This is a genomic window from Streptomyces sp. SM10 (assembly GCF_002910915.1).
Lineage (GTDB): Bacteria > Actinomycetota > Actinomycetes > Streptomycetales > Streptomycetaceae > Streptomyces.
This window is the reverse complement of sequence record NZ_NEUF01000092.1, coordinates 55948-113618: the sequence shown is the minus strand read 5'-3', so window position 1 is coordinate 113618 and position 57671 is coordinate 55948. Positions and strand designations below refer to the sequence as shown.

General features: G+C 69.4%; 45 protein-coding genes and 3 pseudogenes. 29 read left to right on the top strand and 19 right to left on the bottom strand.

All coding sequences use genetic code 11. The annotated features are described in order from the left end of the window. Positions 1 to 58 precede the first annotated feature (58 nt). Complete coding sequence (locus B9S57_RS13450; protein WP_103515795.1) at positions 59 to 484, bottom strand: cytotoxic translational repressor of toxin-antitoxin stability system; 426 nt, start codon at positions 482 to 484, stop codon at positions 59 to 61. Beyond that, positions 481 to 897: a prevent-host-death protein gene (locus B9S57_RS13445; RefSeq protein ID WP_103515794.1), complete on the bottom strand. Its 417-nt coding sequence runs from the start codon at positions 895 to 897 to the stop codon at positions 481 to 483. The genes B9S57_RS13450 and B9S57_RS13445 overlap by 4 nt, the downstream gene beginning before the upstream one ends. Positions 898 to 1973: 1076 nt before the next feature. Here B9S57_RS13445 and B9S57_RS36240 point away from each other — a divergent pair. The 4 genes and pseudogenes from B9S57_RS36240 to B9S57_RS13435 form a co-directional block, all read left to right on the top strand. After that, a pseudogene (locus B9S57_RS36240) lies at positions 1974 to 4586 on the top strand (DUF6531 domain-containing protein); the annotation flags it as partial. After that, positions 4555 to 4884 (top strand): annotated as a pseudogene (locus B9S57_RS36380) (RHS repeat domain-containing protein); the annotation flags it as partial. The pseudogenes B9S57_RS36240 and B9S57_RS36380, both read left to right, overlap by 32 nt. A 42-nt stretch (positions 4885 to 4926) precedes the next feature. Then, positions 4927 to 6780 carry an RHS repeat-associated core domain-containing protein gene (locus B9S57_RS35410; RefSeq protein ID WP_258036381.1) on the top strand — a complete coding sequence of 618 codons (1854 nt, stop codon included), beginning with the start codon at positions 4927 to 4929 and terminating at the stop codon, positions 6778 to 6780. A gap of 14 nt (positions 6781 to 6794) precedes the next feature. Continuing rightward, positions 6795 to 7166, top strand: coding sequence for a DUF6193 family natural product biosynthesis protein (locus B9S57_RS13435; RefSeq protein WP_103515793.1), 372 nt, complete (start codon positions 6795 to 6797; stop codon positions 7164 to 7166). A gap of 322 nt (positions 7167 to 7488) precedes the next feature. Here B9S57_RS13435 and B9S57_RS13430 read toward each other — a convergent pair whose 3' ends face one another. Next, on the bottom strand, positions 7489 to 8184 hold the full coding sequence (locus B9S57_RS13430; protein WP_258036379.1) for a hypothetical protein: 696 nt from the start codon (positions 8182 to 8184) through the stop codon (positions 7489 to 7491). A gap of 77 nt (positions 8185 to 8261) precedes the next feature. Continuing rightward, the gene (locus B9S57_RS13425; RefSeq protein WP_030595208.1) at positions 8262 to 8537 is read right to left on the bottom strand and encodes a hypothetical protein; all 276 of its coding nucleotides are present in this window, start codon (positions 8535 to 8537) and stop codon (positions 8262 to 8264) included. 2357 nt (positions 8538 to 10894) lie between these two features. Between B9S57_RS13425 and B9S57_RS13415 the strand changes: the two genes are divergently transcribed. Further along, positions 10895 to 13954: a BTAD domain-containing putative transcriptional regulator gene (locus B9S57_RS13415; protein WP_103515791.1), complete on the top strand. Its 3060-nt coding sequence runs from the start codon at positions 10895 to 10897 to the stop codon at positions 13952 to 13954. A 65-nt stretch (positions 13955 to 14019) separates the two neighbouring features. On the opposite strand, the gene B9S57_RS13410 is transcribed toward B9S57_RS13415, so the two are convergent. The 3 genes from B9S57_RS13410 to B9S57_RS13400 form a co-directional block, all read right to left on the bottom strand. Then, on the bottom strand, positions 14020 to 14478 hold the full coding sequence (locus B9S57_RS13410; protein ID WP_103515790.1) for a hypothetical protein: 459 nt from the start codon (positions 14476 to 14478) through the stop codon (positions 14020 to 14022). A 236-nt stretch (positions 14479 to 14714) separates the two neighbouring features. After that, entirely contained in the window at positions 14715 to 15722 is a 1008-nt protein-coding gene (locus B9S57_RS13405; RefSeq protein ID WP_103515789.1) for a hypothetical protein, read from the bottom strand. Next, complete coding sequence (locus tag B9S57_RS13400) at positions 15719 to 15958, bottom strand: 4-oxalocrotonate tautomerase family protein (RefSeq protein WP_103515788.1); 240 nt, start codon at positions 15956 to 15958, stop codon at positions 15719 to 15721. Before B9S57_RS13400 ends, B9S57_RS13405 begins: the two co-directional genes overlap by 4 nt. A gap of 270 nt (positions 15959 to 16228) precedes the next feature. On the opposite strand from B9S57_RS13400, the gene epsC reads away from it, so the two are divergent. From epsC to B9S57_RS13345, 11 genes are all read left to right on the top strand, one after another. Next, a complete protein-coding gene (gene epsC, locus B9S57_RS13395) occupies positions 16229 to 16945 on the top strand; it encodes a serine O-acetyltransferase EpsC (protein WP_258036378.1) in 717 nt (238 codons plus the stop codon). Between the two features lie 58 nt (positions 16946 to 17003). After that, entirely contained in the window at positions 17004 to 17987 is a 984-nt protein-coding gene (locus tag B9S57_RS13390; protein ID WP_103515787.1) for a PLP-dependent cysteine synthase family protein, read from the top strand. Next, positions 17984 to 18529: a cupin domain-containing protein gene (locus B9S57_RS13385; protein WP_069754361.1), complete on the top strand. Its 546-nt coding sequence runs from the start codon at positions 17984 to 17986 to the stop codon at positions 18527 to 18529. The genes B9S57_RS13390 and B9S57_RS13385 overlap by 4 nt, the downstream gene beginning before the upstream one ends. Before the next feature lie 63 nt (positions 18530 to 18592). Continuing rightward, on the top strand, positions 18593 to 19543 hold the full coding sequence (locus B9S57_RS13380) for a DMT family transporter (protein ID WP_103515786.1): 951 nt from the start codon (positions 18593 to 18595) through the stop codon (positions 19541 to 19543). A 339-nt stretch (positions 19544 to 19882) separates the two neighbouring features. Next, entirely contained in the window at positions 19883 to 20710 is an 828-nt protein-coding gene (locus B9S57_RS13375; RefSeq protein WP_103515785.1) for a cupin domain-containing protein, read from the top strand. Between the two features lie 8 nt (positions 20711 to 20718). Then, a complete protein-coding gene (gene asnB, locus B9S57_RS13370) occupies positions 20719 to 22578 on the top strand; it encodes an asparagine synthase (glutamine-hydrolyzing) (RefSeq protein WP_103515784.1) in 1860 nt (619 codons plus the stop codon). Then, positions 22575 to 23666: a PrpF domain-containing protein gene (locus B9S57_RS13365; protein WP_103515783.1), complete on the top strand. Its 1092-nt coding sequence runs from the start codon at positions 22575 to 22577 to the stop codon at positions 23664 to 23666. Before asnB ends, B9S57_RS13365 begins: the two co-directional genes overlap by 4 nt. Beyond that, positions 23645 to 24886 carry an acyl-CoA dehydrogenase family protein gene (locus B9S57_RS13360; protein ID WP_103515782.1) on the top strand — a complete coding sequence of 414 codons (1242 nt, stop codon included), beginning with the start codon at positions 23645 to 23647 and terminating at the stop codon, positions 24884 to 24886. The genes B9S57_RS13365 and B9S57_RS13360 overlap by 22 nt, the downstream gene beginning before the upstream one ends. Further along, positions 24883 to 26343: a dihydroorotase family protein gene (locus B9S57_RS13355; protein WP_103515838.1), complete on the top strand. Its 1461-nt coding sequence runs from the start codon at positions 24883 to 24885 to the stop codon at positions 26341 to 26343. Before B9S57_RS13360 ends, B9S57_RS13355 begins: the two co-directional genes overlap by 4 nt. Then, positions 26340 to 26960 (top strand): flavin reductase family protein, encoded by a 621-nt coding sequence (locus B9S57_RS13350; protein ID WP_103515781.1) that lies wholly within the window; start codon positions 26340 to 26342, stop codon positions 26958 to 26960. Before B9S57_RS13355 ends, B9S57_RS13350 begins: the two co-directional genes overlap by 4 nt. A 432-nt stretch (positions 26961 to 27392) precedes the next feature. Beyond that, entirely contained in the window at positions 27393 to 28328 is a 936-nt protein-coding gene (locus B9S57_RS13345) for a hypothetical protein (protein WP_146057753.1), read from the top strand. 921 nt (positions 28329 to 29249) lie between these two features. Here the strand turns inward: B9S57_RS13345 and B9S57_RS13335 are convergent. Beyond that, on the bottom strand, positions 29250 to 30359 hold the full coding sequence (locus B9S57_RS13335; RefSeq protein ID WP_103515778.1) for a hypothetical protein: 1110 nt from the start codon (positions 30357 to 30359) through the stop codon (positions 29250 to 29252). Positions 30360 to 31460: 1101 nt separating this feature from the next. Between B9S57_RS13335 and B9S57_RS13330 the strand changes: the two genes are divergently transcribed. The 3 genes from B9S57_RS13330 (at position 31461) to B9S57_RS13320 (ending at position 33769) form a co-directional block, all read left to right on the top strand. Then, entirely contained in the window at positions 31461 to 31550 is a 90-nt protein-coding gene (locus B9S57_RS13330; RefSeq protein ID WP_103515777.1) for a potassium-transporting ATPase subunit F, read from the top strand. Between the two features lie 133 nt (positions 31551 to 31683). Next, positions 31684 to 33057 carry a TrkH family potassium uptake protein gene (locus B9S57_RS13325; RefSeq protein WP_103515776.1) on the top strand — a complete coding sequence of 458 codons (1374 nt, stop codon included), beginning with the start codon at positions 31684 to 31686 and terminating at the stop codon, positions 33055 to 33057. After that, positions 33050 to 33769, top strand: a complete 720-nt coding sequence (locus B9S57_RS13320; RefSeq protein ID WP_219818562.1) for a TrkA family potassium uptake protein — start codon at positions 33050 to 33052, stop codon at positions 33767 to 33769. The genes B9S57_RS13325 and B9S57_RS13320 overlap by 8 nt, the downstream gene beginning before the upstream one ends. A gap of 29 nt (positions 33770 to 33798) precedes the next feature. On the opposite strand, the gene B9S57_RS13315 is transcribed toward B9S57_RS13320, so the two are convergent. The 7 genes from B9S57_RS13315 to B9S57_RS34445 all read right to left on the bottom strand — a co-directional run bounded on the left by B9S57_RS13315 (position 33799) and on the right by B9S57_RS34445 (position 41929). Further along, on the bottom strand, positions 33799 to 36345 hold the full coding sequence (locus B9S57_RS13315; RefSeq protein WP_103515775.1) for a sensor histidine kinase KdpD: 2547 nt from the start codon (positions 36343 to 36345) through the stop codon (positions 33799 to 33801). Positions 36346 to 36424: 79 nt separating this feature from the next. Continuing rightward, positions 36425 to 37129: a response regulator gene (locus B9S57_RS13310; protein ID WP_103515774.1), complete on the bottom strand. Its 705-nt coding sequence runs from the start codon at positions 37127 to 37129 to the stop codon at positions 36425 to 36427. A gap of 126 nt (positions 37130 to 37255) precedes the next feature. Beyond that, a complete protein-coding gene (gene kdpC, locus B9S57_RS13305; RefSeq protein WP_103515773.1) occupies positions 37256 to 37891 on the bottom strand; it encodes a potassium-transporting ATPase subunit KdpC in 636 nt (211 codons plus the stop codon). Between the two features lie 6 nt (positions 37892 to 37897). Beyond that, positions 37898 to 40036, bottom strand: a complete 2139-nt coding sequence (kdpB, locus tag B9S57_RS13300; RefSeq protein ID WP_103515772.1) for a potassium-transporting ATPase subunit KdpB — start codon at positions 40034 to 40036, stop codon at positions 37898 to 37900. Then, a complete protein-coding gene (gene kdpA, locus B9S57_RS13295) occupies positions 40033 to 41697 on the bottom strand; it encodes a potassium-transporting ATPase subunit KdpA (protein ID WP_103515771.1) in 1665 nt (554 codons plus the stop codon). The genes kdpB and kdpA overlap by 4 nt, the downstream gene beginning before the upstream one ends. A gap of 8 nt (positions 41698 to 41705) precedes the next feature. Then, the gene (kdpF, locus tag B9S57_RS13290) at positions 41706 to 41795 is read right to left on the bottom strand and encodes a K(+)-transporting ATPase subunit F (protein ID WP_018845955.1); all 90 of its coding nucleotides are present in this window, start codon (positions 41793 to 41795) and stop codon (positions 41706 to 41708) included. After that, entirely contained in the window at positions 41792 to 41929 is a 138-nt protein-coding gene (locus tag B9S57_RS34445; RefSeq protein WP_181011338.1) for a hypothetical protein, read from the bottom strand. The genes kdpF and B9S57_RS34445 overlap by 4 nt, the downstream gene beginning before the upstream one ends. Before the next feature lie 581 nt (positions 41930 to 42510). On the opposite strand from B9S57_RS34445, the gene B9S57_RS36235 reads away from it, so the two are divergent. From B9S57_RS36235 to B9S57_RS13240, 9 genes and pseudogenes are all read left to right on the top strand, one after another. Further along, the gene (locus tag B9S57_RS36235) at positions 42511 to 44157 is read left to right on the top strand and encodes a LuxR family transcriptional regulator (RefSeq protein ID WP_103515770.1); all 1647 of its coding nucleotides are present in this window, start codon (positions 42511 to 42513) and stop codon (positions 44155 to 44157) included. Positions 44158 to 44293: 136 nt separating this feature from the next. Beyond that, on the top strand, positions 44294 to 45226 hold the full coding sequence (locus tag B9S57_RS13280) for an alpha/beta fold hydrolase (protein WP_103515769.1): 933 nt from the start codon (positions 44294 to 44296) through the stop codon (positions 45224 to 45226). Between the two features lie 236 nt (positions 45227 to 45462). Then, a pseudogene (locus B9S57_RS13275) lies at positions 45463 to 45558 on the top strand (BBE domain-containing protein); the annotation flags it as partial. A 595-nt stretch (positions 45559 to 46153) separates the two neighbouring features. Continuing rightward, positions 46154 to 46699, top strand: coding sequence for a hypothetical protein (locus tag B9S57_RS13265; RefSeq protein WP_103515768.1), 546 nt, complete (start codon positions 46154 to 46156; stop codon positions 46697 to 46699). Positions 46700 to 46842: 143 nt separating this feature from the next. Then, the gene (locus B9S57_RS13260) at positions 46843 to 47949 is read left to right on the top strand and encodes a sensor histidine kinase (protein ID WP_103515767.1); all 1107 of its coding nucleotides are present in this window, start codon (positions 46843 to 46845) and stop codon (positions 47947 to 47949) included. Beyond that, positions 47946 to 48611, top strand: a complete 666-nt coding sequence (locus B9S57_RS13255) for a response regulator transcription factor (RefSeq protein WP_103515766.1) — start codon at positions 47946 to 47948, stop codon at positions 48609 to 48611. The genes B9S57_RS13260 and B9S57_RS13255 overlap by 4 nt, the downstream gene beginning before the upstream one ends. A gap of 507 nt (positions 48612 to 49118) precedes the next feature. Further along, the gene (locus tag B9S57_RS13250) at positions 49119 to 49352 is read left to right on the top strand and encodes a DUF6243 family protein (RefSeq protein WP_103515765.1); all 234 of its coding nucleotides are present in this window, start codon (positions 49119 to 49121) and stop codon (positions 49350 to 49352) included. 261 nt (positions 49353 to 49613) lie between these two features. Beyond that, positions 49614 to 51392, top strand: a complete 1779-nt coding sequence (locus tag B9S57_RS13245; RefSeq protein WP_103515764.1) for a PP2C family protein-serine/threonine phosphatase — start codon at positions 49614 to 49616, stop codon at positions 51390 to 51392. Continuing rightward, complete coding sequence (locus B9S57_RS13240; protein WP_103515763.1) at positions 51389 to 51853, top strand: response regulator; 465 nt, start codon at positions 51389 to 51391, stop codon at positions 51851 to 51853. The genes B9S57_RS13245 and B9S57_RS13240 overlap by 4 nt, the downstream gene beginning before the upstream one ends. Here the strand turns inward: B9S57_RS13240 and B9S57_RS13235 are convergent. From B9S57_RS13235 to B9S57_RS13225, 3 genes are all read right to left on the bottom strand, one after another. After that, positions 51838 to 54120 carry an ATP-binding protein gene (locus B9S57_RS13235; protein WP_103515762.1) on the bottom strand — a complete coding sequence of 761 codons (2283 nt, stop codon included), beginning with the start codon at positions 54118 to 54120 and terminating at the stop codon, positions 51838 to 51840. The genes B9S57_RS13240 and B9S57_RS13235 overlap by 16 nt on opposite strands. A 357-nt stretch (positions 54121 to 54477) precedes the next feature. Then, a complete protein-coding gene (locus B9S57_RS13230) occupies positions 54478 to 55239 on the bottom strand; it encodes a polysaccharide deacetylase family protein (protein ID WP_103515761.1) in 762 nt (253 codons plus the stop codon). Between the two features lie 218 nt (positions 55240 to 55457). Further along, the gene (locus B9S57_RS13225) at positions 55458 to 56057 is read right to left on the bottom strand and encodes a hypothetical protein (RefSeq protein ID WP_103515760.1); all 600 of its coding nucleotides are present in this window, start codon (positions 56055 to 56057) and stop codon (positions 55458 to 55460) included. A 401-nt stretch (positions 56058 to 56458) separates the two neighbouring features. Here B9S57_RS13225 and B9S57_RS13220 point away from each other — a divergent pair, with 401 nt between their 5' ends. Then, on the top strand, positions 56459 to 56641 hold the full coding sequence (locus B9S57_RS13220) for a hypothetical protein (protein ID WP_103515759.1): 183 nt from the start codon (positions 56459 to 56461) through the stop codon (positions 56639 to 56641). Between the two features lie 42 nt (positions 56642 to 56683). Here the strand turns inward: B9S57_RS13220 and B9S57_RS13215 are convergent, their stop codons facing one another. Next, positions 56684 to 57640, bottom strand: a complete 957-nt coding sequence (locus B9S57_RS13215; protein ID WP_103515758.1) for an SMP-30/gluconolactonase/LRE family protein — start codon at positions 57638 to 57640, stop codon at positions 56684 to 56686. Positions 57641 to 57671 lie beyond the last annotated feature (31 nt).

The following is a 57671-nucleotide window of genomic DNA, read 5'->3' as shown; positions in this document are numbered from 1 at the left end:
GGGAATTCGCACCCAGAGTCTCCTTCAAGGCACTGCGGGCCGCCATCCTGGCCCGCACTCAAGTCCCTTCGGTCCAGTACTGATGGAGCCGGGTCACCGCGTCCTTTTTGGTCAGCTCGGCTACCGCCTCTTCTGCGAGGCCGACCCGATGAATCAGCAAATACACCATGTCTGCGGGCAGTGCCTCCTTCGGTACCGCCGGAGCCCCCCGGTCCGGAAGCCGGCCATCAAGCACGCAGCCCCAGAATTCATCCTCGGAGACGTCGAGCTGGTCCCGCAGGATGTGACTCCATATCCCCGCGCCATAAACCGTGCGATCCACCGGGTGGGAGATCCTCGTGCGTAGGATCCGCGCATCGTGCAGCGTCAGCTCGTAGGTGACGTGGTGAGTACCGGTACGCCCACGCGCATCTCGTACCTGTTCCCATTGCTCGACGACACAGAACCTCTCGTGGCGCTCGCGGTCCGGCTGCGGTCGGTTCACCGGCCTGTTCCGACCAGCCAGTCTGCAAGCTGCTGGTCGTCACTTAGAGCGACCAGCTGCACCAGACCCCAGTTGTCCTGATGATTAGGGGCTGTGCGCAGACGGTCCTGCCAATCCTCGGCATAGTCGCGCAAAGCATCGACCATTTCACTCACGGCCTCATCGAAGGACGCTCCGTCCGCTGCCACCGGAAGTCCGGGGATGAAGATCGACCAGCCCCCCGACTCCGCAACCGCCTGCGCTTTCACCGAGCAGACCAGTGACAGGTAGTGACGCAGTCGCTCGACATCCACGACTGCAGCGCGGCCAGTATCCCGGCGCACTGTCGCCACCCGGCCCTCACCGGCCGCATCGAGAAGATCCTTGAGGTGAGTGCGCGCCTCGGTATAGCTCTCGTAGTGCACTGCGGACATGACAGTCTCCTTCGGTCCCTGTCAGGATGCCCCTCCCTGCTAAGTACGTCAAGTACTCCACGTACTCAAGCTCCAGGTCGGCCGACCCACGGTCTCCGCCGACAGCCACAGCAGGTCGTCCACTGCCGCTGCCTGCGGCTGAGGCAAGAGCCCACCGGCGAACCAGCGTCGCTTGTCAGAGCGAATCACTTCCACGCGTCGGCCCTCATGGCACCGCCCCGCACACTCCGTGCCGCTGCGCATCACTCCCGGGAAGGGGGAACGCATGACCGCCACCCGTTCCGCACGATCGGGGGCCGTCCCTCCCGATCACCGTGCCCCAGCCGTGCCCTTCGGAGCGGACAGCAGCGGTCACGCACGGTCCCCAGCGGGCTCGTCAGACTCACACGACCGGGACGAACGTGCAGGCCAGGACCGCCGTGGCAGTCAGAGGACCGTTGATTCCCAAGCTCAGAGCGCGAGTTCGATTCTCGTCACCCGCTCCATGAAAAAGCCCCAGGCCAGCGGCCGGGGGCTTCTTTGTCGTCCGGGCCGCTTCAGGGCCCCGGACCAGATCCGCGCCATAGGACTCTCTCTTTGTCTTCACGGGGAGCTACGCACGAGGGCATCCAGCCAGCCTGGCGAACGTAACGGCAACGCTCAGGATGACGCCGCCCGACCCGGCTCGACCGATCTCATTACGGCCTCGGGGCCTGAAGCCATCGGGTCGCACCGTCCGTGGAGCTTGGCTGACGAGTGCCCCAGGTCCATAGCGATTGCATCGAGGGCAACTGCTCCGGGGCTCCGGCCGCAGCCCGACCATCCCGCCGGAACCAGCCCCCTGACAGCCGCCACGGAAAGAACCTGCAGGGCAACCCCGGCAGCGGTCTTCGATGCTCAGTCCCCCTCGGAAGCGCAGTCCGCTCCACCGAGGTATCGAGGCCGCCACGCCACCCTGTCGGCGCCGCCAAGCCGAGAACGGCCTTGGTTCGACAACACCGGAATGACATCCTGTTCGCAAACGCATTCCGCGAACGCGGGTTTGCACGGGGGGACTTCGCACTGTGGCCGTAACTGTGCCCGACTGGGCCGACACCATGCTCGATGTCATCGGCATCAACTGGCCGAACGTCGACGAGGACGCCTATCGCGACATGGCCGACTCGCTGCGTGAGTTCGCAGATGATGTGGAGGACGACGGCTTCCTCGCCAACCAGCATGTACAGCGTCTGCTGTCCTCCGGCCACGGCGAGGCCCTTGACGCGCTCAACAGCCACTGGGGCAAGGTCAAGGACAAGCACATCAAGGACATTGCCGGCGCCGCCCGGACGATCGCGGGCGCTCTCGACAACGCGGCAATGGCGATCGAGGCCATGAAGTACGCGGCGATCGTCCACCTGGGCGTCCTGGCCGGCAAGGCCGGCATCTCCATGGCTCTGATACCGGTGACCGGTGGGCTGTCCATGCTCATCGGCGGAGCAGCGATCGCGGTCGCCCAGCAGGCCATCCGCCGCGTCATCAAGGAGTGCCTGGAAGAGGTCGTCGGTTACATCGTCTCCGCGATGACCGAGCCCGCCGTCGCCGCACTGGAGAACATGGCCGCGGATCTGGTCGTACAGATCGGCGCCAACGCGATGGGGCTCCAGAACGGCGTCGACATGAACCAGGTCGGCCAGTCGGGCAAGGAAGGATTCAAGGAGGGCGTGGCGGGTGCCAAGGACTCCCTCCAGCTCGCTTCCGCCGGCACGGCGCCCGGTCCTGGCCCTGTATCCGGCAAGGGTGTTCATATTGAGCACTCGGAGCACGACCGCGCGGGCACGAAGCTGAACCTGGTCAGCATCGACATGCACGGCAAGACCGCGGGCAAGCTGGCCAGTGCCAAGTCCCACCATGGCCGGACCCGGGGCAAGGACGACATCGCCGGGGCTCTGGACCCGGTGATCGACAAGGCGATGGAAGCCCTCGGCAAGGCGAACAAGGCGATGGGAGACCACCTCGGCGAGTCGCTGCCGAAGGCGGTCAAAGAGATATCCACCATCCAGAAGAAGATCGACCTCGACATCAAGGACGGGATCGGGCCCAAGGACAAGGCTCGGCAGAAGGACGACGACACCGATCCCCGCCCCGAGAAGCGTCGGGACTCCGCCCGTACCAAGCCGGACGCTCTTAAAAACTCCAAGGACGATCCCCGACGCAACAGCATCTCGCTTGAGAAAAAGACCTGCGAGAACGACCCGGTGGACGTCGCCACCGGCGAGATGACCCTGCCGCAGACCGACCTGTCGCTACCGGGGGTCCTCCCTCTCGTCCTCCGTCGCACGCACCTCTCCGCGTACCGGTACGGTCAGTGGTTCGGCCGAAGCTGGGCGTCGACACTCGACGAACGGATCGAGCTCGACGCGCTCGGCGCCGGTGCGGTCTGGGCGCGCGAGGACGGCTCGGTCCTCATCTATCCGCGGCTGCCACTGCCCGACGACGCCGACGGCGTGCTGCCCATGGAGGGCGCCCGACTGCCCATCCTGCACGGGGGCCAGCACAACGGGCAGACCGTTTACCACGTCACCGACCCCCGCTCGGGCCTGACCCGCTCCTTCCAGGGCGGCCCGTACAACGCGTCCCCGGCCTACTGGCTCAGGGAGATCGAGGACCGCAACCACAACCGCATCAGCTTCGCCCGCAGCGGCGACGGCAGCCCCACAGCGGTCGTCCACTCCGGGGGCTACCGGGTCGCCCTGATCATCGAGGACGCCCGGGTGCGCGAACTGGCGCTGCGCACCCCGGACGGCCCGGTCACCGTCATGCGCTACGACTACGATGCTCTGGGCAACCTCAACGGCGTGGTCAACTCCTCCGGGCTGCCGCTTCGTTTCACGTACGATCCGGACGCCCGGATCACGTCCTGGATCGACCGCAACAACTCCACGTTCCGCTACGTGTACGACGACGCGGGCCGCGTCGTCCGTACGGTCGGCCCGGACGGCTACCTCTCGTCCACGTTCGCGTACGACACCCACCCGGAGACGGGCGACCGCGTCACCCGGTACACGGACTCCCTCGGCGCGACCAGAACCCACCACTTCAACGACCGGCTCCAGGCCATCGCGGAGATCGATCCGCTGGGCGGCGTCACCTACCGCAGCTTCGACCGCTACGACCGGCTGCTGTCCCGGACCGACCCGCTCGGCAGGACCACCACCTACACCTACGACGACCGCGGGAACCCGGTCCGGGTCGAACACCCCGACGGCACCATCGCCCTGATCGAGTACAACGAGCTGAACCAGCTGGCCGCCGTCACCGGCCCTGACAGCACGACATCACGCCAGGAGTACGACGCCCGGGGCAACCCCACACTCTTCACCCGGCCGGACGGGTCCACCACTCGCCTCACCCACGGCCCGAACGGCCACCTCACGGGCGTCGACGACTCCCTGGGCGCGCTGGACCGGCTGCGCTGCGACGCGGCCGGCCTCCCCCTGGCCATCCGCGGCCCGCTCGGCACGGTCACCCGCTACACCCGCGACGCCTTCGGACGCGCGATATCGATCACCGACCCCCAGGGACGCACCACCGAACTGGAGTGGACTGTCGAGGGCAAGCTCGCCCTGCGTACGGACCCGGACGGCGCGCAGCAGTCCTGGGCCTACGACGGCGAGGGCAACTGCGTCACCCACACCGATGCGGCAGGCGGTGAGACCCGCTTCGAATACACCCATTTCGATCTGGTCTCCGCCCGCACCACGCCCGACGGAGTGCGCCAGGAGTTCACGCACGACACCGAGCTGCGCATCTCCCGTGTCACCAGCCCTCAGGGCCCTGACCTGGGACTACACCTACGATCCTGCAGGCCGCCTCAGCTCGGAGACCGACTTCGACGGCCGCTCCCTCAGCTATGCGCACGACGCCTGCGGGCAGCTCACCTCCCGCACGAACGCTGCGGGCCAGACGGTCCGCTACGAGCGCGACACGGCGGGCCGCGTCACCGCCAAGAACGCCGACGGCGCGATCACGCGCTTCACCTACGACATCCACGGCCGCCTCGCCTCGGCGATGGGTCCGGACACCGAGCTGACGTACGTACGCGACAGCTCGGGCAGGGTCCTGAGCGAGACCTGCGACGGCCGCACACTGACCAACACCTACGACGAGACCGGGCGCCGTATTCGCCGGGTCACCCCGTCCGGTGCGGTCAGCGCTTGGTCCTTCCCAGCCGGTCTGCAGGCCGAGCTGAACGCCGCGGGCCATCAGGTCGTCTTCGCCTTCGACGAGACGGGCCGTGAGACGACCCGCCGGATCGGCGACGCACTGACCGTGGAGCACGACTTCGACCCTGCGGGCCGCCTGACCGACCAACGCGTCCGCGCACCGGGCGACCGAATCCTTCAGCGCCGCTCGTACACCTACCGAGCCGACGGCCACCTCACCTCGGCCGACGAACTGACCGGCGGACACAAGCAGCTGGAAGTGACCCCTGCCGGCCGGGTCACGGGCGTCACCGCCGAGAACTGGTCGGAGCGATACGCCTACGACGAGGCCGGAAACCAGACCACCGCGACCTGGCCCGGTGAGGACCACGCCACCGGCCCACGCGAGTACACCGGCACCCGCATCACCGGCGCGGGCCGCGTCCGCTACGAACACGACGCCCAAGGTCGCGTGACCCTGCGCCAAAAGGCCCGCCTCTCTCGCAAGCCCGACACCTGGCACTACGGCTGGGACGCCGAGGACCGCCTCGTCTCCGTCACCACACCGGACGGCACACGCTGGCGCTACCTCTACGACGCCCTGGGACGCCGCACCGCGAAACAGCGCCTGGCGGGGGACGGGACGACACTCGCCGAGAAGGTGACCTTCACCTGGGACGGCGACACCCTCTGCGAACAGACCACCTCCCTGGCGGGCTCCCCGGACACCGTCGCCCTCACCTGGGACCACGACGGAGTGAAGCCCGTCACCCAGGTCGAGCGCCGCCTCCTGGACCGGGCGGAGGTCGACCGCCGCTTCTTCGCGATCGTCACCGACCTCATCGGCACACCACGCGAACTCATCGACGAACAAGGCGAGGTGGCCTGGCACACCCGCGCCACCCTGTGGGGAGCCACCTCCTGGAACCGCGGCGCCGACGCCTACACCCCGCTGCGTTTCCCGGGCCAGTACTTCGACCCGGAATCCGGCCTCCACTACAACCGCTACCGCCACTACGACCCCGAGTCGGGCCGCTACCTCTCCCCGGACCCACTCGGCCTGATCCCGGCCCCGAACGCGGTCACTTATGTCGACAATCCGACCCGGTGGATCGACCCGCTGGGGCTGGCAGGCTGCCCCCACCGGAGCGGAGAGCACCGGCACAGCGTGGTGCTGGGGGTGAACCAGGCGCCCGACAACGCCTCGAACTCACTGGCCGCGCATCTCCGTGCCAACGGCGACCCGGGAGCTCACACCTACAACGGAGCCGCCTACGCCGCCGAGGAGCCCGGAGGGCCGGTATGGATGACAAACGTGTCGTCCGCCGTGAGCGATCGTGGCACCACCCTGTCGGTCACCCTCGACGGGATGCCCAGCAGTGACGGCACGAAGTCGAACTGGAGTACGCCCGAGGATATCGTGGATGCATTCCAGAAAGCAGCCAAGCATGGAGATCAGTTCAACAGCCGACACGAAGATAACTATCCGGGCCCAGGTGACGGAACCGCCTGGGAAATGAGCCAGATAGCTCTTGCGGTGCGTAATTACGATGGAGCTGCGGCCTGGGGAGACCCCGAAGACGAACGCCCCGGTCGCCCGTGGGAAGAGGTCACCTGGTACACCCGCGACGAAGAGCAGGGAGGCTACACAACAGTCGACGTACCCAAGCCGGATATCCCAGAGATACAACCAGATCTGTCGAAACTTCCAAAAAAATGAGGTGACACCATCTTATGACAGAAAATAAGGTCCCCCGAAGTGCCGCTGAGGTCGTTGCTGCAGCATGGTCTGTCGTACTGGCCTACGGCCCCGACATGATCGATCCAGCAGTACCCAGAACTGCGTACGCCCATCAATCACTGCGACAGCTTTTCCCTATGGTCAGCCACGGCGTTCTGTACCTCAGTCGGTGCACCCAGTGGCCGTGGACTCGTGACGTCGGTACTGCTTATCCCCTGGCCAAGGGGGGGTACCGAGTGCGTCGCGAGTCGAACAAAACCCTCCTCGGCGAAGTCGACACCGTCGAGGAGGCATACATGTTGATCGTGGCCAATCTTCCCGACGGCCGCGGACCGGCAGTCGACGGCACCCCGGACGACGTGTGACCACGGCGCCTTCCCTGGGGGCGCAGGCACACTTATTGCGAGGTACTTCGAGGAGAGGGCCCAAACTCCAAGTGACGAACAAGGACTGCCCGCTTCCGGCACCATGCCCCATCCATGCCCAGCAGAGCGGACAACAGCGGTCGGGTACGGCGTCCGAAGACCATCCCGACCTCGTGCGTCTCAGCCAAACATGCAGGTCAGGGCCAATACGACCGTTCAAGAACCGTTGATTCCCAAGCTCAGAGCGCGAGTTCGATTCTCGTCACCCGCTCTTCGATGGAGGCCCTGGTCAATGACCGGGGCCTTTCTCTTGTTCCGGCTGCTACGGCTCCGTGTCGAGGACTCGGGCGGCCTCACGAGGGTCCATCAGGTTGGACCAGGCCTGTTCCGCGGGGAGCAGGTCCCGCTCCGGCAGGGCGTATTCGGGGTACCAGCCCTCGGCCTCGCAGCCGGGAACGTTGCGCAGAATCAATGTCGTGAGGTTCGGCGGGACCGAACCCGTGATCCGCACCGCGAGGTACGTTTCGTGGCCGTCGTCGGCGCGGACCTGAAGGCCGACGGTGAAGGTGTCGAAGTCCACCGTGTGCTCCTGGCCGTCCCGGAGGGTGGCACGGCTCAGCGTCAGAACCGTGGTCCGGAGTCGCCGGACGAAACGGACTCCCGCTTCGGCGCGATAGCGCACGTGGTCCTCGCGAGTGGGGAGTAAGTGGGCGGTGTACGTGGCGGACTTGAGCGCGTCGGCGTTGCCGGCGTTGTAGCGGGTTCGGGCGGTCTTGCCGTCGGTTTCGAGAGCGGCGTAGAAGTCGTCGGTCGAGCCGTCCTCGCGGCGGCCGGCCGCCACCAGCCACGGAAGATCGGCGTCCACCCAGACCGCCCCGCGCCAACGCTGGACCTTCACCTTGAACAACACCTGATCATCGACAGCGCGGATGCGCTCATGCTTGGCATCGTCCGCCGCGAACTGCTCGGCGGTCTTCGCCAGGATCGGGTGCTCGATCTCGTCCAGGGGGTCGGTCACCGCCGGAAGGGGGAGTCCGAGGTCATCGCGCAGGCACCGCAGGGTGGGCCTGGCGGGACGCATCGCAGCGGGACCGGTCACTCGTCGATCCCGCCGACCGCGTCGATCTCCTCCGATGTCAGACCGGTCAGGAGCATGACGTCCGACTTCAGGGAGCCGTCCAGGACGCTGAGCGCCTCCACCATGCCCTCACGCAAATCTTCACGCCGCTGGTCCAGGTAGACCCGTACCGCCTCCGCGACCAGGTCCTTCTTCGTCAGGCCCAGGAAATGCGCGCCCTGGCTGATCAACTTGTCCGTCGCCGGGTCCACCTTGAGCGGCGACTGCCGGGGCGGCTTCGAAGCCGTGGTCATAATCCCACCTCCAACACTCACGGTACCTTAGTACCTCACGTCGGAGATTCCGCCAGTGACAGCGATGTGACGCAGTCCGCCGACCGCTGGCACTACGGCCCGAATCGATGACGGTCGACCGGGTTCCACTGCGCCGGATCGCCGGGGATGAAATCGCACGACGGCGGGCGCCGAATCCTGCACGGCGAAGCATTCCCATCCGCGGCACGGCGGCATCGATCACCCTCGTGCCCCATTCGTGCCCTTCGGAGCGGACAACAGCGGTCAAGCACGGCACCCACAGACCACACCACCCTCGACCGCTCCAGCCGAACATGCAGGCCAGAGCCACTACAGCCGATCAAGAACCGTTGATTCCCAAGCTCAGAGCGCGAGTTCGATTCTCGTCACCCGCTCCCACACAGAGCCCCAGGCCAGGAGCCTGGGGCTTCCTTGATGTCCTGGGTTCCTGCTCCCTGCCTCCGTTGGGCCGCAACCGTTCCTACTGCAGCGAAGCAGAGTCCTGCCGCCGCGCCGAACGCAGTTCCTGCGGACAGAATCACGTCAGGGGCACCTGCGCCAGCCGTGCACTTCAACGCGGCCACGCAGGTGGCAACCAGCGTGAATCCAGTCCTTGGGCGCCGCCAACAGCGGGTGGGACGGACCGAGTTGCAGGTCGCACAGCTCCGCCAGAGGCGCGCTGCGCCGGGTCGCCCGACGCACACGATCCGTGTTGGGCCGGGCTTGTAGCCGACCGGTGCGCTCGTCCATGTGCCGACACCGTGCGATCAGCGGAGCCACCTCGGTCCAGGCCGTCTCCGCTCCATGGCTTGCCTGCCCGATCGTCCGATCGTCCGTCGCGCCGGGCCTCCCATGCGATCGATCGGGTTGGGGGAATATCCGGCAGCGTGCAGGGCTTCTCTGCCGACACGGGCACCGGGTACGGCCGTCGCGGGAGAATCACGCAGATCGACAGCCGCTCTTCCCCGTAGACCCCGGTACGCGTCCAGAACGGTGCGGCCATCGTCGTCCGCGAGCACGCGTCGTCCACCGCGCTGAACGAAGGTGATCTGGTATGCGTGTCCGCATGAACACGCGGGGCCCTCTCGGACCCCACCGCACTGCGAGGAATCACTGCCCTCACGGATGGGCATGAGTACGTTGTGCTCGGAATCTCTGCGCGCCTCAGAAAAGCCACCTCCTTCCGCGTTGAATTTACCGAGTCCGGGCTCAGACAGTCCACCCTCTTCGACAGTCGAGCTTTTACCATTACTTCTCACATTCTGCCGCCGACCTGGAAATATTGTCAGTTTGAATCTGACCCTTTCTCATTGTGCCCAGAATCATGGAACGCCCTCGGCTTTTGGGATTCATATTACGACGGTGACCCACGCGCAATTGGGGTGCACGAGGATGAGCGGGCGGCAATCCTGTTCCATTCATAGGCGCCCGGTCGGCACGGCCCCAAACCGCACCCAAAACATTCATCTATGCCCTCGCCTCCTGCCCATGGCGCAACCCCCTTGACCTCGCTGCGCGTGAACCGCCCTGGGAGGACTACACCTCACCCCCGGGCTTTTAGAAGGACCCTTATGACCCTGACGTCGCCGAGAAAGGCATCGCGGCAAATCGCGAGCTCTACGGCATCAAGGACCCCGATGCCAAGGGGATCCTCGGAGCCAACGGCACACAGATCACCAGCAAGACGTTATGAAACCATGGGCCTTACCGGATCGACGTGGAAAACCCCGACCGACCAGTACGACTTCGATACAGGAAACTTCGAATGACTTCCACGCAGCGTCGAGAAAGCTGTCGGAAGCAGTCGGGTCTTCATCGCAGGGGTCAGACAAGGGCTCGTCTCACTCGGCAAGGGACAGGCATGCGCAGCAATCCTCGGATGCGGGAGATCCTGCGGACGACAGACGTCACCGACCTGAGCGATCGGGACATTCCCTCCATGTTCCTTGAGGTCGTGGAGCGCGGGTGGTCCTTCACGGCCGCCGGTGGGCGCGTGCTGACCGGCCTGGTCCATCCACTGCATGATCTCCACGTCCATGACGCCCCCCGCGGGCTCGCTCCGGCGTGCGCGCTTCGTCGCCGAGTACGGTGTGCGGCGTGTCCGCCCGTTGTCCATCGACGCTCGCCAGCCCCCTCGGGCGCTTGGTCGGACGCAGTTCCCGGAGCCCGACGGCTAATCGGTAGTGCCGAACAGGACAGTCCATCGATCGATACGTTCGAGGGCCGTCTTGCCGCCTGCTACGGGGCCCTGATGAGATGGCTGCGGGAAGACTCATCTGGACGGCGGGAACGCGGAGCGTCGGCTATGCGTGAGTGGTGGCAGAAACCGCTCCGTGGCCGCTGGAGGAGGAAGCGTGATGGACGAGGCCACAGAGCCACACAGAGTGCAGTTCCGCATTCTGGGCTCGTTCGAATGCTGGGACGGGAGCGACCGAATCCGCGTCGGCGGACCCGTACATGAGAAGGTTCTCGTCACGCTCCTGCTGGAACCTCAGCGCGTGCTCCCGGTCTTCCGCCTGGTGGGGGCCGCCTGGGACGAGAACGCGCCCGCCACCGCCGCTCATCAAGTGCGCAAGGCCGTCGCGGAACTACGTCAGCGCATCCCCGGCGGGCGGGACCTGATCGTCACCGAGGGGCCGGGTTACCGGGTTCTCGCGACGCCTGCCCAGGTGGACCTCAGCAGATTCACCGAGGGATTAAAACAGGCCAGAGCGGCTGCTGTCGCCGGCCAAAGTACGTACGCCATGACGATACTTCGCGAGGCACTGGCTCTGTGGCGGGGGCCTTTACTCGCAGGCGCCGGTGGGTCCGTACTGTCCGCGGCCTCCGCCGCCCTGGAGGAACGTCGCCTGACAGCCGTGGAGCAGCTTTTCGATCTGCGGCTCGCCGGTGGCGAGAGCAGTGAACTCATCGGTGAATTACGCGAGTTCATCGACGCGCACCCGTTGCGTGAAACTCTGCGTGGCCAGCTCATGCTCGCCCTCTTCCGTTCCGGACGGCAGGCCGACGCGCTGGAGGAGTTCACCAAGGTCCGGGACTTCTTGATCGACGAGCTCGGCATCGGCCCCGGCGACGCACTCTCGGAGCTGCACAACGCGGTGCTGCGCAACAGCCCGGACCTCGCGGCCCCGCAGCTGCCCGACACTGCCCCCCTGACCCTGGAGGACACCCCCTCCACCCTCCCCTACGACCTGCGTGACTTCACGGGCCGGGAGGAGGAGGTACGGGAACTGCTGGGCTTCGTGGAGGAGGCCCCGGGCTCCGGGCCACTGATCGTCGCGATCGACGGCATGGGCGGCAGCGGCAAGACCTCCCTGGCCGTGCGCGCCGCACACCAACTCGCGGGGAACTACCCCGACGCCCAGCTCTACATCGACCTGCGCGGGTTCACCCCCAATGACCGGCCCCTGAGCGCTAGTGCGGCGGCCGAGGCTCTCCTGCGCATGCTCGGTGTTCCCGGCGACCGCATCCCAGACGACGTGGAGGGCCGAATCGGCCTGTGGCGGCGCACGATGAGCACGCATCGGATGCTCCTGCTACTCGACAATGCCGTGGATGACTCCCAGGTCAGACCACTTCTCGCCTCCCCCACCGAGACGCTCGTCCTCGTCACGAGCCGTGCGCTGCTCGTGGACCTCGACGCCGCCCACACCGTGTCCCTGGGCGTCATGCCGCCGAGGGACAGCGTCGCCCTCGTCGAGGGCGTACTCGGCCGGACTCGCGCGGAGAACGAGCCGGAGGCGGTCGCTCAGCTCACGGAGCTCTGCGGTCATCTTCCGCTCGCCCTGCGTATCGCCACGGCCCGGTTGCGCAAGCGGCCCCGCTGGACCGTCCGTTACCTGGTCGACCGGCTCCGGGACGACGCCCACCGGCTGGCCGAGCTCAACTCCGGGGAGCGCAGCGTCGAAGTGACGCTACGGCTTTCCTACGAGGGCCTGACCGCCGAGACCCGAGAGGCGTTCCGGCTCCTCGGCCAGTACCCGGGCACCGAGATCAACACCTATGCCGCCGGCGCCCTGCTGGGGACGGGCGCCCGGGATGCGGAGGAAGTCCTGGAGAACCTCCTCGACATGCACTTGCTCCAGCAGCACGAGACGGGTCGGTACGCCTTCCACGACCTCGTCCGCAGCTTCGCGCAGAATCTCTCGCGCGGCGGTGCCCGTCGGCTACCGGAGGCCGACGGGGAGGGGCGTGCCGAGGTCGGCGGCGACGAGCTCATGCGCGCTGTGCGTCGGCTTCTCGACTTCGCGCTGGCCGCGACCGACGCCGCCTGCGACCTGCTGTTTCCCGGGCGGGTCGGGATAGATCACTCCGAGCACCCGCCGTCAGCCGCCGAACTCCCCCCGCTGGAAACGGTCGAGCAGGCCCGCGACTGGCTCGAGCGTGAGCAGGACTCGCTGCTGGCTGCCGTATCCCTGGCCTACCGCTGGGAGATGGACCGGCATGTGGGACTGCTGGCCGCCAACGTTGTCTTCCCCCTTGACCTGCGCGGCCGCCTGGAGGAGTTCAGGGAGTTGAGCCGTGTCGCGGTCGCCGCCTCCCGCCGCCTGGGAGACGCCGCCCTGCTGCGGCTCAGTCTGTCCAACCTCGCGGTGGCCTGCTGGAAGCTCGGGCGCCTCACGGAGGGCATCGAGGTGTCGGAAGAGGCATTGGCCCTGGCCATCGGTCTTGACGACCGGCGTGGCGAGGCGAAGGACACTGGTGTCCTCGGGCTCCTGCTCAGCACCCTGGGCCGCTATGACGAGGCGCTGCCACGACTACGACAGTCCATCGAGATCAAGCGGCAGCTGGGGGCGGAGCGGGCCGAGGCGGAGTCCCTGACCAACCTCAGCAGCCTGTACACCGAGCGGGGGCGGTATCCGGAGGCGGTGGAGGCAGCCACCCGCTCCGTCACCCTCTCCCGCTCCATCGGTTCGGTCGACAAGGAGGTGGAGGGGCTGACCGATCTGGCGGCGGCCCGGATCGGTCTGGGCGAGCTCGCCGAAGCCGCAGAGCTTCTGGGCCGGGCCCGCAAACTGGCGGGAGATGTCATTTCGCCCGCCGACCTGTCGCTGGTCCTCGCGCTGTCGGCCGAGGTCGCTGACCGGCTCGGCGAGAGCGCCCAGGCCGCCGAGTGGGGGGAGTCGGCCCTTCACCTGGGTGATCTCAGCGGCGTACCTATGCGCGAGGCTGCTGTCGGCAACATCATCGGCCGGTTCCACACCCGTAACGGGCGTTACTCACCGGCCCTCGAACTCCATGCGCGGGCCCACGACGCGGCCTCGCGCATCGGCTACCGCGTCGAGGAGGCGTGGGCGCTGGCGGGTATGGCAGACGCTCTGGACCACATGGGCGAGCAGGGAGCGGCCTCGGCCCACCGGGAGTCGGCCCGCGAGGCCTTCGCCGCCATGGGGGCCCCGATGCCGCCGGGCGCGTGACGAGGTCGTCTCGCCGACAGGAGAGCTCCCGCCGACGAGGGCGGCCCCAGCGGGCAGGCAACAGCTCAGACCGTGACGCGCGGGGAAGCGTCACGGATGCCGGAGGCCAGGTTGGGCCCCTCACCGTCCGAGGCAGGGAAGACGTTCGGTCCCTCACCCGTGTCGGACTGCACCGGCACGATGTTCGGCCCCTCACCGACCGAGGCACGGAAGACGTTCGGCCCCTCACCCGTGTCGGACTGCACCGGCACGATGTTCGGCCCCTCACCGTCCGAGGCACGGAAGACGTTCGGTCCCTCACCCGTGTCGGACTGCACCGGCACGATGTTCGGCCCCTCACCGTCCGAGGCACGGAAGACGTTCGGCCCCTCACCCGTGTCGGATCCACCGTGGACCGCGGAGCGCGTGGTGGCCGGCAGGGCGGAAAGGCCGTCGTCCGCCGCCGCCGCCGAAGCGGCGGCACCTCCGGTCAGGAGAACGGCGGCCGTAAGAATTCCCACCATCGTCGACACCGAGTTCCGCATGGTCTACCGCCTTCTGGAGTGGTCTTGCCGGGGCGTTTCTGCTGACGTGAACGACTTTCGCGGACCCCGCTCCCAAGGCGTTCCACATCCGCTACCCGCCTTTACCCGGCAGCCGGGAACGCGACGGGAAAACCCCGCGATCGGGTGAGAAAGGCGTACGCCGGCCTCGCGGCGGCGGAACGGCACGTACGCGAAAGGGCCCGCCGATGGCGGGCCCTTCGTGGCGCGGAGTCGGGTCAGACGGGGCAGCCGAGTACGGCGGCCGTGCGGGCGGTGAGTTCGGCGGGGGTGAGCGCGGTGAGCAGGTGGTATCCGTCCCGTGTCTCCCGCACGTCCGCGGGTGCCGTGATCCGCCCAGGCGCTCCGGGCGGATCGGGCAGGGGAACGGCGGCCGCGTATCCCACCGGCATCGCTGCGTTCAAGGGCTTCCCCGACAGAGCGTGGACCAGTTCCCGCTCCGCGACCAGTCCCGTGGTCAGTTCGATCAGCCGAGAGGCGGGCCAGCTCGCCTGCCGTGGCACCGCGTCGAGGACGCGGGGCCCCTGTTCGGTGCGCGCGATGCGGGTGAACGCGTACCCGAACTCGTAACCGACCAGGTCGAGGAGGCCCGTGGCCAAGGCTCTGATCTCCGCTTCCTCCGGCCCGGTGATCGGGGCGGGGAAGGTGTGCAGAGCGAGACCGATGCCCTGCGACATGGTGGCGTCGTCTCCCGCTGCCCGCTCCGCGCCGGGCCCGTTCCCGGTGTCGGGCTCCCTCCGATCGCTGACGCGTCGGTCGCCGAACCGGTACTCCAGGATGCCGGTGACCCGGTGCATCCCCTCGACCGTCAGGGTTTCCAGCCCGTACACGACATCGCAGAGCGGCGGCCTGCTCCCCGGCTCCTCCTGCAGCGCCAACGCCTGCCAGGGGGGACCGCTGCGGTTCAGCAGGTTTCTGACCTCTGTGGCGTCCGCGAGCAACCGGGCGGCGGAGGCGGGATTCGGTGACACCCCCAGTTCCTCGGCTGTCTCCAGAACGACGGGGTGGGTGCTCGCGTCTCCGCAGGCGATCAGCCTGCCCACCCGGTGGGTGAGCACGGTGTCCCTGAGGCGTGCGCGTAGCTCCTCGTCGGTGAATACGGCCGTGTCGGCGACCGTGACGAAAGGGAAGCCGGCCTCCGTCACCGCAGCCACCAGCAGAGGTGTCGGTGCGACGAGGAGGAGCCGCCGGGGATCGGCGGTGCCGGATCCGGCTGATGCCGTCATGGCTGCTGTCCTCCGGTGTCCTGCGGACCGGGCCGGGAAGCGGCGCCCGCGAGGAGCGCGTCGGCGAGCACGCCGCCCTTGCCCCAGTGGTCGGGCTCCACATCCCGCACGATGACAGTGACGGCCTCCTCAGGACATCCGGCTATCCGGGACACACAGGCGGTCAGTTCCTCGACCAGCTCCTGGCGGTGTGCACGGTCGTTCCCTTTCCACCAGTCGACGGAAATCACAGGCACGGGAGAACTCCTTCTGCTCGGGTGGGGGGAGAGAACGGGACCGCGGCGTCCGTCGACGCGGCAACGGGCCGGCTGTCCGACGGACGGTCGCGCGGCGTTCAGGCGAGTGTGGGCCGTGTCGTTCCCGAAAGTTTCCCGCGCTGTTCCCTTCTCCTTCCATGCGGCCTCGGACGCGCTCCCGCCTGGTGGGAACGCGGCGGGACTCCAGCGGGAAGCCCGCCGGGCACGCTCTGCTCCAGTCATGAGGCCGACACCGCCCCTGGAGCCACGATGAGCCTGCTCAGTCCGACGAAACCGGAATCGAATCCGGCCCTCGGTCCCGCACTCGGCGCCGCCTCCGCGTCCGCCGGCGCGTCCGAGGGACCGATCGCCACTCCCGCGTCCCCCACTCCCCGCCTGCTCGCGGCGCTGCGCGAGGACCTCGCTGTCGTCGTGGCCCGTGACCCCTCCGTGCGGGGCAGGAAGGAGGCGATCCTCCACCCCGCGCTCACCGCACTGTGGGCCCACCGCGTCGCTCACCGTCTGCACGGTCGCGGCCGGCGCATCCCGGCCAGGCTGCTGGCCCGGTGGGCACGCCGGGTGACGGCCGTCGAGATCCACCCCGGGGCCGTGCTGGGCCGCAGAGTCTTCATCGACCACGGCGCCGGAGTCGTGATCGGGGAGACGGCCGTCGTCGGTGACGACGTGACGATGTACCACCAGGTCACTCTGGGCGCGGTCGGCTGGTGGAGCGACAACAAGCGGCCCGAGGGCGACCGCCGCCATCCCGTCGTCGGCAGCGGCGTCATCCTCGGGGCCAACGCCACCGTCCTCGGGCCCGTGACCGTCGGGGACCGGGCGGTCATCGGTGCCCAGGCCCTGGTCAACAAGGACGTCCCGGGCGGTGCCCGGGTGCTCGCGCCCACCGCCGTCATCAAGGAGCCCGGTCGGCAGCCGGAGCTCATGGAGGACGTCTTCACCGTCATCGCCTCCGCCGGTTCCTGGTGACACCCAGGACCTCCTCCCCCCGACTGCCCCGACTGCCCCGATTGCGAGAGATGCAGCCATGACCACCACCGCTCACGCTCCGCTCACCTCCGTCGCTCCCGCCCGCCCCGCCGTCGCGTCATGCATCGAGGACCTCGTCGGCTCCACGCCGCTGCTGGAACTGCGGTTGCACGACCTGGCGCCGGGGGCCCGGGTGCTGGCGAAGCTGGAGTCCGCCAACCCGATGTCCTCCAGCAAGGACCGCGCCGCCCTCTACATGCTGCGTGCCGCCGAGGAACGCGGCGCGCTCCGGCCCGGCGGCACCGTCATCGAGGCGACCTCCGGGAACACCGGAATCTCCCTGGCCGCGTTCGCCGCCTCCCGTGGCTACCGCTGCGTGATCGTGCTTCCGGACAACGCCACGGCCGAGCGGGTCGGGCTGCTGCGCGCCTTCGGGGCCCGGATCGTCCAGACGCCGAGCTCGCTCGGCTACCCGGGGGCGATCGCCGAGGCCGAGCGACTGCACGCGGCCACTCCGGGCTCCTGGTTCCCGTGCCAGCACGAGAACCTCGACAATGTACGAGCCCATTACGAGACGACCGGGCCGGAGATCCAAGCGGCCATGTCCGGTCTCGGGCGGCGCATCGCGGCCTTCGTGTGCGGGGTGGGCACCGGCGGCACTCTCACCGGCGTCGCACGCAGCCTCAAGGAGCACGACCCGGACGTACGCGTGATAGCCGTCGAGCCGGAGAAGTCGCCGATTCTGTCCCAGGGGTACGCGGGCCAGCACCGCATCCCCGGGCTCAACGGCGGATTCGTCGCCGTGACGACCGACGTCTCCCTCATCGACGAGGTCGTGACGGTCTCCGACGAGGACGCCCTTCTCACCGCGCGCCGGCTGGCGACAGGCCAGGGACTCTTCACCGGAGTCTCGTCCGGCGCGGCCGCGTTCGCCAGTGAGCGCGTCGCCCGCAGGCCGGAGTCGGCCGACGGCATCGTGGTAACCCTCCTGCCGGACACCGGCGAGCGCTACCTGAGCATGTGGGAGGAGGACCAGGCATGAGCCACGCGATGTTCCGTGCCTACGCGGACGCGGTGAAGGCGGAGATCGGGACCGCCACGACCACCCGCTTCATAGCTCTCGCCGAAACCACCGACGGGCGGTTCGGACTCTTCCACCACTCGATGCTGCCGGGGGCCGGAGGGGCGGACCCGCATTACCACTCCCGGATCTCCGAGTCCTTCTACGTACTGACGGGCGAAGTCCGGCTGCACGACGGCACCGGCTGGCGCACCGCACGTGCCGGGGACTTCCTGCACGTGCCGGAGAACGCGGTGCACGGCTTCCGCAACGAAAGCGACTCGCTCGCCGAAATGCTGATCATCTTCACGCCGGCCGAACACAGGGAGGGCTACTTCGAGGGCCTGGCCGCCCTGCTCGCCGACGGCAACCGTCCCTCCCGCGAGGAGATGGTCGCCCTGATGGAGAAGTACGACCAGTTCGAGGTCGACGCCCCTGACACCGATCACGACCACCCGCACCGGCACACGCACGGCGACGGCCACCATCACCACCACGGCCCCGCCGGCGCACCCGCCGCGTAACGCCACCACTGACCGGCGGGGCTCACCGGCCCCGCCCCCCACTACTTTCGAGGAGATCACCGCATGAACGTCGCCAACTGGGGCCGCTTCGGTCTGCTGGCCGCCCTGTGGGGCTGCAGCTTCGCCTTCATCAAGATGTCACTGGAGGCGTTCGCGCCCCTCCAGCTCGCCTCCGGCCGACTGGTCGTCGGCGCGTTCGTCGTCCTCGCCATGCTCGCCGTGAAGCGCCTCCCCCTGCCGTCGCGCCCGCTCTGGGGACACATCGTCGTCGCCTCCGTCTTCGGCAACGTCATCCCCTTCACCCTCTTCGCCATCGGCGAGCAGCACACCACCGCGAGCATCGCCGGTGTGATCCAGGGGGCCACCCCGCTCATCACCATGGGCGTCGCCGCTCTCGCGCTCTCCGAGGAGAAGCCGACGCGCCGCAAGGTGACCGGCCTGGTCGGCGGGTTCTTCGGGCTGATCATCGTGGTGGGGCCGTGGAACACCGACGGCTTCGGCTCGATCGGCGGCCAGCTCGCCTGCGTCGGAGCGGCCGCGAGCTACGCCGTCAGCTTCGTGTACATCCGCCGCTTCATCGGCCCCCACAAGCTGCCCGCGCTCTCCGTGACCGCGGCCCAGCTCAGCGCGGCCTCCATCATCACGGTGGTGCTCACCACGTTCGTGACCGGCTGGAGCCTGCACGGCGACCTCACTGCCAAGCCGCTGCTCGCCCTTCTGGTCCTCGGCGCGGCCTCCACCGGTGTCGCTTTCGCGCTGCTCAACCGCCTGATCGCGGACGCCGGCCCGACCACGGCCTCCGGCGTGAACTACCTCGTACCGGTGTTCTCCGTGGTCGTCGGGGTGCTTGCCCTGAGCGAACCGCTGTCCTGGAACGTACCGGTGGGCGGGGTCCTCGTCATTGCCGCGCTCGCCCTCGCGGAAGGCCGGATCTCCGCCCTGTCGCGGACCGGGAAGCCCAAGCCGACGGCACCGGTCGCCCCCGATCGCGTGCCGCAGAAGAGCCGCCCGTAGCAACGCCGTACGGCACGGAACGACACGGAACAGCTCAGAAGCAGCACGCACAGCCACGCCTTAACGAGCCGGGGCCGGCGCAGACACCCTTCCCGGGGTGCGCGCCGGCCCTGGCTCGTTGCGTCATGACGCCCCGTCCCGCCCGGCCGTGGAGCGCGCCCGGGCGTTTCGGGGCGGGCCGGATTACGGATCGGTTCCCGGCCACCTCCCCGGGCCCGGTAGCGATGCGGGAGGGCGACGGGACCGGTTGACGCGAGCCTTTCATCACAGGACGCCATCAGGTCCCGCCCACCCTCCATCCCCGCGGTACCCCTCCTCCCTCGCCAAGGAGCACTTCGCATGACGCGCACCTCCACCTCGCCGTCCCCCACCACTCCCTCTCTCGGGGACGCCCGGATCATCTCCGCCGCGGACTTCGTCTTCGCCCCCCTGCCCGGCCGGCTCACCGAACTCGCCACCCCGGTCAGCCCTGCCGTCGGCTCCACGCACGTGACGCTGCACGTCGTCCGGATCGCCCCGGGCGAGTCCTTCGGCCCCGAGTCGAGCGTCGAGGAGGAGAACACCGCGGTCGTCTTCGACGGCCTGGGGACGGCCACGGTCGGCTCCCGCAGCCGGAGCGTCGAGCGGTCCCACGCCGTCTACGCCCCCACGGGCCATGCCCTGAGCCTCACGGCAGGCGCGGACGGACTGACCGTCTACATCTGGCGTACGCCCCTCACGGCGGGGCGCCGGCCCGGTACCGACCCCGAGCCGTTCTCCACGCTCTGGGACGAGACCACCCAGCTGCGCGGGTTCGGCGGCACCGGCCAGATATCCCCCGACGCCGACCGCGCCACCATGAACTTCGTCTTCTGGCCGGGCAACGGCAGCAGCCAGCTCTGCCTGCACTGCGGCATCCAGCAGCCGGGCCAGACCTTCAACGTCCACCTGCACCCCGACAGCGACGAGGCGTTCATCGCCTTCGAGGGCATCGGCCAGATGTACCTGCGCGACCGCTGGATCGACGTCGCCGCCGGGGACGTCCTGTACGCCGCGCCGGGTGTTCTGCACGGCGCCCGCAACCCGCACACGGGGCCCGACGCCCGGCGCTTCGTGACCTGTGGGGGCCCCAGCCCCTTTGACCCGGCGCTCTATTCCGCCGCCGGCCTCTCCTCCGACGTCAGGTGATCTGAGCCATGTGCCGAATCCACGGATCCTTCCACGCCCGTACCACCGATGACGAGATGCGCCGGGTCGCCGCCCTCCAGCACCACGGCGGCCCCGATGCCCAGTCCTTCGCCCGGCAGTCCGGCTGGGCCCTCGGCAACAACCGACTCTCGATCATGGACCCCGAAGGCGGGGCTCAGCCCTACCGACTGGGCGACGTCACCGTCGTCTTCAACGGCGAGCTCTACAACCACGACCGGCTGCGCACCGAACTCATGCGCCAGGGCTTCCACTTCGAGGACCGCTGCGACGGATCGATTCTCCCCGCGCTGTACCTGACGTACGGGGACGGCTTCGCCGAGCACCTCGACGGCATGTTCTCCGTCGCCGTGATGGACCTGCGCAGAGCACCGCGCCTGGTGATCGCCACTGACGCCTCCGGCATGAAGCCGCTGTACTACCACTGGGAGGAGCGCAGCGGCCGGTTCCACTTCGCCTCCGAGCTGCCCTCCCTGCTCGGTTTCGACGGGGTGCGCCCCTACGAGGACGAACTGGGTCTGCACACCTACCTGTCGGCCAAGACACCCTTCGGCCAGCGGACCATGTTCGAGGGCATCGACGTCCTGCCGCCCGCGACCACCGCGGTGGTCACCCGCGAGGACGGCCTGTGCCTCACCTCCCGGCGTATGGGGTACGAGTCCGCTCCGCCGGTCGACGAGGAGCGGAGCCTGTCCCGGGCGGGCGAGTCGCTGCGAGAGTTGCTGTCCCGCGAGGTCTCCCGGCTGCTGATCGCCGACGCGCCGGTCGCGGCCATCACCTCCGGGGGTCTCGACTCCAGTCTGGTCACCGCGCTCGCGGCCCGTATCCTGTTCAACCGCGGTGCGAGCGAGGCGCTGCACACGTTCAACATCGCCTACGCCGGCAGCTGGCCCGGCGACGAGCGGGCCTTCGCCTCGGAGGTGTCACGGCACACCGGCACGGTGCACCACCAGGTGGAAATCGACCCGGCCACCTTCCCCGACCTGATGGGTGACGTCGTACGCCACCTCGGCCAGCCCAACGCCGACCCGATCACGCTCTCCACCTTCTCGCTGTTCCGGGCGGTACGCGACGCCGGGTTCAAGGTGGCCCTCACCGGGGACGCGGCCGACGAACTCTTCGGTGGGTACAGCCGTATGACCCAGGCTCTCGCCGCACCCGAGGGGGCCGACTGGGCGGGGCCCTACCTCGGCCACCTGGCCGCGGTGCCGGAGTCCCTGCGCCGACAGCTGTACACCTCCGAGTACGCCGCCCGGGTCCACACGCCCGGCGCGTCCCCGCTGCCGCCCGGCCTCATGGACATCCTCGCCCACGGCGAGGGCAGCCGGCTCGAACGGATCACCCGGATCGAACAGCGCTACAGGCTGCCCGCGTACCATCTGCGCCGCGTCGACCACCTCTCGATGGCCAGCTCGGTGGAGGCCCGGCTTCCGTTCTGCCAGCCCAGCGTGGTGCGCTTCGCGGCGTCCCTGCCCGATCAGCATCGCACCGTTCCCGGCGTCGGCGTCAAGCGCGCGCTGTACCGGGCGGCCGAAGGGCTGCTGCCGGACAGCGTCCTGAACCGGCCCAAGCAGCCCTTCACCTTGCCGATCACGGCCATGCTGAGCCCGGGGCAGCGACTGTGGGCGATGGCCCGCGACGTACTGTCCCCGCAGGCGCTGCGGGCCGACGGGCGGCTGCGGTACGAGGTGGTCGACGCCCTGTTCGCCGAGCAGGAGGCCCGGCCGTCCGACGGCACGTCGCTGGCCCTGTGGGCCCTGATGTCGCATCAGATGTGGCGCAGCGAGTTCTTCGGTACGTCGGCCGGCGCGCACCGGCCGACCCGTGAACTGGCGGTGGTGGCCGGATGAATGTCTCCTTGGTCAAGGCGGCCGGCGCACCCTGTCCCACCGCGGTGCTGGACGGCCGCGACCTCCCGGAGTCCGATCCGCAGTTGCTGAGCGCGCTGGCCGACCTGCGGGCCGACCTGGCCCGGCAGGGCTCGGCCGATGTGCTCAAGAACGCCATCGTGCGCCCCTCCCGGCACCCGCTCTTCGACCTGGACTACCGGTTCGTCCAGTCTCTGCCGCAGAGCCACGACAGCTTCGACCTCCGGGGCTCCTGCGGCCACTCGATTCTGGCCGCCGTCGAGGCGGCTGCCCGCACCGGCATGATCCAGCCGCTGGTGCCGGGGTGCCGGGTCCGGGTCAACGTGCTCAACAACGGTGACAACGTGGTGTGCGAGACCGAGGAGACCTTCGGGGGCGGCACCCGGTTCACGGCGCATTTCCTGTGCTCACCACCGCTGGAGCTGCCTGAACTCCTGATGACGGGGGAGCCGGTGACCCACGTTCCCTTCGAGGGCCGATCCGTGCCCGTGTCCCTGGTGTCGATGGGTAATCCGTACGCCTTCGTCGACGCCTCGCACCTCGGCGTCGACGGGCCGGATGCCCTTTTCGGAGATGCTCCCGGCCTGTTCGACACCATGACCCGGCTGCGGATCGCGGTCTGCGCGTCGCAGGGCTGGGACACGTTCGGCGCCTTCCCCAAGATCGCGGCTGTGCTCCCGCAGGACGGCGGCGGCCTGTATGTACGCGCCGTGTCGGTACCCTCCTGGCACCCCACGGTCGCGCTGACCGGCGCCATCTGTCTGGGCGCCGCCGCCGGCATCACCGGCACCGTGCCCTGGTCACTGGCGGGGCGCACGGCCTCGGGCCCCGACGCGCTACTGCAGGTCCGCACCCCGGACGGCTGTGTCCGGGTGGCCGCCCACTCGACGTCTCGCCCAGACGGACGGCGCGAGCTCGCCTGGGTGTCGGTCGCCGAGAAGCAGGTCGAGTACCGGGGGCTGCTGGCACGCCCCCGGTACGGGAACGCCCAGGCGCCCGCCGCCATCGCTCAACTCTCCCCGTCCGCCACCGTATCCGAGGAGAACCCATGGGTTCCGCTGACAGCCTGACCGCCGTACGCGACGACATCGGCCCCGGGGCGTTGTCCGACTCCTTCGCCATCGATCCGTTCCCCGGTGCCCCCCGTCGATCCGGCCGCGACGGTACCGCGCGCACCGCCCCCGTGCTCCCCGCACCTCCGATCCTGGAACGGCTGGCGGCCTGCGCCGAGGCGGCCGACCTCACTGGGGAGCCGGACCGCGAAGCCGTCGCGGTGCTCCGCGAGAGCGGGCTGCTGGCCCTGGCCGTACCGAAGTGCTACGGCGGTGCGGGCGCCGCCGCGGTGGCTCTCAACACCTGTGTGGAGCAGGTCGCCTCGGTGAACGCCTCGGCGGCGATCATGCTGTTCCAGCACTGCGCCGTGACCAGCCGGATCGTGGAGAACGGCTCACCCGCCCAGCACCGCGAGGTGCTGCCCAAGCTGGCCGACGGCCGGTGGCTGGCGGCCTCCGCCTGGTCGGAGAGCGGGGCCGGCGCCGACAAGAAGAACCTTGCGACCCGGGCGCACCGCACGCCCGAGGGGGACTGGCTCCTGGACGGCGCCAAGTCCTTCACCACCAGCGCCGGCCTCGCGGACGTCTACCTCGTGCTGGCGCAGACGGTGGACGAGGCCCCGGCCGCCGCCTCCCGGGACACCGGGTACGGGTCGGCCGGGCAGACGTTCTTCCTGGTCCCGGGCGAACACCCGGGGCTGGTGCCCGACACCACGATGCGGCTGACCGGGATGCGGGGCTCCGCCACCGGGTTCGTGTCGGTACGGGAGTGCGTCGTGCCGGACTCCGCACGCCTCGGCGCGACGGGCGTCGCGGCGTCCATCATCGCCCGGGTCCGCGACAGCGGCGCCTCGCTCGGCGCCGTCGCCGTGGGCATCGCTCAGGCAGCGCTGGACGCGGCCCACGCACACGCCGGCCGCCGGGGGCTCTACGCCCACCAGGCGGTACGCCACCGTCTGGTGGACCTGGCCACGCAGGTCGAGGCCGCCCGCGCGGTGGTGGAGCGGGCCGGCCGGCGCAGCTCCGCCGCCCCCGGCATGACCACGCTCCACTCCAAGCTGGCCGCCTCGGAAGCGGCGGAGCGGGTGGTGGCGGACGTGGCCCGGTTCCTGGGATCGGCGGGCTACGTGGAGACGCATCCGATCAACCGGTTCGGGCGCGACGCCCGGGCCGTAGCCCTGATGGGACCGACCAACGACCTCTGCAAGGAACTGGTGAGCCTGCCGTGGAACCGATGAACTCCCCCTCCCCCATACCCCCCGCCTCCTCCCCGGCCGACCTGGTGGTGGAAGGAGGCCGGCTGGTCACCCCCGAGGGGGTGAGCGAAGGCAGCGTCGTCGTCCGTGACGGCCGCGTCGCGGCGATCCTCGCCCCCGGCGCTCCGCTGCCTCCCGGGCCTCGTCTGAGCGCCGCGGGCCGGTACGTCCTGCCCGGGCTCATCGACTCCCATGTGCACTTCCGCACCCCGGGTCTGGAGCACAAGGAGACCTGGGAGAACGGCAGCCGGGCCGCGCTCGCCGGGGGCGTCACGACGGTGATGGACATGCCCAACACGCGCCCGCCGTCGCTCGACGCGTCGACCCTGCGGGCGAAGGCGGCGCTGATCGCGGGCCGCTCGTACGTGGACCACCGGTTCCACATGGGAGCCGACCCCGATCACCCCGAGGTCCTCGCCGACCTCGCCCCGGAGGTGGCGACCTCCGCCAAGGCGTTCATGGCGGGCCATCACACGGCACCGGTGGTGTTCCGTGAGGCTCACCAGTTGGAGGCGGCGTTCGCCGCCGCCGCGCGGGGCGGGGTGCGCCTCGTGCTGCACGCCGAGGACCAGCACGTCTTCGACCTGCTCGACTCCCGCGGCGGCGACCCTGAGTCCTACGACGCCTACGAGCCCCACCGGCCGCGCTCCGGTGCGATCGTCGCGGTCGCCAAGGTCGTCCAGCTGGTCCGCGCGTACGGCACCAGGACGCACATCCTGCACGTGTCGTCCGCCGAGGAGACCGATCTGCTCGTCGCCGCCGCGGCCGAAGGGCTGCCGATCAGCTTCGAGGTCACTGGACACCACCTCGCGTTCACCGACCATGACACCGCGCTGCGCGGCCCTCGTACCCGGCTCTCCCCCGCGATCCGCGCCCCCCGGGACCGTGATCGGCTCTGGCAGGCCGTGCTCAGCGGCGAGGCGACCACCATCGGCAGTGATCACGCTCCGCACACCGTCGAGGAGAAGAACCGGCCCCCGGCCGAGGCGCCTCCCGGGCTCCCCGGGGTCCAGGAGCTGGCCGTCTCCGTGTGGACGGGCATGCTCGCGCGCGGCATCGCCCCTGACGCCGCCGCCGTCCACCTTGCCCGGCTGATGGGAACGGGTCCCGCGGACCTGTTCGACCTGGCGGGGAAGGGCCGCCTGGCGGTCGGCTCCGACGCCGATCTGGCCCTCCTGGACCCGGCCGCCCGCTGGCAGCTCTCGGCGGCCCACGTCGAGTCGCTGTGCGGCTGGTCGGCGTACGAGGGCTGGATGTTCACCGGCCGGTTCACCACCGTGGTGCGGGGCGGACACGTGGCCTGGGACCTGGAGCGGGGCACGCTGGGCAAGCCCTCGGGCCGCTGGCTGGCCGGTCCGGCCCCGTCCGCGCCCTGCCTCCCCGCGGGGGAGACCTCAGCCACCAAGCCGGTCCGGGAGCTGGAAGGGGCGGTCCGATGAACGTCACTCCGCTGATGACCGCGTCGACCAGGACCCACTCCGCCCGGCTCGGCTCGGCGGCACGGGACAGGTCGCCGGTGGAGGGTCCCGCCGCCGCGGGCCCGATGGCATCCGGCGACATAGCGGCCGACGAGTTCCGTTCCGCCATGGCCTCCCTCGCCGCCCCGGTCACGGTGGTGACCTGCTACGACGCGGCGGGCGTCCCTCGAGGCCTCACAGCCAGCGCAGTGTCCTCGCTGTCCCTGGACCCGCCGCTGCTGCTGGTCTGCCTGGACCGGAAGTCCCGCACCCACGACGTGCTCGTCGCGGCGGACGCCTTCGCCCTCCATCTGCTGGGCCCGGAGAACGAGGCGTTGGCGAAGCGGTTCGCGGGCCTGACCGAGCAGCGCTTCGCGAACGTCTCCCTGGCCGCCGGACCGACGTCGCACCGAGCGCCGCAACTGGCTGACTGCGCACTGCGCTTGACCTGCGCCCGGTACGACGTGATCGAGGGGGGCGACCATTCGATCCTGGTGGGGCGCGTCATGGCGTCCGACTGCCTGGGCCGCCCGGCCGGAGGCCTGGTCTGGCATCACAGAGGCTTCGCCCACGCGAGGCCGGCGGAGTCCCGCGCCTGATCGCGGCAGCTTCGGTGTCCGTCGGTGGGCGCCGACTCGGACTGCTGCGCGAAGCCGCGCGGTGGACCGTTGTCGGCAGAGACCAGAACATCGAGGGCTGAGACAACCGCGAAGGCCCCCGCAGTTCGCTGCGGGGGCCTTCGACGTATGGCCCGGTGGGAGCAATGGCGGAGGATGCGAGGTTCGAAACTCGTGAGGGGTTGCGAACCGTTGACTCCCAAGCTCAGAGCGCGAGTTCGATCCTCGTCACCGGGTGTCCCACCGCCTCCAGCCTGGCATGCCGGTGAACCCTCTGACGACCCCTGTGAAGAGTGCGGAGAAGGCAGCACACCCGGGCGCACCAGGCGCCTAAACTCCAGGAAGCATCGCGTGGTGGGGGTGGGGATGCTTAGACCAGGGCGACGAGACCGGCAGCGGGAGCTTGAGGCCGAAGTGACCGCCTTCGGCGAGATGTTGGCCGAGCACACCTTCGTTCCGGGCGATCCCGGAACACCACCAGCGGCGCTGGACGACTGGGCGCGCGCCCTCGACGCGTACGACGCCGCTTCTCGCGCCTTGCACCGCCGCAGACAGAAGAAGGCCGTTCCGCACCTGCTGCAGGAGGGGCTGACCGCCCTGGCCGACCTGGAGGCCCGTGTCGCAGGCTCACCGGTACCTCGGCGGTTTCCGCCCTGCTTCTTCGACCCGCGTCACGGACAGTCGACGACGGAGGCCAGTTGGGCTCCCCATGGCGGCACGAAGCGCCTCGTAGCCGTGTGCGCGGCCGACGCGATTCGGCTCCGCGAGGGCTCCTCCCTGCCACTCAGCCCGTATGCCACGTCCGGAGAGCTGGATGATCCATTCCGGCACCCCCAGGACGACCTGTCCAATCCTTGGCTGATCGGGCTGTTCGTGCTGCTCCTCGGCTACGCGATCGCCCTCACGGCCCTGGGTGACATGACGGGGGCGATCTTGTCCGTCACTGCGGGCGGGACTGTCGGCGGAATAGCCCTTCTCTCCGCGCTTCTCGTCTGGAGCGCATCGGTCGATCTGTGGTCCCTGATGCGCCGGGGCCATCGGACACAGGCGACGTTCGCTCGATCGGCATACGGTCGGCACGGGGCTCATGAGCACGTCTTCGTGGTCACCGACGCCTCCGGCCGTCGGTGTGAGTACACACAGCGGGCGCACAGCGGAGCCGCAAACCCCGCACCCTCCCGAACCGTCTGGTATCTACCGAAGGCGGATAGCAGAGGCAAGGCGTTGAGCGCTTGGTCCCCCGTCTGGCTTCCTCTCCGCGTTCTCGTCGGACTGCCGTTCCTCCTTGGTAGCACCGCAATCACCCTGTACCTGATCCCGGGACGGCTGATCACGATCCTCCTCTCCTGACTGCCGTACCCGACTCGTCCCGCTTGGCAGCGAAGTGAGCACCGGCCCACCGGCCCGCATGGCACTTGTCTGCGAAGCGCCTCCTGATCCGAGCTCCGCGGAGTTATGCACCTCTGCACGCATACTCCAGTGTGCTTGGGTGCTCCGTCTGGATCGCCCAGGACCGCGGCAGCGGAGCTGCTCAAGACCGGACCGTCCCAACCCCGACAGGGGCGCCTTGACGAAGGACATGGAGGCCCCCCGACGACCTGCCCTCCGACTGCGTTCGGAGTGGTGGGTTGAGCAGCGTGCAACAGGTCGCCGACTACAGCTGCGTCGCGCCTTGCTTGCGAACCAGCACAAGGCCCATCCACCCCGTCAGCATGACGAAGCCACCCACCAGCGGCCACATACCACCAGCCGACAATCCGAACGCGGTGCAGGAGACGCCAGCCATCGCTACGGTCGCAGCAGCCGACTCCGCCCGAAGCTGACGACCTGGACGCGTGCTCGCCGAGGGCCTGACAATCTGGCGGCCGAGGAAGACTTGCACGAGATTGAGCACGGCCCACAGGGCTGCAAGGGAGCCAAGGACCGGGAGGACGGGAGACATAGCGCGAAGGTACACACCTCGTGCTCTGGACCGACACGCGGGTGAGGCGACCGCCGCGCCGGTTCGATCTGTCACCATGACGCCGTGCACATGCGTGCCAGGTTGGGCGGGGACCCACTGTGAGGCGCGGGCCTGTAAGCGTCGAGGCCTGAGGGGCACCACGCGGCTCCCTAGCAGGTCAGGCGTCGATTCGGCCAAGACCCCCGAGCAGGCCGCCGCTTTCAAGACGTCGGCCTCGGCCCACCGCCATGTGCCACTCGCCCGGTGCCTCAGGGGTGCCCGGAGCGCGCGCTTCCAGACACGCGCTCCGGTCGTAGCTGTGCCTCAGGTCAGAACGCCGAAGTGTAGGCGGCGAAGAAGGGCGTCTTCACCGGCGCTCCGCCGGGGTCGAAGCACGCCACGTAGAGCCGGACGGAACCGCTGGTCCTGTCCCAGGGCTTGTACAGGCCGCAGTAGTCGGCGCTGCGTCCGTAAGCGGTGACGTGGGCGGTGTCCGACGGGACGGCCACCGACGGCATGGTGACCGTGAAGGGCGCTCCCGAGCCACCGAGGCTGTTGGTGGCTCCGCTGGAGTTGTAGTTGGTCAGCGCGGGCAGCGACCCGTTGTACCAGAGATACCCGAAGGACTTCGGCGGAAAGGCCGGCCCGTGTACCGCTCGGAGATAGGAGTAACTCAAAGTCCACTCGGTGTCGTACGGCTTGCTGGACGCGTCGTAGCAGGCAACGATCACGGTCTGGCCCGCAGGCCCCGGTGTCCAGTCGGACACCTTGCACCGCGCTCCCTGCCGCGGATCGACAGCGGTGACCTGGAGATCGCCCGCGTAGCCGGGCAGCCCGAGGGACGGAAGCCACGCCTTCCAGATGCCCGTCGAGCCCTTGCTCACCGCGTTGGTGGCCCCCGTGGAGTTGTACTGGGCGAGTACGGTGCCGCTGCTGTCCGAGTTCAGGTAGCCGTACGAACCGGAGGGCGTGGCGGGCAAGCCGCTGCTGCTCGTGTAGAGGACCGTGAAGGTGGAGTTGTCCGGTGCGCCGCTGGGGAGATAGCAGTTGACGTACACGTCCTGACCGGAGCCCACGGTCTTCCAGTCGGCGATCTGACACCAGTGGGCAACGCTGTTCACCGCGGTGGCGTGGGCGATGCCGCCCGGTCCGCCGATCAGCGGGAAGTGCACCACGTACGAACCGAGGCCGATCTGGTCGACCTTGACGGGGTTGGCGGACGGTGACGCCCAACTGCCCCACTGCCGGGAGGAGTCGGGCACGTAACCGGGGGGCGGAGTCGCGTTGTCAAGGTACGCGAAGCCCCAGCGGTCGGGTACGGCGGCGTGGGCCGGGCCGGCTGCGGGAAGAGCTGCGGCCAGAAGAGCGGCCACCATGCCCAGTACGAGCATCACGGCCCGGACGGGTCTGCTCGACAGATGTGAGGTGCGGACGTGCATAAGCGTGCCTCCTGTTGATGAGGTCGGTACTGTCTGCGCGATCCGGTGCTTCAGTGCGATTGCCCGCCACCTGCCGCGGGGCCTGGGCTCAGCCCCTCCCCCTGCGGCCTTTCAGAACGGCAGGGTGTGCGCCCCGACGGCGTGCCGTGGGTGCGCAATTCGATTGTCACTCTCCCAGAAGTACGGCCCGGCGGAACGTTGTCGGTCAGCCGTTTCCGCGCTCGTCTCACCTCCCGCTGGAGCACGAAAGCTCACGTGGTTGGCCTGGTGCACAGCACAAATTCATCAGTCGCGGCCGCTGTCATGCCGATTGGTCCTTCCCCGCGCCCCTGCCACCTCACCTGCCTCTGCACACACCGCAGCGGGTCTGTCCGGAACCCGCCCGCATCCGGTCGACGCTTGTCGGCGACGGGTGAATCGTGGCCCTCTGACGGAGGATCAAAACCGAGAAGCGCGCCCCATCCCCATCCATATTGCGTGGCTGACGTCACGGACAGTGGCGATGGGGCAGCAATACGCAGGCCATTTCGCGATCCCTCTCTGCCCCTCCAGCCCACCCGGAGCATGAACCTCAGCAGGTTCTGGCGCACTGCCGCCACCCGTGCCCCATCCGTGCCCAGCGATTCTCGTCGCCCGCTGGTAGCCCGGCCGTCCGCGCGGCGGCGGCCGGTGGACGAACGGACGGACACCCCACCCGGCGGCCCTGGCGAGGGCCAGGGCATGCCGCCTGCGGATGCGGATGCGATAAGAGGCTGTTCACCCGCGGGGCGGTACAGAGGTGGTGGCCGTGGCGCGAGGGCGTGGTCGCCGGATGGGAAGGCGTCCGCGCCCTCGCGGCCTGGGGACGGTCAGGCCACTGACGTCCACGGCACCGAGCGGCCGAGAGGGAACCTAGGGGCTTCCAGGCGCGCGGTCCGCCTTCCGCATACGGCTTTGACGACGCCCTGATGGATCATGTCCAAACGCGTCAGAACAGCGTCAGAATCGCTCCCGTAGCCGGAAGAAGGACGTCAACGCTCCCCCGGCGGGGGCGGCCCGCGTGTTTTTCTGAGCCGGTCGGATTCGGGCGGGGCAACCCGCAGCGCAAGGGAGTTGATCGCTATGAGCGAGGAGAACTGGGTCGGACTCTTGGTGGCCCTGTCACTGGTCGGCTACCTGGTGGCGGCCGTCATGCGTCCGGGGAAGTTCTGAGCAGCTCTCGGAGAGGTACCTCGTGCCGCCCGCCGCCTGGTCAGGAGTGTCCGGGTAGGGTGATCGCCGCCGGTTCGTTGACGGGTTCGATACGCCCCCGGCTGTGAAGCGGTGAGGCGAGGGAGACCGACTGGTGGCTGGGCAGCTGACGAGGGTGCGGCGGTCGCTGTTCGCCGTGCACCCGGCCCGGACCCTGGCCATGGCCTTCGGTGCGGTGATCCTGCTGGGCGCGTTGCTGCTCATGCTGCCGGTGTCCTCGGAGGAGGGCGGGGCGACGGGGTTCGTGACCGCCCTGTTCACCTCCACTTCCGCGGTATGCGTGACCGGCCTGGTCGTGGTCGACACCGGGACGTACTGGAACGGGTTCGGCGAGGGCGTGATCCTCGCGCTGATCCAGGTCGGCGGCTTCGGCATCATGACGATGGCCTCGCTCCTCGCGCTGCTCGTCTCGGGCAAGCTGCGGCTGCGGATGCAGCTGACCGCGGCTGCGGAGACGAAGAGTTTCGGTATCGGCGACGTGCGCCGTGTCCTGCTCGGCGTCGCCGGGACCACGCTGGCGGTGGAGCTCGCCGTGGGAGGCTGGCTCGCGTTGCGCTTCCGGTTCGGTTACGACCGGCCCATCGCCGAGTCCGCCTACTCCGGGCTTTTCCATGCGGTCTCGGCGTTCAACAACGCGGGCTTCGGGCTCAACGTCGACAGCCTCGCCCCGTACGCGCAGGACCCCTGGGTGACCCTGCCCATCGCCCTGGCGGTCATCCTGGGCGGGCTCGGCTTCCCGGTCCTCCTCGAGCTACTGCGGCACCGGACGCGCAGAAGGCTCACCGGGCGGCGCACATGGACGCTGCACACCCGGATGACCTTGCTGACCACCCTCGTCCTGCTGCTGACCGGCACGGTGCTCACCTGCCTGCTGGAGTGGACCAACCCCGGCACCCTGGGGCGCTTCGACTGGGGCGAGAAGGTCCTCAACGGCTTCTTCCACTCCGCGATGAGCCGCACGGCCGGGTTCAACGCCGTCGACATCGGCGCCATGCACGCCTCCACCCTGCTGATGACCTGCACGCTGATGTTCATCGGCGGCGGCAGCGCGGGCACGGCAGGCGGCATCAAGGTCACTACCTTCGCCGTGCTGGCCGCAGCCATCACCGCCGAGGTCCGGGGCGAGCCGAATTCCACGGCCATGGGCCGGCGTCTGGCCCCGCACGTCCTGCGCCAGGCACTGACCGTCGCCCTGCTGGCTGTGGGTCTGGTGATCGGGGCCACACTCGCGCTGCTGACCGTGTCCTCGGCACCCTTCGAAAGCGTCCTGTTCGAGGCGGTGTCCGCGTTCGGTACCGTCGGGCTGTCCACCGGCATCACGGCCGACTTCCCGGACAGCGGACAGCTCGTGCTCATCCTGCTCATGTTCGTCGGGCGACTCGGCCCGGTCACCCTGGTCTCCGCGCTCGCCCTGCGCGAGCGGACCCGCCGCTACCAGCTACCCGAGGAGCGACCCGTCATTGGGTAACTACCTGCACAGCCTGCGCCACCGTCGCCGCAAGCGGCTCGCCCAGCAGTACCCCGAGATGAGTGACCAGCGGGTCGCGGTCATCGGCCTGGGCCGGTTCGGCAGTTCCCTGGCCCTGGAGCTGACCCGGCGCGGCTGGGACGTGCTCGGGATCGACACCGACCCGCAGCTCGTCCAGCGACACAGCGACACACTCACTCACTCCGCGGTCGCCGACTGCACGGACCCCGAGGTTCTGCGCCAGCTCGGCGTCCACGAGTTCACCAGCGCGGTCGTCGGCATCGGCACGGACATAGAGGCCAGCATCCTGATCGCCTCCAACCTCCTGGAGGAGAACGTCCCCAACATCTGGGCGAAGGCGATCAGCCGCCAGCACGGCCAGATCCTGGAGCGGCTCGGGGTCCACCACGTCGTGCTGCCGGAGCACGAGATGGGCGAGCGGGTGGCCCACCTCGTGACGGGACGGATGCTCGACTTCATCGAGTTCGACGACGACTACGCCCTGGTGAAGACCGTCGCGCCCGACAGCATCACAGGCGTCCCGCTGGGCGAGAGCGGAGTGCGATCCAGGCACGGGGTCACGGTCGTCGGCATCAAGCGCCCCGGCGAGGGCTTCACCCACGCGACCGCCGAGACCGTGGTCGCGAAGGGAGACGTCATCATCGTCACCGGCAAGATCCAGGCGGTGGAGGCGTTCGCCGAAATAAGCTGAGGCCGACCGGCCGGCCCGGCGGCCACGGCTCAGGTGGTCGCCGCGGCCGGAAGCTCGGGTCGGGCCGGCTGGTGGGACGACGTCTTGGGCAGGGCGATCACCATGGTCAGCCCGCCGCCGGGCGTGTCCTCGGCCGTGACGGTCCCGCCCATGGCCTCGACGAACCCGCGGGCGACCGCGAGGCCGAGCCCGACACCAGCGCCGCGCGGCGCGTCGCCGTGCCTCTGGAAGGGCTCGAAGACGGCGTCCTTGGCCTCTTCGGGGATACCGGGCCCGCGGTCGACGACGCGCAACTCCACACGGTCGCCGATCGCGCTGGCGGCCACCAGGACCGGTGTGTCGGCGGGGGTGTACTTGACGGCGTTCTCGACGACGTTCGCCACGGCCCGCTCCAGCAGACCCCGGTCCACCGTGACCATCGGCAGGGTCTCCGGGATGTCCAGGACGACGCTGTCCTCCGGGACTGCGCCCAGTGCCATCGGCACGACCTCGTCGACGTCGGTCTCGCGGAACACAGGCATGACGGTCCCGGTCTGCAGCCGGGACATGTCGAGCAGGTTCCCGACCAGATGATCGAGGCGGTCGGTGCCCTCCTCGATGCCGGCCAGCAGTTCGGCCCGGTCATCCTCCGACCACTCGACGTCGTCGGCGCGCAGCGAGGTGACGGCAGCCTTGATGGCGGCGAGCGGGGTGCGCAGGTCGTGGCTCACGGCGGCGAGCAGCGCGGTGCGGATCTTGTTGCCCTCGGCGAGCTTGCGGGCCCGGGCCGCCTCGCCGACCAAGCGCTGACGGTCCAGGACGACGGCGGCCTGGGAGGCGAAGGCGCCCAGAATTCGCCGGTCCTCGGCGGGCAGGACCCGGCCGGTCAGGGCCAGCGCCAGGTGGTCGCTGACGGGCATGTCGACGTCCGCGTCCTCGGGCCGGGCGACCGGTCGGGCCTGGCCGACGCTGCCCACGCAGGTCCACGGCTCGACGTCGCCGGCACGTTCGAGCAGGGCGACGGACTCCATGGCGAAGGTCTCCCGCACCCGGTCGAGCAGCGCCTCCAGGCTGGTGTCGCCGCGCAGCACACTGCCCGCGAGCAGGGACAGGGTCTCGGACTCCGCCCGCAGCCGGGCGGCCTGCTGGGTGCGGCGCGCCGCGAGGCCGACGACCGACGCTACGGACGCTGCGACGGCGAAGAAGACGAAGAAGGCGAAGATGTTCTCGGGGTCGGCGATGGTCCACGTGTGGACGGGAGGCGTGAAGTACCAGTTCAGGAGCAGTGAGCCGACGGTGGCCGAGGCGAGCGCCGGCCACATCCCGCCCAGCAGCGCCGCCGCGACGGTCACGGCCATGAAGAGCTGCATCTCGTTGGCCAGCCCCGTCCCGCCGCCCATCGACGTCAGCACCAGGGTGAGCAGGAGCGGCCCGGCCACGCCGACCAGCCATCCCGCCACGAGACGCGGGCCTCCGAGGCGGCTGCGCTGCCGTTTGGGTAGTCCTCGGCCGCGGCCGACGGCGTCGTGGGTGACGATGTGGACGTCGAGGTCGGGGCCCGATTCGCGGGCCACGGTGGCGCTGACCCCGGGCCCGAACACGTACTGCCACGAGCGGCGCCGGCTCGCGCCCAGGACGATCTGGGTCGCGTTGACCCCGCGCGAGAACTCGAGCAGCGCGGACGGGACGTCCTCGCCTATGACGTGGTGGAACGTACCGCCGAGGTCCTCGACCAGGGTCCGCTGGACCGCGAGCTCCTTCGGTGAGGCCGAGGTGAGCCCGTCGCTCCGGGCGATGTAGACGGCCAGGACCTCGCCGCCTGCGCCCTTCTCGGCGAGCCGGACGGCCCGGCGGATCAGGGTCCGGCCCTCGGGACCACCGGTGAGGCCGACGACGATCCGTTCCCTCGACCCCCAGATCGCCGAGACCTCGTGGTCCGAGCGGTACTGGTTGAGATACTCGTCGACCCGGTCGGCCACCCACAGCAGCGCGAGTTCCCGCAGGGCGGTGAGGTTGCCGGGCCGGAAGTAGTTGGACAGGGCGGCGTCGATCTTGTCCGGCTTGTAGATGTTCCCATGAGCCATCCGCCGCCGCAGCGCCTCCGGCTCCATGTCGACCAGCTCGATCTGGTCGGCGCGGCGGACGACCTCGTCGGGGACGGTCTCCTTCTGCCGTACACCGGTGATCGACTCGACGACGTCGCCGAGGGACTCCAGGTGCTGGATGTTCGCCGTCGATATGACGTCGATACCGGCCGCGAGGAGCTCCTCGACGTCCTGCCACCGTTTGCTGTTGCGCGACCCGGGGATGTTGGTGTGCGGGAGCTCGTCCACCAGGGCGACGGCCGGCCGGCGGGCAAGGACCGCGTCGACGTCCATCTCCGTGAAGGTGCTGCCCCGGTAGTCGATCTCTCTGCGCGGGATCTGCTCCAGGCCGTGCAGCATGACCTCTGTGCGCGGACGGTTGTGGTGTTCGACGAAGGCGACCACGCAGTCCGTGTCCCGCTCGACACGGCGGTGGGCCTCGGAGAGCATCGCGTACGTCTTGCCGACGCCCGGCGCCGAGCCGAGGTAGATCCGAAGCTTTCCGCGTCCCATGGTGCGATCTTTCGTGTCGAAGCAGATGGTTCCGTGGCCGTCGCGGACGGTGTCGCGACCCGTCCGGGGCGAGCGCCACTCAGCCTTCGAAGCGGTAGCCCATCCCCGGTTCCGTGATCAGGTAGCGCGGGTGGGAGGGGTCCTTCTCCAGTTTGCGCCTGAGCTGCGCCATGTAGACGCGAAGGTAGTTCGTCCGGGCGGCGAAGGTGGGCCCCCAGACCTCTTCGAGGAGCCGCCGCTGGCTGATAAGCCGCCCCGGGGTGCCGACCAGGATCTCCAGTAAGTGCCATTCCGTCGGGGTGAGACGGACAAGCCGACCGTCGCGCCGGACCTTCTTGGCGGCGAGGTCGACGGTGAAGTCCTGTGTGGTGACCGTGAGCGACGACGGTTCGTCGGCCGGCAGCACGCCGCCCGCACCGTCCCCGGTGTTGCGCCGTACCGCGGCCCGGAGCCGGGCCAGCAGCTCGACCATGTCGAACGGCTTGGTGATGTAGTCGTCGGCGCCTGCCTCGAACGCCTCGACCTTCTCGTGGGTGGTTCGCCGGGCCGACAGGACGACGAGCGGCACGCGGGTCCAGCCGCGCAGGACCTTGATCACGTCGATGCCGTCCATGTCGGGAAGCCCGAGGTCGAGGACGACGACGTCCGGTCTGCGCTCGGCGGCCAGCCGCAGCGCGGTGGTGCCGTCGGCGGCCGCGTCCACCTCGTACGCGCGTGCTTGTAGGTTGATCGTCAGGGCCCTGACGAGCGGCGGTTCGTCCTCGACCACCAGCACCCGGGTCATCGGGGGTGCCACCTTTCTTGTCGTCTCGTACGTACGTGACGGGTCGACGTTCGGCAGGTACGGGGAACCGCCGGGCTGGGAGAGATCCCGGCCCGGCGGTTCCTGTACGGCCTGCCGACGGGACCGTCAGTGTGCGGCCAGGTCCTTCAGCGCGAGGTTGAGCGTGAGGACGTTGACGTGCGGTTCGCCGAGGAAACCGGCCGTTCGGCCCTCGGTGTGATCGTCGACCAGCTTCGTGACCTGCTGCTCGGACAGGCCGTTGGCCTCGGCCACCCGCTTGACCTGGATCTCCGCGTACTCCGGGGAGATGTGCGGGTCGATCGCGGAGGCCGAGCCGGTGACCGCGTCCTTGGGGACCTCGGACTCCGGTACGCCGTTGAAGGCGGCCACGGCCTTCCTGGTGTCGCCGACCAGCTTGGTCAGCGTCGGGTCGGACGCACCGAGCTGGCTGGAGCCGGTGGACAGCGGGTCGTACCCGCTGTTGGAGGGGCGCGGCTGGAACCACTTCGGGTCCGGCCGGGCGACCTCGTTCTCGTCGTCCGGGTTCTTCTTCGGCAGGTCCCAGGTCTGGCCGATGAGCTCGGAGCCGACCTCCTTGCCTTCGACCTCGACGATCGAGCCGTTGGCCTTGTCGTGGAAGAGGCCCTGGGCGATGCCCGTGACCGCGAGGGGATAGAGGACGCCGGTGACGACCGTGAGGACGAGCAGCATGCGCAGCGCGGCCCAGGCCAGGCGTCCCGTGTTCGCTACGGAGTTGTTCATAGCCGATCAGCCGATTCCGGGGATGAGGGAGATGAGCAGGTCGATGATCTTGATGCCGACGAACGGGGCGATCAGGCCGCCCACGCCGTACAGGCCGAGGTTCCGGCGGAGCATCTTGTCGGCGCTGGTCGGCCGGTAGCGGACGCCCTTCAGGGCGAGCGGCACCAGCGCGATGATGATCAGCGCGTTGAAGATGACGGCCGAGAGGATCGCGGACTCCGGCGAGGCCAGGCCCATGATGTTCAGCTTGTCGAGCGACGGGTAGGCCACCGCGAACATCGCGGGGATGATCGCGAAGTACTTCGCCACGTCGTTGGCGATCGAGAACGTGGTGAGCGCGCCTCGGGTGATGAGGAGCTGCTTGCCGATCTCGACGATCTCGATGAGCTTGGTCGGGTTGGAGTCCAGGTCCACCATGTTCCCGGCCTCCTTGGCGGCCGAGGTGCCGGTGTTCATGGCCACGCCGACGTCCGCCTGGGCCAGCGCGGGGGCGTCGTTGGTGCCGTCACCGGTCATCGCGACCAGCTTGCCGCCGGCCTGCTCGCGCTTGATGAGGGCCATCTTGTCCTCAGGCGTGGCCTCGGCGAGGAAGTCGTCGACGCCGGCCTCCTCCGCGATGGCCCTGGCCGTCAGCGGGTTGTCACCCGTGATCATGATCGTCTTGATGCCCATGCGGCGCAGCTCGTCGAACCGCTCACGCATGCCCTCCTTGACGACGTCCTTGAGGTGGATGACACCGAGGACACGGGCGCCCTTGTCGTCCTTGACCGCAACGAGCAGCGGCGTGCCGCCGGCCTGGGAGATGCGGTCGGTCAGCTCGCGGGCATCGGAGGCGACGGTGCCGCCCTGCTCCTCGACCCAGGCGACGACCGAGCCGGTCGCGCCCTTGCGGATCTGCCGGCCGTCGACGGCCACACCCGACATGCGGGTCTGGGCGGTGAACTCGATCCACTCGGCGTGGGCCAGTTCGCCCTGGTGGCGCTCGCGCAGCCCGTACTTCTCCTTGGCCAGGACCACGATCGAGCGGCCTTCGGGCGTCTCGTCGGCGAGGGAGGAGAGCTGGGCGGCGTCGGCGACCTCGGCCTCCTTCGTACCGCGTACGGGCACGAACTCGGCCGCCTGGCGATTGCCCAGGGTGATGGTGCCGGTCTTGTCGAGCAGCAGCGTGGACACGTCGCCGGCCGCCTCGACCGCACGCCCTGACATGGCGAGCACGTTGCGCTGGACGAGCCGGTCCATGCCGGCGATGCCGATCGCGGAGAGCAGCGCGCCGATCGTCGTCGGGATCAGACAGACGAGCAGGGCCGTCAGGACGATCATCGAGGTCTGCTGGTCTGCGCCCGCGTAGATCGCGAACGGCTTGAGCGTGACGACGGCCAGCAGAAAGACGATGGTGAGGGACGCCAGCAGGATGTTGAGGGCGATCTCGTTCGGGGTCTTCTGCCGGGCGGCACCCTCGACCAGGTTGATCATCCGGTCGATGAAGGTCTCGCCGGGCTTCGTCGTGATCTTGATGACGATCCGGTCGGACAGGACCTTCGTACCGCCGGTGACGGCCGAGCGGTCACCGCCGGACTCCCGGATGACCGGGGCCGACTCACCGGTGATGGCGGACTCGTCCACGGACGCGACGCCCTCGACGACGTCACCGTCGCCGGGGATGACGTCGCCGGCCTCGCAGACGACGAGGTCGCCGATGCGGAGCTCCGTACCCGGAACCCGCTCCTCGTTCTTGCCGATGATCCGGCGGGCGACGGTGTCGGTCTTGGCCTTGCGCAGGGTGTCGGCCTGGGCCTTGCCACGCCCCTCGGCGACCGCCTCGGCCAGGTTGGCGAAGACCGTGGTCAGCCACAGCCAGGCGGTGATCGCCCAGCCGAACCAGTCGCCCGGGTTCGCGATCGCCAGCCCGGTGGTGACCACCGAGCCGACCAGCACCACGAACATGACCGGCGACTTGGCCATGATCCGCGGGTCGAGCTTGCGGAAGGCATCCGGCAGGGACTTCAGCAACTGCTTCGGGTCGAAGAGACCGGCGCCCACGCGTCCGCCCTCGGGCTTGCGGCCCGTCGGGACATCGCTGTGCGGCGCCGAGGTCGGGGTGGCGGTGGACATCGAGTCCTCTTGCTTCTGGATGTTGGTGGTCATGACGCCAGCCCTTCGGCGAGCGGGCCCAGTGCGAGGGCCGGAAAGAACGTCAGACCGGTGATGATCATGATCGAGCCGACGAGAAGGCCGGTGAACAGCGGCTTCTCGGTCTGCAGGGTGCCCGCGGTGGCGGGGACGGGCTTCTGCTCCGCCAGCGAGCCTGCGAGCGCGAGGACGAACACCATCGGCAGGAACCGGCCGAGCAGCATGCACAGGCCGAGTGCCGTGTTGTGGAACCCGGTGTTCGCGCCGAAGCCGGCGAACGCGGAGCCGTTGTTGTTCGAGGCCGAGGTGTAGGCGTAGAGGACCTCGGAGAAGCCGTGTGCGCCGGTATTGGTCATGGAGGACTCGCCGTGGCCGGTGGCCATCGCGACCGCCGTGCCGATCAGCACGAGGGCCGGTGTGACGAGGATGTAGCAGGCCGCGAACTTGATCTCGCGGGTGCCGATCTTCTTTCCCAGGTACTCGGGCGTGCGGCCGACCATCAGACCGGCGAGGAACACCGCGATGACCGCCATGATCAGCATGCCGTAGAGGCCGGAGCCGACACCGCCGGGCGCGATCTCGCCCAGCATCATGCCGAGCAGCAGCACACCGCCTGACAGACCGCCGAAGGAGTCGTGGAACGAGTTGACCGAACCGGTCGACGTCATGGTCGTGGAGACCGAGAAGAGCGACGAGGCACCCTCGCCGAACCGCTGCTCCTTGCCCTCCATCGCACCGCCCGCGAGCTGCGAGGCAGTGCCCGGGTGGGCGTATTCGAGCCAGGTCACCAGGACCACGCCGACGAACCAGATCGTGGCCATCGCGCCGACGATCGCGTAGCCCTGCTTCACGCTGCCGACCATCTTGCCGAAGGTGCGCGGCAGCGAGAACGGGATGACGAGCAGCAGGAAGATCGTCAGGAGGTTCGAGAAGCCGTTGGGGTTCTCGAAGGGGTGGGACGAGTTGGCGTTGAAGTAACCGCCGCCGTTCGTCCCCAGGTCCTTGATGGCCTCCTGGGAGGCAACCGCGCCGGGGCTGATGGACTGCGTCTGCCCGGTGATGGTGGTGATCTCGTGGATGCCGGCGAAGTTCTGGATCGCGCCGGCGGCGACCAGCAGGATCGCCGCGACCACCGAGATCGGGATCAGGATACGGACGACGCCACGGACCAGGTCCGTCCAGAAGTTGCCCAGCTCACCGGTGCGGGAGCGGGCGAAGCCGCGGACCAGCGCCACGGCCACGGCGATGCCGACGGCGGCCGAGACGAAGTTCTGCACGGCGAGGCCGGCGGTCTGGGCGACGTGGCCCATGGACGACTCGCCGGAGTAGGACTGCCAGTTCGTGTTCGACACGAACGAGGCAGCCGTGTTGAACGCCTGGTCGGGCGTGATCGCCGCGAAGCCGAGCGACCCCGGAAGGTCGTCCTGTATGCGCAGGATCAGGTAGAGGAACAGCACACTCATGGCGGAGAACGCCAGCACGCCGCGCAGGTACGCGGGCCAGCGCATCTCGGTGCCGGGGTTCGCTCCGACGGTGCGGTAGATCCACTTCTCCACCCGGAGGTGCTTGCCGGAGGAGAAGACGGCGGCCATGTGGTCGCCGAGGGGGCGGTGCACCAGGGCGAGCGCGACGATCAGCGCGGTCACCTGGAGCACGTCAGCAAGAACGGGGCTCATATCCGTACTCAGAACCTCTCCGGCTTGACGAGGGCGAGGACGAGGTAGCCCAGCAGGGCGACGGCCACGACGAGGCCGACGATGTTCTCGGCGGTCACAGCTTCGCCACCCCCTTGGCGATGAGGACCACCAGCGCGAACACCGCGATCGTGGTGACGACGAAGGCCACGTCGGCCATCGCATGCTCCTGGAAGAGGTTCGGAGAGGAACGGACACCAAGAGAAAAGCGCACCCTTGGCGCGAAAGCGCCCCTCGTTGACGACCCCCATACGCCGCTGACGGCCTTCCTAGCGGCATCCATACGGTGCAGTGCTCTGGGCCACTCCCATGGCGGACGTCATCGACCCCGCCGCAGCAGCGACCGCACGAGAACGACGGTGGCGAGAACGAGTACAGGCAGCAACGAGACGGCCACCCCGACGGCATCCATGCCCACAGCAACACACCCCGGGGTCAGTGGGCCCGCCAGCCGATCGGCCGAGTGCTTCCCAAGCTCAGAGCGCGCGTTCGATTCCCGTCACCCGCTCCATAGAAAAGCCCCAGGTCAAAGACCTGGGGCTTCGTTGTTGTCTGGGCAGGCCAGGGCCGCATCGCGGCGGGACCGGTCATGCGTCGATCCCGCCGACCGCGTCGATCTCCTCCGCCGTCAGACCGGTCAGGACGGAGCCGCTTCCCGCTCCGTCGTCTCACTTGGTGCGGCCGGCCCCAGGTGGGGGCGCGTCGAGCAGCACCTTCTCCGAGATCGACGCCCCACGTGGGCTGCGGACAGCACGTACGCTGCCTATACGGACTCGTCGTCGGCGGGGAGTGCTCATGGGCACCGTTGATCCACGTCTACAGGGCAACGCGGCGTACGAGCGACTGGCATGGCGGGACGCATACGAGCAGTTGTCGGCCGCCGACCGGCATGCCCCGCTCGGGGCTGATGATCTCGACCGGTTGGCGCGTGCGGCGTACCTGGTCGGATCCGTCGACGAGGCAACCGGGACCTGGGAGCGGGCCCATCGCGCCTTCCTGGACCGAGAGGACGCGGCGTCGGCCGTGCGGTGTGCCTTCTGGCTCGGGCTCACACTCGTCCTGCGCGGCGAGCACGCCCGCGGCGGCGGCTGGCTGGCTCGGGCGCGGCACATCCTGGAAGACGCGGCGCTGGACTGTGTTGAGCAGGGATACCTGCGCATCCCCATGGCGTTGCAGGCTTTGAACGGTGACGATCCCGAGGCGGCGAGGTGCTCGTTCGTGGAGATCACCGAGATCGCCGACCGGTTCGACGACGCCGACCTGCGGGCGTTCGGGAGACTGGGCCAGGGCCAGTCGCTGGTGACACAGGGCCGGGCGGCTCAGGGTGTGGTGATGCTGGACGAGGCGATGGTGGCGGTGACTGCGGGAGAGGTGTCGCCGGTCGCGTCCGGGATCGTCTACTGCGCCGTGATCCTCGCATGCCACGGGATCTTCGACCTTCGCCGCATGCAGGAGTGGACCGCGGCACTGAGCCGTTGGTGCGCCACTCAGCAGGACCTCCAGCCCTACCAGGGCCAGTGCATGGTGCACCGCTCGGAGATCATGCAGCTACACGGCGAATGGACCGGCGCCATGGACGAGGCGCGGCAGGCGTGCGAGCATCTGTCCGCCGTTCCCGGTGACGCGGTGATGGGCATGGCGCTGTACCAGCTCGGCGAACTGCTGCGGCTGCGCGGCGAGTTCACCCAGTCGGAGAGCTGCTACCGCGAGGCCGGCAACCGAGGGCATTCGGCGCAGCCGGGCTTGGCCCTGCTCCGGCTGGCACAGGGCCGACCGGACGACGCAGCCGCCGCGATCCGCCGGACCCTCGTGGAGACCGAGGGGGCGGAAGAACGGACCAGGGTGCTGGTCGGCTATGTGGAGATCGAGCTTGCCGCCGGAGGCGTCGAGGACGCTCAGACGGCGGTGGACGAACTCGACGAGATCGCCACCGGCTTCGACTCGCCGTACCTGCGGGCGGTTGCCTCGTACGCGCACGGATCCGTGCTGCTGGCCGCCGGCGACCCGGAGGCCGCGTGCATCCCCCTGCGCCGTGCGTGGGTCGCCTGGTACGAGAACGATGCCTCCTACGAGGCAGCGCGGGTGCGGCTGCAGATGGCGCGGGCGTACCGCCAGGTCGGTGATCACGACACGGCCGAGATGGAACTGGAAGCCGCCCGCCAGGTCTTCGAGCAGCTGGGTGCGGTGCCGGCGCTGCAGCAGGTGCGGGACGTCATGGACCGAGCGGGTCGGGCCGTGTCCCCAAGACCTGGAGGCCTGACACCTCGCGAGATCGAAGTGCTCCGCCTGATCGCGACCGGTGCGTCGAACCGGGAGATCGCGGAGAGTCTCGTGATCAGCGACAAGACGGTTGCCCGGCACGTGAGCAACATGTTCACCAAGCTGGCCGTCTCCTCGCGGGCCGCCGCCACCGCGTACGCCTATGAGCACGACCTCGTGTAGGGCTCTCGTGCAGGACCCGGCTGTCTGCACAGAAATACCCACATGGCATCGCTGACGATTTGGTTGACGCGACGGATGTGGACGCCACTGCCGGACGCGGACCCTTGCCTCATAGGCACTGAGGAAGGAGGCCGTGATGAGCACCCAGGACAACGCAGCACGACCGGAGCGATCCGCGGGACAGCAGGCGCGCGACCAGCTGCTGACCGCGATCCCGCTGACCGAGCGGCGGATTCAGTCGGCGACGGTGTCCACTGCCGTGCTGGAAGGCGGTGAAGGCCCGCCCGTCGTGCTGCTGCACGGCCACGGTGAGTTCGCCGCCGTCTGGACGGGCGTGGTCCCCGATCTGGTGAGGGACCACACCGTGATCGTTCCCGACCTGCCCGGCCATGGCGACTCGCTGGTGGGCGACGGCAGACTCGACGGCGACACGGTCCTGAACTGGCTCGACGAGCTGATCGACCAGACCTGCGGGGCGAGGCCGCCCGTACTGGTCGGACACCTGCTGGGTGGCGCGATCGCCGCGCGATACGCCGTGCACCACAGCGACCGGCTGGCCGGGCTGGTCCTGGTCGACACGATGGGTCTGGGCTGGTTCCGGCCGGCGCCGAGCTTCGCGGTGCCCATGATGGGCTTTGTCGTCCGGCCGACTCCGAAGAGCCGGGACCGTTTGTTCAACCGGTGCTTCCTCGACACGGACCGGGCGGGCGAGCAGGCGGGAGGGCAGTGGGAGCCTTTGCTGGCCTACGCCCTGGACCGGGCCCGCACACCGAGCGTGCAGGCGGCGACGCGCCGCCTCATCACGCAGGTCGGTATGAAGCCGATCCCGTCCGGCGATCTCACGCGTATCGATGTTCCCACCGACCTGATCCACGGTCGGCACGACCTCCAGGTACGGCTGCGAACGGCGAAAGCGGCGAGCGTCCGGTACGGCTGGCCGCTGCACGTGATCGAGGACTGCCGGGACGACCCCGCTGTGGAGCAGCCGGAAGCGTTCCTGGACGCGCTGCGCACCGCGATCGGGACATCGGGACAGACCGAGACGTCCGGAGAGAAGGAAGCGGCATGAGTACGGGTCTGTTCGAAGTCGCCGGGCTCGAAGGCGGGCGCGTCGGCACCATTCGTCCCGGACGAGTGGCGTCTCAAGCCCGTCGTCGGGCTGCTCGTATGCCATAGCGGCGCCCACGCCGAAGCCGATCTCGCCCCGCTGCGCGCTCTCAGGGAGCCGATCTTCAACCTCATCGGTCCGAAGCCCTACGCGGCCCAGCAGTCGATGCTCGACACGACGGAACCGCCGACGCGTACCGGGGCACCTACGCCCGCCTCCGGCAGATCAAGGCGCGGTACGACCCCGACAACCTCCTCCGCATCAACCGCAACATCCGTCCGGGTGAGCGGTGACTCCCCACGATCACGAGCTGCGCCTGGAACGACTGGCAGCGCTCATATGCTGTGGCGGCCTGTACGTCCTCGCGGGTGGCATGGCGTTCTGCGCCCGGCAGGTGCTGTGCGCGGTGACCCCCCGAGGGCCGCGTCGGCAGGGCTGCGTCACTGGTCAGCCGAGATGTCCGTGAGGTCTGGGAGAGTGCCTTCGGCGAGCTGGGCGGCAGCGCACGGGCCGCTGCGTGAAGGGACTGATCGCCCCTCGGCCGTCGTGCCCCGTCCGTGCCCTTCGGAGCGGACAGCAGCGGTCCGTTGCTCGCCGTCGCCCGCAGCGGCTGCACCGCCGACGTCCCCACCCTCACTCCCGAGGACCTCCTTGCAGCATGGACCTGAATCTGTGACCGGCCGTGCCACTACGTGATGGTCAGAGCGGCAAGGAGCGGTCATCACAGGTGCCGACAGGACACTCGGGTCCGGGAAGCGGTCCCCCTCGCCAAGCAGTACGGCGGAGGGGCGCAGGCAGGTGGGTGGACGAACGGGGACGAGGATCTCCACCTGTCGTTCCACCCATGGGTCCAGGTGCGCGCGGCCCTACGCCAGCACTCTTGAGGGCATGACAACGACCGAATGGATCACCGACATCGCCCTCGTCCTGATCGTCTTCCGGCAACTGCGGGAAGGCCGTCTCGACCTCACAGCCTTCCTGGTCCCGCTCGGGATCGTCGCCTTCGTGGCCCACACGTACCTCGACAGCGTGCCCACTGCGGGCAACGACCTGGTGCTGATCGGCGCGCTCATGGGTGTCGGCGCGGCGCTCGGCATCGCGGGCGGCGTATACACCCGCATCCGGGTTGCGGGCGAACACCTGCTGATCAAGGCCGGCGCGGTCTCCGCGATCCTCTGGGTGCTCGGTATGGGCGCCCGCATGGGATTCCAGTTCTGGGTCTCCCACGGCGGCGCAGACAACGTCGCGCGGTTCAGCATCGCCCACCAGATCACCAGCGACCAGGCCTGGGTCGCCGCCTTCGTCCTGATGGCACTCACCGAGGTCGTCACGCGACTCGCGGCGATCTTCGTCCGGAGCCGGATGGTGAACGGCAGGCAGGCGCGGACGACCGCAGCGATGCACTCGGCGCCCTCTCTGGACCGCTCGGCCTGACCGTGGACTATGGTCACGTCGTGCCCGAAGCACCGAGCGTCCAAGAAGAGCAGAGCACCCCTCCGGAGCAGAGCGCGCCCGATACGGGCCCGGCCCCGTACAGGGCGTCCGGCCCCCTGACCCTCACTGGTCACGATCCTCGCGTGGCCTGGGTCCTGACCCTCTGCGTCATCGGCTCCGCGTTCATCACGGTGCGGCCGATCGGCCTCAGCGGCCGGGGCCTCGTGGTCGCCGCGCTCATCGTCGTCAACGCCCTCGCCCTCCTCGCCCGTCACCTGCCCGAGCACAGGGTCCCGCCCCGCGTCGCCCTGGTCTGGCTGACCCTCGGCATCGTCACCGCGGCCGCCCTGATCGCCGTCAGCCGCAGCGGATCCAGCTACCTCTTCGCGTTCTTCATCGTCGGCCACGCCGGGTACCGGCTGCGGCCCGAGCCGGCTCTGGCCCTCGCGGCGTTCTGCAGCCTGCTGTGCGGCGGGGTCCTGTACTTCCGCGTCGGGCCCGGCCACCACCTGCTGCCCTGGGCGGTCGGTCTGGCCACCGGCGCCCCGGTCGTCCTCGGCATCATCAACCGCAGCCGCCGGCGCGCCGTCCAGGCGGTGATCGAGGCCGCGGAGTCCGCCGAGCGGGCTGCCCGCGCCGAGGCCCAGGCCGCCGTCCTCACCGAGCGGGGACGGATCGCCCGCGACGTGCACGACGTCCTGGCCCACTCCCTCGCGGGCATCAACATGCAGCTGGAGCTGGCGGACGCCCTGATCGAAACCGGTGATCTGGAGAAGGTCCGCGCGGCGAACCAGAAGGCGCACAGCATGGTCAAGGAGAGCCTGAAGCAGGCCCAGTGGACCGTGCACGCGCTCCGTGAGGACTCCCTGCCGCTGGTGGGCAGCCTGACCGCGATGCTCGACTCGTCCGGCCACCGCGACGCCCTCACCATCACCGGCACCGCGCGCGACGTACCGTCCAAGGTCACGCAGAACCTGCTGCGGATCGCGCAGGAGTCGCTGACCAACGCCGCCCGGCACGCGTCCGGCGGTGAGGTCCACGTGGAGCTGACGTTCGCTGCCGCGTCGACGACACTGAGGATCCGCAACAGCGCGGCGACCCGTGCGGTGCGCGTGGGCGCCGGCAGCGGAATGGGGCTGATCGGCATGCGGGAACGGGTCGCCCTGCTGGGTGGCACGATCACCGCGGGTCCGGTCACCGAAGGACCGGACGAAGGCGGCTGGCAAGTGGAGGCAGTGATACCGGGATGAGTGAACCGACGCAGAATCCCCAGCGGCTGCGCGTGGTCGTTGCCGACGACCAGGCTGCCGTACGGGAGCCGCTGGCCGCGGTCCTCGGAATGGCCGAGGACATCGACGTCGTCGCCTCGGCCGCCGACGGCACCGACGTGCTCGCCGCAGTCGCAGCAGGCCCGGTCGACGTGGTCCTGATGGACCTGCGGATGCCGGTGATGGACGGCACCGAGGCGACCCGACGGCTCACCGAGGAGCACCCCGAGGTCGCCGTGGTCATCCTGACCACGTTCGCCGACGACGACTCCGTCCTGGCCGCGCTGAGCGCCGGCGCCAGCGGCTACCTCACCAAGAACGCGGGGCGTCAGGACATCACCCGCGCCATCCGCGCCGCCGCCGCGGGACAGTCCGTCCTCGACCGCGAAGTCCAGAACCGCCTCCTGCAGACGGTCCGCACCAGGCCCCCGGCCCCCGGACAACCGCTGCCCGGCGACCTCACCCCGCGTGAGCGCGAGGTCCTCACCCTGATCGGCCAGGGCCTGCCGAACCGTGCCATCGCCGAGAAGCTCTTCATCAGCGAGGCCACGGTGAAGACGCACATCAACAACCTCTTCGCCAAGGCGGACATCAAGGACCGCGCCGATGCCGTGCGCCGCGCCCTCGGGGCGGGCCTGGCCTGAGTCGTCGAGACTCTGCGGCCTCCACCTCGCGCGGCGGGGCTCTCTGCACATCTCAGCAGGTCATGGGGGCGTCACGCTGGTCGAGGCTGTGGACGCCGGTCTCTGCAACCTCACCCTGGCACCCACGGCGACGAGCCCGAATCCGGGCCCCCACGGCCCGGGCACGGCGCGGTACCCTCACGGGGCCTGGTGGCCGGACGTCCGCGCCCTCGCCGAGGCGGGGACTCCGCCCCTGGTGCCCCCTGGTCGGCAGCGAGGGTCGGGCCTGTCCACAGCAAGCACCAGTGACTCCAGACCTCGGAGCGCGAGGTCCCCTCTCGTCACCCGCTCCGTGGAAAGCCCCGGCACGCAGGGTCGACGGAACCGGGTAACGTCGTTGTCATGTTCTTCCAGGCCCCGATGGACGAGTGAGAGCGTGAGGGGCCCCTGCTGAGGTCCCTCGGCGTCGCCGCGCCCGCTCCTCAGCGTTGAATCCGCAGATCACTTCACATCATTCCGGGAGAACCCATGACCGACAGCAAGAACATCAACAACCCCGTGGGCATGGGCGGCGGCCAGCGCAAGAGGCAGTCCCGCGCCGAGCGGCAGAACAACGGCCCGCACCGCAACTTCGACCGCCAGAGCGCCGCCGACAAGAAGGCGGAGCTGGTGCGCAGGATGCGCGAGAAGACGGGCGCATCCGAGGACGCAGCCGAAGGTACCGGGCGGGCGGGCGACGCCGCCGCCGCCGCGCAGAGCTGACGCAGCCCGGCCGCACAGCAGCTGCGGCCGCCCCGGCGCCCGGTCGGTCCCGCTCAGCTCTCGGCCTCGGAGGCGGCACCGGGCCGCACCTGTTCTGCCGCGTTCCCCGGCACGGCGCGCGGCGGGCCCCCTCGATCACTCGTGTCTCCTGCGCGGGGCCGTCGCCGCGACCGCGCCTGCAGGCGCTCGGCCACGGAGTGGCATAGCGTTTCCCGTGATGGGCCGGGGCCGGCAGCGGTGATACGGGACGGCGGATCAGCGGTGGAGCAGCACGAGGGCAGAGCTTCCTCTCAGACGGATGACGGATGGTGGTCCGGCCGTCTGCACGAGCTCTGGCATGCTGCCGAAACGGCGCAGGACGTGACGGGGCTGGCCGATTCCCTCTACGACACGCTGCTCCGGATGCCCGGGGTGCTGGCCGTCGTGGGGACCCGCTGGAGCGGCGGGCTGCTGCACTATCTGCGGAGCGCCACCCTGGCGGAGCCGACGCCGTCACTCGTGGAACTGGAACAGGATTTCGGCGAAGCCGGCGCCGCCGGGGCTCCGCAGGACGGCCCGACTGTCCTGGTGCACGCCGTGTCGGAGCTCGACGGCACGTCGTCATCCGTCCGGGTGCTGGCGGAAGCGGGTGCGCGCAGTGTGGCCGAGTGCGCCGTGCCGCTGGGGCAGGGCGGCTGGGCGTCCTTCATGGTCGGTACCGCGGACAGGGACACCGTCGATGCGACGCTGCGGACCAGGTTGAGGCAGGTCGCCGAGGTCGCCATGGTCTCGCACAGGCGCATCATGGCGCGGCACGACGACGACGTGCGTCAGGTGACCGACGCCTTCCTCGCGGAGGCGTCGTTGCAGATGGATTCGAGCCTCGACGTGGAGAGCACCGTGCGGCGGGTGGCCCGCACGGCCGTTCCCGCCATCGCCGAGGGGTGCGTCCTGCATCTGTGTCTTCCCGAGGGGCTGACACCCGTGTCGTTCGCTCACATGGACGCCGGCGAACAGCAGTGGCTCGGCAAGGTCTCGGCCGAGGGCGCCTGGCTGGCGGAGGTGCTGCAGCGGTCACTCGCCGACGGGAAGGCGCTGGTGCTGCAGGGGAAGGAGCTGGAAGGCGGGCCCTTCGGGCCCACCTCGTCCGGGGCCGGGGCAGGCCGGGCCGTGCGCGCGGTCAGCGTGAACCCTCTCAAGGCCCGGGGCCGTGCCCTGGGCACCCTGACGTTCCTCTACCACCGGGTGGTCGTCGCCGAGGGGGCGCCGCAGTTCCTGGCGGGCCTGGCCGACCGGGCCGCGCTGGCCATCGACAGCAGCATGCTGTACGAGCAGCGGCGCCGCCACGTGGTCTCCCTCCAGAGGCATCTGCTCCCGAGGGAGCTACCGCGGATTCCGGGGCTCACGCTGAGCTCGGCGTACGAGGTGGGTGACGTCTCGCTCGACGTGGGCGGTGACTTCTACGACGCCATCCCGGAGGCGGAGGGGGGTGTGGCCCTCCTCATCGGTGACGTCTGCGGTCGCGGTGCGGAGGCAGCGGCACTCACGGGGCTGGCCCGCCACACCCTGCGCACGCTTCTCGAGGACGGCAGTACGCCCGAGCACGCGCTGGAGCGGCTGAATCAGGCCCTGGTCAGAGAGGGCACGTCACGCTTCGTGACGGCGCTCGTAGCGGTACTGGTACCCGCCGGGGAGGGGTTTCGTGTGCGCTACTGGAGTGCCGGGCATCCGGCACCTCTGGTGCGGCGTGAGGAGGGCACCGTGGAGGAGCTCACGGCCCACGGGGATCTGCTGGGTGTGCTGGAGGACATCGAGTACGGATCCGGGTCCGTACACCTGATGCCGGGCGACGCGCTGGTGATGTTCACCGACGGGGTGACCGAGGCGAGAGCGGCCGACGGGACGTTCTTCGAGTCACGTCTGCGGGACACGGTGGCGCGGACGGGTGCCGGCGGGGCCGAGGGGTTCGCCGAGCGGCTGGCCGAGGCTGTCGTGGATTTCCGGGCCACGGGCGCCGACGACATCGCCGTCCTCGTCGCGCGGAAGGAGCTGACCGGATGAGCGGGGCCGCCGGGGAGCGGAGGATCGATCACGACCTCGTCTGGGTGGTCGAGGACTCGGAGGAGGACGCCGAGGCCATCGCGCGGGCGCTCGGGCGCACCCATCCGGGTCTGGAGCTGGAGTTCATCGACCGGGGGACGGGATTCGTCGAACGGCTGCTGGAGGCCGGCCGGAAGCCGGGACTCGTCCTTCTGGACCTGAAACTCCCCGGCCCCGGTGGAGCCGAGGTGCTGCGGTCGATCCGTTCCCGGCCTGAACTGGACGACGTGACCGTGGTCGCCTTCACCTCGTCCACCGGTCCGGACGAGGTCGACAGGACCTATGCGGCAGGCGCTGACAGCTACATCTACAAGCCGGTCAACTTCGAGCTCTTCCGCACGGTGCTGAAGGGGGCTGTCGACTACTGGCAGGACAGGGCGAAGGGCGGGGGCCAAGGACCTTCCGCTCATCCTCCTCCCTGACCCAGGGTGAAGAAGAAGGCGGTCCCGCGGCCGGGTTCGCTGTCGAGCCAAAGCTCGCCTCCGTGGCGCTCGACGATCCGCTTGACGATCGCGAGCCCCACGCCGGCACCGCCCCCGCGCTCGCCCTCCCCGTGCAGTCTGCGGAACAGCTCGAAGACCTCGTCCTGCCGGTCGGACGGGATGCCGATGCCGTTGTCACGGACCACGACGACCTGCTCCTGAGGCCCGCCTGCCGGGGGGCGGCGCGTGTCGACCAGGATCTCGACCGTGCGATCGTCCCGGTCAGCCGCGTACTTGGCCGCGTTCACCAGGAGGTTGACCAGGATTTCGTACAGCCGGTTCTCGTCGGCGTACACCTCGGGCAGGTCATCTCTGATGACCCGCACGTGGGCCTCGGCCAGGCGTTCACCGGCGACCTCGAGTGCGGAACCCAGCACCCTCTCCAGTGGGACACGGGTGCGGTGCAGCCCGCCCCGTCCCAGCCGGGCGAAGTGCAGGAGCGAGTCGAGCAGGTCGTCCATCCGGCCGGCCAGTCGCCGCATGGTGTTCAACCGGCGGACCGTGGTCGGGTCGAGCTCGGCCGCGGCGTCCTCGATGACGAAGGCCGCGGCGTTGGAGATGCCCCGCAGCGGCTCCTTGAGGTCATGAGCCGCCACATGGGCGAAGGCGTCGAGGTCGGAGTTGGTGACACGCAACTGCTCGTTCAGCGCCGCCAGTTCCGCCTCATGCCGCAGTACGAATCCGGTCAGCGTGCGCCAGAGTTCGTGGGCGGTGGCACGGTCGGCGGGCGTCCAGGGCAGGCTCTGCCCGTGGACCACCGCGCGGAACACGGCACTTGAGCCGCGAGGCGTGAGCCGTTCGCCTCGCGGTCCGACCTGGAGGGGCCTCGACGGGTCGGCGGCCCATTGGCGGACGGTCGGACGGGCCCTGCGGAACCAGGCCAGGAAGTCACCGGAAGGGCTCAGCGACACCATCATGACTCCCGCCGGACCGTCCTCCGCCGCGTCGGAGGTGTGGTCCGGCTCCTCCGAGAGGCGGTCCGTGCTCCAGATCGTGCCAGGGGCCGGCCCTGCCGCGCGGGTCCGGAGGCTCTCCAGCAGAGCGGAGGGAACACTCATCCCGCTGATGGTGCTGCGCCCTCCGCGGCAGAGCGCAGCGCCATCGGCATCCAGCAGTTCCCCGAGTGCGTCGTCGTCTGCCAGGAGCGTGTCCTCCAGGTCCGACGTGACGCGGGAGATGATCCCGTCCAGGCGCTCTCGTGATGCGGTGAGCGCCTCGGCCTGCTCCCGTTCCTCGATGACGGCGAGCTGGAGGGAGAAGGCCACGCCGAAGAACTCGCATGCTGCCCGCAGTTCCGGGGGGATGGTGACGGCGGCGTATCCATGGCAGGCGATGAGGCCCCAGAGCTCACCCTCCCGCAGGACGCTCACCGACATCGACGACTTCACACCGATGTTCCGCAGATATTCCAGATGGAATCCGGACACCGTGCGCAGCACGGAGTTCGACAGGTCCAGCGGCAGGCCCGGATCGGTCCGGAACGGGGAGTGCAGCCCCACACCGACGTCGTCGACGTCGGCGATCACCCGGATCCAGTTGTCGCGGTAGAGCCGCCTCGCCTGTGAGGGGATGTCGCTCGCGGGGAACCAGAGCCCCAGCCAGGGTTCGTGGCCCTCCGTGATCTCCTCCGCGACCACCTCTCCTGGCCCGTTCTCTCCGTCGAAACGGTAGGCGACCACCCGCTCGAAGCCGGTCAGCGCCCGGATCTCGTGGACGGCCGCCTGGCAGCACTCGACTGTTGTCATCGATGACCGCAGACGCGTCAGAGCCCGTCGGACCCCTTGGTAGAAATGCGCGAAGTGCGGTGCGGCGACGGTGCGCGGCTCATACTCCAGGACCAGTAGGGGGCCCTGCCGGTGCGCGGTCACGTCGAACGGCCGGGAGCCACCCGCCACATCGATGGAGACAGGGAGCACGAGGCTCGCCGCGTCCCGCTGAGCGCCGACCCCCAGCGCCTCGTCCCAGTGCTCGGGGGACACCACCCGCGTGACGGGTCCGCCGGTCAGCTCCTCGGCGGCCATCCCCAGCAGACGACCGGTGTTCAGCGCCGCGGTGTCCACGGTGCCGGTAGCGGCGTCCACCGCGAGCAGGGTGCCGTGGGACTGGATCATCCCCAGCCGGTGGATGGGTTCCTGGGCGCATGCGCTGAGGTCGAAGCCGATGGCCGCCGCGGCTTCGGCCTCCCGCTCGGGGTCCGGCAGGGACATCTCATCTCCCTTGTACCGCGTGCTCGGTCCGGCTCGGCCGGACGTCCCGCTCGCCGAGATCCTTCCACGGCGCCCTGCCTCGGAGGGCTGCTGCGGCAGCGTGTCGTCGCCCCTGGCACGGACGGGCGCAACTCTCTCCACAGCGCCCTCGTCCTGTCCGTACCACCGCGTCCGTCGGTGTCGCGCCGCAAGCCTGCCCTCGCCGGCGGCACACTGCCACGGCTCAGTCCTCCGGAGCGGATGTCCGCGCGTCCGGCCTTCGGCGAGCAGCCTGAATCAGGGGCCGGGCTCCGGGAGGACCTCCACGGGCCGGGGTGTGCTGCCCCTACCGGTGCGAAGGGCCGGGGCGGACCTCGGTCACCGGACGGGGAAGCCGAAGGCGTACCCCTCCTGCCTGAGCCAGGGCAGCACCTCGCCCAGAGCGGTCAGGGTCTGGGAACGCTCTCCTCCCGCGTCGTGGAAGAGGACGGTCGGCCCGTTGGAGATCTCGCTCTTGACGGTGGCGACCATGGTGTCCGCGCCGGGATGCTCGAAGTCCTTGGTATCGACGTTCCATCCCAGCGGCCGCATTCCCCGGGACGCCGCGAGCTGTCGGCTGTACGGGGTGAAGGCGCCGCCGGGGGCACGGTAGTACTGCGGCCGGACGCCACCGGAGGCTTCGGTGATCATGCGTTCGGCGTCCAGGATCTGCTGGGACTGGTACGCCTCGGACTTGGTGTCCATGGCGGTGTCGTGCGACACCGTGTGGTCGCAGAGCCGGTGCCCGTCGGCCACGACCTTCTTGACCAGGTCGGGGTAGGCCTTGGCCTGTGTGCCCACCATGCAGAACGTGGCCTTGACGCCGTGGTCCTTGAGCAGTTGGAGCACCTGGGGCGTCCAGACCGGGTCCGGACCGTCGTCGATGGTGATGTTGACACCTTGGTCACCGCGGTCCGAGGCGTGCGCGATCTCCGCCGACACCTCGGCCACGGCCCCGGAGTCCGCTGCCGGGACTCGCGCCTGCGGCCGGCCGGGGTCCGCCTGCGCGGTCCACACCGAGGTCGCGGCGGCCAGCGCCGTCACCCCGAGTCCCGCCGCGAGGAGCCGGCTGTGCCATCCCCTTCCCTTGTGCTTTGCCATGGTTGCCCGCCCCTTTGCCGCCTGCGCCGATGCCGTGCCCCCATGAAGTCACACGAGCACCCCTGCGAGCAGCCTCTGTTACTGATCGCGGACCAATCCGCAGGAGGCCGACGACAAACGCGGGGGTTCCGCGACAGACGGAGGGCCACGGACGACGGAGAGCCCGTCAGCGTGCTGACGGGCTCTCCGCGACGGACCAGGCTCAACCTGGCATCAGGTCAGATCGTCGGGGTGTCGTCGACGATCTCCTTGTGCGGCTCCACGATGAACTTCCAGCCTTCGCTGGGCTCCAGGAACCGCACGCGGGTCGGGTAGATGTCCAGGGCGCGGCGGTCGCGGTTCTGGTTGTTCGTGTTCTTCCGCCCCCGCGCCGGCTCCTCGTACAGGTCGACCTTGACGTCCGGCACCTCGACGGTCTCCTCGCTCCAGCGCTGGACGATCCCCGCGCCGAAGGCGTCCCTTGCCGCGGCATAGAGGGAATCCAGGGATTCCTTGTTGCCACCGGGCACGAAGAGGGCGAGGTTCAGGAGGACGCCGGCGCTCTGGAGGACCTCGATCTCCTCCCCCGCCTTGTCGGCGATCCAGATGCCGGGCTCCTCGGCATTGTCCGGGAGGACGTGGATCTCCTTGCCGAAGACCGTCCTCGCGACGAAGGATCCCCCCTCGAAATTCTTACCCGGCTCCGTGAGGAAAGCCGGGGCATAGCAGTCGAGAGGAAGGCCATCCATCTCCGCCGAGACGAAGATGGCGTCCTGGAGACCCAATTCCGAAACGTCTCCGGCCGCAAGACGTCGAGCCGTAACCTTCTCGGTGTTCACGCCATTCCCCTTTTTTCGTGGCGTCCTGTGAATTCATTAGGACTATACCACGAAAACAAACAGCCAAGTGGGTCGAGTGAGGCGACTTCCCCAGTCAGGACAGGGTGTACAACATATCTCCACATCCGCTCGGAATGCCTGCCGAACGACCGGATAAAACGGGAAGAGCTTCGGAAGGACGCGCCGGGAGCGCATCTTCGAATCCGACGTCTCGCATATTTCTTGATTCGACCTCAGACCCACCGGGCAGGCTTGCGAATTGATTGGCCGGACAGCCTGGAAAAGAGCCGAGAAGCGCATGGAGTGCAGCGGCTTCAGGGGCGGTGGGCCAGTTCGGCGACGCATGGTTCCACATACTGCGGAAAAATGGTTTCCCATCCCGCCGGGCAGCGGAGAGGGAAATGGGTGACGTCGCAGATACGACCAGCGCCTCGCCCGGCGCTTCCTGCGCGAGGCCCGGACCGCCGACCCCCGTCGTCGAGGGAGAGTTCGGCTACGTCGGCGGGAAGTCGCTCCTGGCCGGCGCGGGGAATCGGGTGTTCCTGCTGGACAAGGGCTCGGTCATCGCCCTGCCGGTGTTCTGAACGTGGGCGCCGGGCGCCGCGGAACCAGGTGGTCCGCCCTGCTCACCGCGCCATGCCCAGCCAGGGCCTGCGGCCCGGGCCCGTCGGGTGGGTTCCCGCGACCCCCATGACGACCGAGTAGAGGCTGGTCTCCGCGGCGATGAAGAGGCGGTTGCGCTTGGCCCCGCCCCAGGAGATGTTGGCGACCGCCTCCGGGACGACGAGCCGTCCGATCAGGGTGCCGTCCGGGTCGTAGCAGTGCACCCCGTCGTCCATGGCCGCGACCCAGAGCCGGCCGCCGTCGTCGAATCGGAGGTTGTCGAAGCGGGCGGCCCCGCGAGCCCCGGCCTCGGTGAAGATCTTGCCGTCCGACAGCGTGCCGTCCTCCCGTACGTCGAAGACGCGGACGACACCCGCCTTGGTGTCGGAGACGTACAGCTGCTGCTCGTCAGCGGAGAAGACCAGCCCGTTCGGCGCGCCGAAGCAGTCGGCGGCCAGGCTCACGTCACCGGTGGAAGGGTCGATGCGGTAGACGTGGTTGGCGCCGATCTCGCTCTCGGCGCGGTAGCCCTCGTAGTCGCTGGTGATGCCGAAGTCCGGGTCGGAGAACCAGATCGAGCCGTCGGACCGCACCGCCGCGTCGTTCGGGCTGTTGAGACGCTTGCCCTGCCAGCGGTCGGCCAGCACGGTCACCGTGCCGTCGTGCTCGGTCCGCGTCACCCGGCGGTTGCCCTGCTCGCAGCTGATGAGCCGCCCCTCGCGGTCCAGGGTGTTGCCGTTCGGGTGGCCCGCGGTGCGGCGGAAGACGCTCACCGCGCCGGTCTCCTCGTCCCAGCGCAGCATCCGGTCGTTCGGGATGTCGCTCCAGACCAGCTGCCGCCAGGCGGGCACGTACACAGGGCCCTCGGCCCAGCGGCAGCCCGTGTACAGGACCTCGAGGGCTGCGTCGCCGTTCATGCACCGCCCCGTACGGAAGCGGTCGTCGAAGCTCTCGTACAGCCCGGGGTGCTCACTGGTCATGTCCCTGTGTCCCTTCGGCGGCGCCGAACGC

Excerpts from the sequence above, each read along its gene's own strand:
- B9S57_RS13355 (WP_103515838.1), top strand. The coding sequence starts at position 24,883 with ATGAACTCCCCCTCCCCCATACCCCCCGCCTCCTCCCCGGCCGACCTG.
- B9S57_RS13380 (WP_103515786.1), top strand. The coding sequence starts at position 18,593 with ATGAACGTCGCCAACTGGGGCCGCTTCGGTCTGCTGGCCGCCCTGTGG.
- B9S57_RS35410 (WP_258036381.1), top strand. The coding sequence starts at position 4,927 with ATGGGTCCGGACACCGAGCTGACGTACGTACGCGACAGCTCGGGCAGG.
- asnB (WP_103515784.1), top strand. The coding sequence starts at position 20,719 with ATGTGCCGAATCCACGGATCCTTCCACGCCCGTACCACCGATGACGAG.
- B9S57_RS13215 (WP_103515758.1), bottom strand. The coding sequence starts at position 57,640 with ATGACCAGTGAGCACCCCGGGCTGTACGAGAGCTTCGACGACCGCTTC.
- B9S57_RS13335 (WP_103515778.1), bottom strand. The coding sequence starts at position 30,359 with ATGCACGTCCGCACCTCACATCTGTCGAGCAGACCCGTCCGGGCCGTG.
- B9S57_RS13375 (WP_103515785.1), top strand. The coding sequence starts at position 19,883 with ATGACGCGCACCTCCACCTCGCCGTCCCCCACCACTCCCTCTCTCGGG.
- kdpB (WP_103515772.1), bottom strand. The coding sequence starts at position 40,036 with ATGACCACCAACATCCAGAAGCAAGAGGACTCGATGTCCACCGCCACC.
- B9S57_RS13415 (WP_103515791.1), top strand. The coding sequence starts at position 10,895 with ATGGACGAGGCCACAGAGCCACACAGAGTGCAGTTCCGCATTCTGGGC.
- B9S57_RS13365 (WP_103515783.1), top strand. The coding sequence starts at position 22,575 with ATGAATGTCTCCTTGGTCAAGGCGGCCGGCGCACCCTGTCCCACCGCG.
- B9S57_RS13250 (WP_103515765.1), top strand. The coding sequence starts at position 49,119 with ATGACCGACAGCAAGAACATCAACAACCCCGTGGGCATGGGCGGCGGC.
- kdpA (WP_103515771.1), bottom strand. The coding sequence starts at position 41,697 with ATGAGCCCCGTTCTTGCTGACGTGCTCCAGGTGACCGCGCTGATCGTC.
- kdpC (WP_103515773.1), bottom strand. The coding sequence starts at position 37,891 with ATGAACAACTCCGTAGCGAACACGGGACGCCTGGCCTGGGCCGCGCTG.
- B9S57_RS13255 (WP_103515766.1), top strand. The coding sequence starts at position 47,946 with ATGAGTGAACCGACGCAGAATCCCCAGCGGCTGCGCGTGGTCGTTGCC.
- B9S57_RS13390 (WP_103515787.1), top strand. The coding sequence starts at position 17,004 with ATGACCACCACCGCTCACGCTCCGCTCACCTCCGTCGCTCCCGCCCGC.
- B9S57_RS13310 (WP_103515774.1), bottom strand. The coding sequence starts at position 37,129 with ATGACCCGGGTGCTGGTGGTCGAGGACGAACCGCCGCTCGTCAGGGCC.
- B9S57_RS13220 (WP_103515759.1), top strand. The coding sequence starts at position 56,459 with ATGGGTGACGTCGCAGATACGACCAGCGCCTCGCCCGGCGCTTCCTGC.
- B9S57_RS13360 (WP_103515782.1), top strand. The coding sequence starts at position 23,645 with ATGGGTTCCGCTGACAGCCTGACCGCCGTACGCGACGACATCGGCCCC.
- B9S57_RS13265 (WP_103515768.1), top strand. The coding sequence starts at position 46,154 with ATGACAACGACCGAATGGATCACCGACATCGCCCTCGTCCTGATCGTC.
- B9S57_RS13350 (WP_103515781.1), top strand. The coding sequence starts at position 26,340 with ATGAACGTCACTCCGCTGATGACCGCGTCGACCAGGACCCACTCCGCC.
- B9S57_RS13280 (WP_103515769.1), top strand. The coding sequence starts at position 44,294 with ATGAGCACCCAGGACAACGCAGCACGACCGGAGCGATCCGCGGGACAG.
- B9S57_RS13330 (WP_103515777.1), top strand. The coding sequence starts at position 31,461 with ATGAGCGAGGAGAACTGGGTCGGACTCTTGGTGGCCCTGTCACTGGTC.
- B9S57_RS13230 (WP_103515761.1), bottom strand. The coding sequence starts at position 55,239 with ATGGCAAAGCACAAGGGAAGGGGATGGCACAGCCGGCTCCTCGCGGCG.
- B9S57_RS13410 (WP_103515790.1), bottom strand. The coding sequence starts at position 14,478 with ATGCGGAACTCGGTGTCGACGATGGTGGGAATTCTTACGGCCGCCGTT.
- B9S57_RS13240 (WP_103515763.1), top strand. The coding sequence starts at position 51,389 with ATGAGCGGGGCCGCCGGGGAGCGGAGGATCGATCACGACCTCGTCTGG.
- B9S57_RS13425 (WP_030595208.1), bottom strand. The coding sequence starts at position 8,537 with ATGACCACGGCTTCGAAGCCGCCCCGGCAGTCGCCGCTCAAGGTGGAC.
- B9S57_RS36235 (WP_103515770.1), top strand. The coding sequence starts at position 42,511 with ATGGGCACCGTTGATCCACGTCTACAGGGCAACGCGGCGTACGAGCGA.
- B9S57_RS13235 (WP_103515762.1), bottom strand. The coding sequence starts at position 54,120 with ATGTCCCTGCCGGACCCCGAGCGGGAGGCCGAAGCCGCGGCGGCCATC.
- B9S57_RS13435 (WP_103515793.1), top strand. The coding sequence starts at position 6,795 with ATGACAGAAAATAAGGTCCCCCGAAGTGCCGCTGAGGTCGTTGCTGCA.
- B9S57_RS13445 (WP_103515794.1), bottom strand. The coding sequence starts at position 897 with ATGTCCGCAGTGCACTACGAGAGCTATACCGAGGCGCGCACTCACCTC.
- B9S57_RS13315 (WP_103515775.1), bottom strand. The coding sequence starts at position 36,345 with ATGGGACGCGGAAAGCTTCGGATCTACCTCGGCTCGGCGCCGGGCGTC.
- epsC (WP_258036378.1), top strand. The coding sequence starts at position 16,229 with ATGAGCCTGCTCAGTCCGACGAAACCGGAATCGAATCCGGCCCTCGGT.
- B9S57_RS13385 (WP_069754361.1), top strand. The coding sequence starts at position 17,984 with ATGAGCCACGCGATGTTCCGTGCCTACGCGGACGCGGTGAAGGCGGAG.
- B9S57_RS13405 (WP_103515789.1), bottom strand. The coding sequence starts at position 15,722 with ATGACGGCATCAGCCGGATCCGGCACCGCCGATCCCCGGCGGCTCCTC.